Source organism: Aerococcus sp. L_32 (assembly GCF_050689315.1).
Map to the genome: position 1 here is coordinate 1 of NZ_JBOEQF010000001.1, position 45,289 is coordinate 45,289.

A 45,289-nucleotide genomic window follows, 5' to 3' on the forward strand; every position below is an offset into this window, starting at 1 on the left:
ACAATAGATTAGTAGTGGTAAAAGAACATTTTCTAGTCCTTGTTTTCTCTTACTAGGTCATATCTTTAGCTTTCTTATAGTAACCTATTAGAAGAGGAGACAAACAACTTGTGTTTGGGCTCCTTTTTTTAATCCTTTCTTATCCGTGGTTGACAGGCATATTGGAAGCCAGTAGAATAAATGTATAACCTTAAATCGTAATCGTTTCGATTTAAAATAGTTGGAATAAAAAAATCAAGGAGGCAGAAGGATGGCAGAAAAAATGGATCTAGCTAGTGCACGGCGCCGGATGAAAAGTCCCAATCGTAAGACCCGACAACGAGCGCAAAAGGTATTGAAGGCTATAAAGAAATAAAAACGAAAGAGTTGATTGATATCATGTGTCAATTAACTCTTTTTGCTTTATTATTCGAATGAAAATATCAAACCGTTGAATCTAGTTCAAACACCACAGAGCTACTCACAGGGCTACTAATGTAGACTTATTTCAATTTAACCTCTTTTCAGAAGGAGATACTCCGAATGAACAAAATTTCTTCTCTAGGGAAGTAAATGTATACAATAGTGTCCACGGAGCAGCAATCTATACTGGATCTAATACCGTAATTTCACGACAAGCAATAGTAGATGCAGGTGGCTTCCCCACCAATACGATTACAGAAGACTTTCAACTTGGCGCACCGATAAATATGGCTGGCTACCAAAACATTTTTACTTTAGAATCTATGGCATCGGGTTTAACACCCACAGATATTTCGAGCATTCTAAAGCAGCGTGTTTGTGGGAGTAGGGGTATGGTGCAAAGTATTTTTAATATTCGTGCTCTGAAAAATCCTAAATTGACCATTGTCCAATGTTTAGTGTATCTGAACGGCTGTCTATATTGGTGGTCTTTCTTTAGGCGTTTACTTTATACTTTAGCCCGATTTTATTTACCGTATTTCATATTCGCGTAGTGGATACCGATTTTTGGTTGCTTTTAGCTTTTTGGCTACTAAGTTATGTACTGATTCAATTGTCATGCAGATGTTTAAAACGATTTAGGAACTTCGAGGTAATGTCGATGGTAGAGAAAATTTCCTTATGTCTGAAACATAATTCAAAGAACTCATCGCTTCGTATGACAAAATTTTAATTTTAGAAGATCACTACACCTTCAACGAGATGACGAAATTAGTAAACGGCAAAACCTTCCAGCCAGGTACATACACCAGTGAAGAAATCCTAGGCGATATTGAATAATCTGATATACTATCGTTAAGAAGATAGAAGGAGTCAACACATGTTATACAAATACCCATATCAATCTGAACTAGGCACGATTACAATACTAGCCAACGATCACGGTCTACTTGGTGCATGGTTTGATAACCAAACAAACTACGGTGGCACATTTGATCTTAGCAAAGTAGCACAGATTTCAAATAAACAAGAATCAACAATGATAACAAAGGCATTCGACTGGTTAGACAACTACTTCCAAGGTAACCAGCTTGGTAAAGTAGACTTCCCACTAATGCCACAAGGCACAGCCTTCCAGCAAGACGTGTGGACCGAAATACAAAAAATCCCTTACGGTCAAACAGTAAGCCTACAAGAACTAGATGACAGAGTGGCAGCCCGACAAACAAAAGGCAAAGGCTCACTCCACGCAGTAGCAGGTGCAGTAATAGGAAATCCAATAGCGATAATAATTCCAAGTCATCGAATACGAAGGTCAGAACTCGAGGAACTGACAGAGGAGAATAGAATTACAAAATCTATAATGAAAATAGAACAGAAATAGAAAAAAACATGCATATTACGATGATACCTACAGAAATCTTACTTTCTAGAAGGAGTGCTACATCGTAAATAGCATGTTTTTTATTTTTAGATTGGGGCAGGGATATCTTTAATTCATATAAAATTGAAAAGACATTGAATAAATCTATATAGTAAATTTACATTAGGGAAGATTAATAATATGATATGATTGTATAAAACTACCAGTGGGTTCTAGGAGGAATAGAGGTATCAAAATGAAGAATGAGCAAGATAATAAACAAGAACAGAAGCCAAAGAAGGTATATTATATCGCTGGAGCTCTTATAATTGCTCTATTAGTTTTAGTGTTTTTTTGGCAACAAAAAAACTCAAACTCTAAACTAATTAGTCAGGAGAGCACCGTTGAAGAGTCTATAACTGAAGAATCGGTTGATGAAGGAAATAATGCGGAAGAGCAATCAAGTACGAATGAAGAATCAGGTACTGGCGAAGATGTTGAAGAACCCTTACTAATTGATACATTTATGGGGACATTTGAAGAAATGGCTGTGGGTGAACCAGCTAATAATGATTCTAGTGGATCAAGTAAAGAGGAGTGGGTTGAAGTTTTTGGCGAACCTTCGCGAGTTTCAGCAAATAATGATGAAGGTGAAGAAGTAATCACTTATACATGGATAAAACCTGTGCAAGATGCTGAAAATTCTGTGTTAACGGTAAGATTTAATGATAATAATGCAACTACAAAGAGTGTAATTGGATTAGCATCAGAGGGTACGGATATTGCAAATGCGAGCGTTTTTGACAGAATCCCTTTAGGAACCACATACTACTATAAACTTTCAAAGCAGGATTTAGGTCAACCAGATGGTATTACGGAAAACAAAAGTGATGGAAAAATCATCCGTACTGTATCTTGGATAGCTAAGTCTGGAGATGGACAAGGCGCAAATATGACAATTATATTTGAAGATAGCATCGCTATAGATAAATCAGACAGTGGATTAATGTAAGTAACTTTCTTTATAGATAATTAAGCATTGAAAGCTTAACCATTTTCTTGAAGAAGGGATGAGGGGGTAAGCTTTTAATATATAAAATGGTGAACTCATTTGAGTTTTTCGTTATACTATATAAAAGAAAACTTTTGGGGGATTTATGAAGCACGCATTTTTAATCATGGCACATGAAAATACAGAAACCTTTCAGACCTTGATCAAGCAAATTGACCATGAAAATATAGATATTTTTATACATATGGATAGTAAAAATAAAAGATACTCAGTTGACCAGGTACAAACTTTGGTTAAACATTCTCGAGTCTTTCACACTGATCGATTAAACGTTTCTTGGGGTGGCTTTTCACAAATAAAAGCAGAGTTAGCTCTTTTAAAATTAGCAACGAGTAAAAGTTACTATAGCTACTATCATTTACTTTCTGGCCAAGATTTACTTATTTCATCTTTGGACGATTTTTTTAATTTTTTTAATAGTCATCAGGGGACTGAATTTGTAAATTTTGAAGCTAAAGATTTTAAATATCAGGATAGAGTGAAATATTATTCCATCCAGGATGCTATTGGCCGTAAAAAGTTGTTAACTCCATTAAAGTTATTAAACAAAATGTCTATTGCGTTTCAACAAATATTAAAAGTGAACCGCAATTCTGATATTTCCTTTCAAAAAGGAGATAATTGGTTCTCAATTACTGACGACTTAGCCAGATATGTACTCTCGAAAGAATCATGGATTTTCTCAGTATTTAAAAATACGGAAATGTCTGACGAAATTTTTTTACAAACAATCGTGCATAATTCGTCGTTCAAAAGTGAATTATACTTGAACAAATATGATAATAAAAATCATAATATTTTGCGTGAAATTGATTGGAATAGGGGCATGCCATACACATATCAAATTGAAGATTTTGAAATTCTACAAAAATCACCTAATTTCTTTGCGAGAAAGTTTAATGAAAATTTAGACGACAAGATAATCAAAACGATTTATGCACATTTTCATTAAGAAAAATAACTTAAACTTTTTTGTAATATGAGAACGAATCATAGGCAAGCTTTGGTATGATAATTGATGTGAATGAAAAAGTATTTCAAATAAAAAATAATTTACTAAATTTAAGGGAGAACAATCATGTTTAAACATGTAAAATTTATTTCTGATTTCTTATTATCTCTAATAGGATTAATAGTACTAAGTCCAGTGTTTCTAATCATTGCAATCTGGATAAAAACAGATTCGCCTGGCCCAGTATTTTTCAAACAGAAAAGGGTAGGAAGAAATAAAAAACATTTTGAAATCTATAAATTTAGATCAATGCGTACGGATACACCAACAGATATGCCAACCCATTTATTAAATGATCCTGCAGCTTTCATCACGAAATCTGGTCATTTTATAAGAAAAACAAGTTTGGATGAACTTCCTCAAATTATCAATATTGTAAAAGGTGAGATGTCTGTAATAGGACCACGACCAGCCTTATGGAATCAGTACGACTTAATAGAAGAACGTGATAAGTACGGTGCGAACGATGTACGCCCGGGGTTAACTGGATGGGCACAAATAAACGGGCGAGATGAATTAGAAATTCCAATTAAAGCAAAACTCGATGGGGACTATGTAGAAAATAGGAGTCTATGGTTTGATATTAAATGCTTCTTTGGGACAATCGTTAGTGTTTTGAAATCAGATGGTGTAGTTGAAGGTGGTACTGGGGTAATTGCTCAGGCAAAGCGTGAAGTAGAAGAGGAAAATGAATGAAAAGAGTCTTAATTACAGGGAGAAATTCATATATAGGCAATGCTGTTGAAGAATGGCTAACACAGTGGCCAGAGAAATACGATGTAAATAAAATTTCTATTCGTGATGGATCTTGGCGCATAGCAAATTGGCAAAACTATGACGTCTTAGTCCATGTAGCGGGTATTGCGCATAATTCCTCTGATGCCAGCCTTGAGGATGAATACTATCGTATTAATCGTGATTTAACATTAGAAGTTGCTGAAAAGGCAAAATCTGATAATATAAAACATTTTATTAATATGTCAAGTATTATTGTATTCGGTACAAAGCAAGACGAAATTACACCTCTTACAACACCGCAGCCTGACAATTTTTATGGTGATAGTAAGTTACAGGCAGAAGAAAAATTAAATGCATTATCTGACCAAAATTTTAAAATCGCACATGTTAGACCACCAATGGTATATGGAAAAAACTCTAAAGGAAATTTTCCTCTGCTAGCAAAAATTTCAGTGAAAACACCTATCTTTCCTATGTATAAGAACAAACGATCAATGATTTATATCAAAAATTTGACGGAGTTACTTAGAGTGGTTATCGATAATGAAATCGATGGTTATCTACATCCACAAAATCCAGAGTTCGTAAAGACCTCTGAATTAGTGAAATATATTGCTAAAGCGAATAATCATCAGTTATTTGAAACAAAACTATTTAACTTCTTAATTAAACCTTTAAGTAAAGTGGGTATCGTGAATAAGGTTTTTGGAAACTTATATTACAGTTATGATATGCGGGATGGTAACTTAGACTATCAAAGATATACGCTAAATGAATCAATTCAGGATATTTATCAATAATTATTAAGTTAAAAGTACGGTGGAAACGAGGGAATTTGATGAACAAATTAGATGAAAATATTAGGTTGAAATACGAACAATGGATGGGATTCAATGTAAATGTTAAATCTGAATTATCAGAAATAGCTAATTTTCCAAGTGAAATTCATGATCGTTTTTATAAAGATGTTACTTTTGGCACAGGTGGCATGCGTGGTTTAATGGGGGCTGGGACTAACCGAATCAATGAGTTTACCATTCGTAGAGCAACATATGCACTAGGTAAAGTTTTATTAGAGAAAAAAGAAAATCCTAGTGTGGTGATTGCCTATGATACAAGAAATAACTCAAAAGAATTTGCTCAGGCTGCAGCAGAAATACTATCTTCACTAAATATTTCTACTAAGTTGTTTCAAGAATCAATGCCAACACCAGTATTATCATTTGCGGTTAGACATTTCCAAGCAGATGCAGGAATAGTAATTACGGCTAGTCATAACCCAAAAGCATATAATGGTTTTAAAGTATATAACCACATGGGTGGACAGATTGTACCTAGTGAAGCAAATGAGATTATTAGCACGTTAGCCCAACTAAATGGTTTTGAAGAAGTGCGCATAGTAAAAATTAAGAGTCATTATATTGAATATGTTGATAATCAATTTATAGATGTCTTTTTAGAAGCTATTAATCTACCCAAACCCAAACGTTTAAATTTACGGATTACTTATTCACCCCTTCATGGAGCTGGTTATAAACCAATTGTACAGGCTTTAGCTGAGTATCAATTAAGTATTGTAGAATCACAAGCTGAACCTGATGGTGATTTTCCGACTGTCATTACACCTAATCCAGAAGACAAAGCGGCTATGGAAATGGCAATTGATATGGCAAAGAAAACTGACGCAAATTTAGCAATCGCGACAGATCCTGATTGCGATAGAATAGGTGTTGCAGTAAAACATGGACAAGAATATATTCGTTTATCAGGAAATCAAATTGGGGCATTATTCGCAGATTATCTAACGAATCAAGCTGAAATTTCTGAAGGAGTTGTCATCAAAACGATTGTAACCAATGAATTTGGAGCAAATATCGCAAAAATACGTGGCTTTAATGTACTTGAAACATTAACAGGTTTTAAGTATATTGGTGAATTAATGAATCAATTTGAGCAGGACAATCGCCTAGATAACTACATTCTTGGTTATGAAGAGAGTTACGGTTATCTTGCAGATATACATGCTAGGGATAAGGATGGTATTTCTTCAGCGATGTTATTAGCGGTAATAGCAAGTGAATTACTGTTGGAGAAAAAAACCTTGATTGATAGATTGAATGAATTATACACAGAATTTGGTTATTATTTAGACGATTTAGATGCCTTAACCTTTGAAGGGCAAGAAGGTGTTGAGAGAATTCAAGGAATAATGGATCAGGCTAGATCTCTAGGGGAAGATCTAGTCACTAATTGTATCCTTGTAGAAGATTATGCTGAAGGAATCAAAAAATTGCCAAAAGAAAATGTACTAAAATTTATTTTGGAAGATGGATCATGGTTTGCAATTCGACCTTCAGGTACAGAGCCAAAAATTAAAATTTATTATTCTATAAAAGATGAAAATGAACAAAATGCGAAAATTCAAATACAACAATTGAAATTAACGTTACAAGACAAATTATCAATACAATTATCAGAAAGCTAAGGTAGATGCGAATGAAACTTATTATGTTATCAGGGGGATCGGGAACTAGACTGTGGCCCCTATCCAATGACATCCGTTCAAAGCAATTTTTAAAACTATTAAAAGATCCAAATGGTCAAGCTGAGTCAATGGTGCAACGAGTATATCGACAAGTAAGAGAAAGTGGCATTAATTCCGATATCGTGATTGCAACTTCACAAAAACAAGTCGACTCAGTAAAGAGCCATTTAGGAGACTCAGTTGATATCGTTGTTGAACCAGAACGCCGTGATACTTTTCCGGCTATTGCCTTAGCAACAGCATACTTGTACTATGAAGGTAATTCGGAACTGGATGAAACTGTATCCATTATGCCTGTTGATCCTTATACAAGTCTAGATTACTTTAAACAACTAATTGCATTGAATAAGAAGATGCAAGAAAATGATGAATATAATCTAGGATTACTAGGTATACATCCTACTTATCCATCATCCAAATATGGCTATATACTAAATGACAATGGTGCAGTATCAGGTTTTATGGAGAAACCTGAGGAAGATGTAGCAGCGCAATTGATTGAAAAGGGCGCAGTGTGGAATGCCGGCGTATTTGTTTTTAAAATCAGCTACATGTTGGAGAAACTCTCTGAATTCATCGACTATTCCTCGTATGAAGATGTCTTAAGCCAGTATCATAAATTACCTAAAAATAGTTTTGACTATGAAGTAAGTGAGAAAGAAAATCGTATTACAATGCTTTCATATGACGGTGCTTGGAAAGATTTAGGCACCTGGAAAACGCTAACAGAAGAAATGGAAACGAATACTTTAGGGTCAGTTGTTCTTTCTGATAGTGTTGAAGACACACACGTAATTAATGAACTTGATATACCAGTAATTGCTATCGGTACAAATGATTTATTAATTGCGACTAGTCCTGATGGTATTTTAGTATCCAATAAAGTCGAAAGCGCTCAATTAAAAAAATATGTTGAAAAAGTTGATAGTTATCCAAAATTTGAGGAAACATCTTGGGGTAGTAAAAAAGTTATTGATTTTAATAAAAATGAAGATGGTAGTCATAGTTTAACTACTAGTATTTATGTGGAAGCCGGTAAAGTACACCGATATAAAACGGAAAATAATACCTATAATATTACCATTATTGATGGGCAGGTCGAATTCGTCAATACAGATACGCAAGAAACAGACAAGTTATTTGTTGGAGATGCGGTAAAAATGGTTCATAAGGGGCATTATGAACTACGTGCATTAACGCGTGTAAAATATATTGAGAATGTATATAAACCAGTTTAATGCTGTTATAAATTTGAATTATGGAAGGTAAATAAATGAATAATAAAAAAGCTGGTAATCAGCTGATTTTGATGGTAGTGATTACTATACTAACTCAGGGGGTCCTTTTAATAAAAAATAGTTTATTAGCATCAAACTTTGGTGTTGGTGTTGAAATAGATGCATTTAACTTTGTGACTAATCTATCTAATTTTGTATTTAGTTTCATAGGTGCTGGTGTGGGAACTGTTCTAATCCCGTTTATGCGAGAAAAAAAAGATAGACGGTCAGTGAATATATTTATAACGGCTATTTATTTATTGGGTATTATCCTAGCTATTGCTATCTTCCTTTTTAGAGGTCAAATTATCCAAATTTTAGGGGGGAATGTAGGACAAGACTTTGTACGAATTGCTTCTAATCTGTTGATTTTTGCAATTAGTGTAGCCTTTTTTAATTCGATTAACACTTTAATATCAGGAATTCTTGAGTTTTACAATACTTATCTAAAACAAAAGACAACGATCTTGGTGTTAACAGTATTAGGTGTGGGGTATCTATTCCTCCACCGAAGCTTTTCAATCACTGAGTATTCAGCAATATTAGCAATTATTGCAATTTTAACAACTGTTGTGAATGCATTCTTTACTCGAAATATCGACTTCAAGTATAGACCAAATCTAGATTTAAAAGATCAGACATTTAAAGAAATGTTACAGTTGATGTATCCAGCAGTATTGAGTACTGGTGTATACCAATTATCTGTATTGATAGATACTTTAATAGCTGCCCGGCTACCAGAGGGAAGTATCTCTGTATTGAATTACTCGAATACAATTGTAGCTATGTTTAATATGTTGATCTTAACAAATTTGTCTACTTATTTCTATCCAAAACTAATTCAAAAAGATTCTGAGCAAGAACGTCAAGATAGTTTGGTAGACTATGTATTGGTTGTAAGTGGTATACTTTGCTTTTTCGTAGTAGCATTTGTCCTTGTTGGTAGAGAAGGTATATCCATTTTATATCAACGTGGTGAATTTAATGCTGAAGATACACAAGTCGTATTCTTCGCTTCATTACTATATTTACTCCAATTACCAGCTAACGGTATTAGAGAATTAATGTATAAATACTTTTACGCACAACGAAATACTTATTTTCCGTTTGTGAATAGTATCATGGTGAGTTTATTGAATTTTGTTTTTTCTATTATTTTGGTTCTATTTTTTGGCGTATATGGGGTGATTGCCGGAACAGTATTTGCTGGTTACTTTAGTTTAGTGAATATTACTCGAGGATTTGCACAGAAGTTTTCAGTTTTAGTTTCAGGGCGTATGGTCATGATAGAACTTGGAAAAATTTTGCTAACTTCTGTATTAACAGTCTTTATAGCACTAACCATAAAATCACTATTACCTTTAACGAATGTTTTTATAAGTATTGTTGTATATGGAAGTTTAACTTTATTAATATTCTTAATTTTGCTAAAAGTTCTAAGAAGTGAAATCTATGAAGTAAGAATTTAATATTGTGTCAGTCGTAAATAATTGGGTGGTTAAAATGAAAAAAGCTTTAATATATACATCAGTAGCATCTATGGTTGAACAGTTTATGCAAGATAATATTCGTCTTTTGCAAGATATGGGTTACCAAGTGGAGGTGGCCTGTAATTTCGAGGAGGGGAATACTATTGATGATAAAAAAATATTGAACTTTAAAGAATGCTTGACAAAAAAAGGAGTAACTTATCATCAGCTACCAATACCTAGAGATTTAAAATCACTCGGTAAAATGAAAACTGCATATAATCTATCTAAGAGGCTGTTTCAAGAAACCTACTATGATTTAATTCATTTTCATTCTCCAATTGGGGCTGCAATCGGTAGATTTGCTGCAAGACAAACTAGAAAGAAAGGGACCAGATTGATATATACAGCCCATGGCTTTCATTTCTTTAGTGGAGCACCTATATTTAATTGGGCTATATTCTATCCGCTAGAGTATTTAATGTCTAAGTATACTGATACATTAATTACGATTAATAAACAAGACTACCAAAGAGCTCAGAACTTACTGACAGAAGATGTACAATATACACCAGGAGTAGGCATTGATACAAAGAAATTGGGCCACAGTGTGCTAATAAACAAATCTTCTAAAAGACGAGAATTTGGTGTTTTAGATTCAGAGGTTTTACTACTTTCTGTAGGTGAACTGAACCCGAATAAAAATCATAAAGAATTAATTAAACAGTTACCTAAAATAGAGGCACCATTTAAATACCTAATTTGTGGTCAAGGTCACCTAGAAGAAGAATTAAAAGCATTATGTTCTGAATTAAATGTAGCTGATAAGGTGACTTTTTTAGGTTATAGAACTGATGTACCGGAAATTATGCAAGCCTCTGATGTATTTCTGTTTCCATCAAAACGTGAAGGGCTTTCGGTTGCTTTGATGGAAGCAATGGCGACAGGGCTTCCTTGTCTAGTGAGTGACATACGTGGTAACACTGATTTAATTGATCAAAATAAAGGTGGTTTCATCTTTAAACATGGTGATGCCGCTTCAATACTTGAAAGCATGAAGAAACTAGTAGGTGATGAATTATTGCGAGAACGAATGAGTCAATATAACTTACAAAAGATTAAAACCTTTGATAAAAATGAAGTGAATGTAATCATGAGAGAAATTTATACTATTTAAAAGTGAGAAGGAAAACGATGAAGGAAGTTTGTTTAATAAATTATACAGGATCAAAAGGTGGCGGTGCTCAGTATACGTTTGAATTAACTACTGCACTCATCGAAAGAGGTATTCCAATGGTTGCTGTAATAGCTAGCCATAATGAGAATTTAGAGGCTTGGAAAGCTCTGAAATTAGAAAAATTAGTTATTATCGATACTTATAAAACACCAAAAGAATTAGTTCTGAATAGTTTACAGTGGGGTAAAGTAAGAAAGCAAATTAAAGTTGAATTGAAAGGCTTTAGCGTTACGAATATTATTTCTCCAATGATCACATTTTGGACTAAAAGAATTAATCAGATTTTTCCAAATGCTAATAGCGTCGTGGTTTTACATGATGCTATTGCACATAGTGGCGATAAGAATAAAAAAATGATTCAATTATTCGGAGAGACAGATGTATTGAAAAAGGCTGATTATGTTGTTGTTCTGAGTAAAATTTATACTGATCTTGTAAAGGAAAAATATCATAAAACGAAAGATCAAGTTGTTCAAATACCACTTGGTACAACGAACTTATATAAAAATATTGCAAATAAAATACAAACACCAACATACGATTCAAGTTTAGTGAACTTTTTATTTTTTGGGACAATTTCTCACTATAAGGGTATTGATGTCCTAGCTGAGGCATATCAAAAAGTATCTCAACATGCGAATAATGTATCTTTAACACTCGCAGGTTCTGGAGACTTTAGTAAGTACGCAAATGCCTTTGAAGGACTAGCTAATGTTTCTGTATATAATAAATGGATATTGGATGAAGAAGTAGAGAGCTTCTTTAATGATGATTCTGTGGTAGCCGTATTGCCTTATCTAGATGCTTCACAATCAGGGGTTATTCCATTGGCTATTTCTTACGGTGTTCCAGTGATTGCAACTGAAACAGGTGGTATTGTTGAACAGTTAACGACTTATGAAACAGGTCTGATGGTTCCGCCCAATGATGCGGATGCACTTGCACAGCAAATGTTGTCCTTTGCTAACGAACCACAGCTACTAATAGAACAGAAAGAGCTTGCTTTAGAAAACAAGGATAAGTTTTCTTGGACTGAAATTGCTGATAAATTCATCTATCTATTGAAATAGTTGAGAAAGGAATTTTAAATGTTACCCTTAACACTATTAACGCCGGTATATAACCGAGCAACTTTTATGACTCAACTATACGACACGATGAAACAACAAACGAATCAGAACTTTCAGTGGCTCGTGGTGGATGATGGTAGTTCAGATAATATAAAAGCTGCCATGGAAGCTATTATTAATCAAAATGATAGTGATATAAAAATAACATTTGTCCAAAAACCGAATGGCGGAAAGCATTCGGCTTTGAACTATGCACATGGGTACATTGAAGGACAATACGTACTTGTTGTTGACAGTGATGATTTTCTCTACAGTAATAGCGTGGAGAAAATCCTCACTGTTTTGTGTGATTATAAAGAGGACAAATCTATAGGGTGGATAGCATTCTTACGTGGGACGGAAAATGGAGATTATCTAGATAATCCCTATCCTGAAACTTTCAAAGAAACAACCTATGTTGATTATTTAGATATGGGTAGAGTTGGGGAATGCTGCGATGTTTATCAGACAGAAGTGTTTAAAAAATATCCTTATCCTGAAATTCCTAATGAACATTTTGTATCTGAAAGCTATTTAAATATTCGAGCTGCACTTTATGGACATTATAAAATGCTAATGGTGAATGAAGTGGTTCAAATTGGTAACTATCAAGATGAAGGTTTAACAAGTCAAGGGAGATCCTTACAGTTGAAAAATCCATTGGGTAATGCAGAGCTTTGGCGTCCAGTGGTACTAAAACCTTTTTCTTTAAAAATGCGACTAAAAGGTAATTTACTTTATGCCGTCTACTCACTTTTTGGAGATAGAGCCCTAAGACAAATCATCAAAAACAGTTTGAATAAACCATTAACCATCTTATGTATTCCACCAGTTTATATGGTATATTTATTCTGGAAATTTCAGTATAGAGAGATATAAGAAAGGCTATTATGAAGAAAATATTAAATGTAATTGGGCGATTAAATATAGGTGGCGCAGAAATCAATGCCATGAATATTTTAAGACATATTAATCGGTCAAAGTATGATTATCATTTCTTAGTGTTTGAAGCTGACAAACCGGATGATATGGAAGCAGAAGCCGAAGCATTAGGAGCTACGATTAAAAAGATTCAAGAACCTAAGTTAGGATATAAAACCTTTATAAAAGATTTTGATACCCTATTAAAAAACGAAAAATATGATGTTATACATGTGAATACTTTATGGAATACAGGGTTAATCACACGTATTGCGAAAAAAAATGGGGTAAAAACAAGAATTAGTCACTCACATTCGACTGAAAGTAGTGCAGTAGAAAATTGGAAGTATAAAGCCTATAAACACAGTATGAAAGCTCTCATTAAACAAAATGCGAATTCTTTTATTGCATGTGGTCAAGAGGCTGGTGATTATCTTTATGGAAATCATTTCTTCAAAAATAATGGACATATCATATACAATGGCGTTAATATTGAACAGTTTAGTTTTAATGCTTCAAAAAGAAATGAAACCAGAAAACAATTAGGAATAGCAGAAGACGAATTTATTTTAGGACATGTGGGACGTTTAGCACCTGTAAAAAATCATCAATTCATGCTAAAACTATTTGGTAATCTTGCTGATTCCTATCCGAATGTAAAAATGTTATTTGTGGGTGATGGTCCAGATTACGATGAGATAAAAGAAGTTATTCGTAAGAATCATTGGGAAAACCGTGTTATTTTACTAGGTAAGCGCCAGGATGTAAATGACCTACTGCAGGCTTTTGATTTATTGCTATTCCCGTCAATATTTGAAGGATTTCCATTGAGCTTAGTAGAAGCCCAAGTGAGTGGAATTCCATGTGTTGTATCTACAAATGTTACAGCAGAAGCGCTTTTAAAATCTGATACAATCTTTATTGATTTAGATAAAGAACAAGAATGGGTGGATAATATCATCTACTACATGAAAAATCCTATAGATCGAAAAGCTGTGGATATTCAACGAATTATTGATAATTTTGATGTGAAAGAAATGGCACACAAGTGGGAGGAAATCTATGATGCATAGTTTTTATGTGACTAAAATCATCAGACTGAAGGGTGGTGTTCAGCTTGGTTTTTAACAAAAGCTACCTAAAAACTACTTTATTATATACCCTATTTAATTTATTGATTTTCTTTACTATGTTAAATACAATAGGAAATCATTTTACAAGAAATATTTTAATTATAGCGGGTTTTACGGGTATTCAGTTTCTGTTGAATATATTTAGTTATAGACAGGTTGGTATTAAGATGATGAGTTTAACGGGTGTGTTTACGCTGTTAAACTATGCATTCCATTTGGCACAACCATTTATTATGTTGATAGCACCAAAATATGATTTTGCTTTTGACGCCTCAACTGCTGTATCAAATACAATTTATATTGAATCCTTAGTATATTCAAGCTTAATCATTATGGCCGTTTCTATTGGCGCTATGTTATATAGATCAGCATGTACGAAAAAAGAATATGAAAATATTTCTATTCATCCAAATGAGCGAGTCTTACGAGATGATAATCTATTTCGCATGGGGACTTATATTTTTATCCTTACTTTCCCATTAGAAGGCTACCTGATGATTTCACGGCTCTTAACCGCGGTGCAAGGAGGGTATTTGGACACCTTTAATGTGGAGCTAGGCGGAATTCCTGCTTTTCTAGCGACGTTTTCAATTGTTGGTGTGATTATGATGATTTTAGGCTCGAAAGAAAATATGCAAAGAGGTTGGATGATCTATTTAGCCTATGTCTTCTTTTATGTGGTTGCTATGTTGTCAGGTGGTCGTATGTGGCAAATTATCAAAATATTATTAGTGACAATTTATTTCGTTAAGACTTATGATATTAACTTTACTAAAAAGAATATTTTTTGGATTATGATGCTTGCCTATTTTGGGTCGGGATTCCTTGCAGCCATTGCTGATTTTAGGTCTTATGATTTTTCGAATAATTCCTTTATCCAAGAAGCATTTGTAAATGTATTTCAAAATAACCCGGTTCTAGGGATCTTAGATGAGTTTGGTGGTACTGTTTATACGGTTGGTTTAGTAATGGAGCGAATACCTAATAGTATGAATTTTTCTTGGGGTAGTCAGTTTATTACTGGCTTTGTTAATCTACTACCAAATATTTCAGATAGATTAACGCAAATAGCCAATGATGCCAATTACGTTCTGCAGTTAAATGTACCTGCTATTGGAGGGTCATTTATTGGTGAGGTTTACTACTCATTCCATTATTTTGGCGCTATTTTTGCATTATTTGTTGGTATGTTATCACAATATATTACTGAAAAAATAGATCAAGGTATGGCAAATAAAGATTATACATTTATTATTTATAGTTTATTATTCCAATATTCATTTATTTCTTGGGTTCGTGGATCATCACCGACTTTTTATAGAAATACAATATATAGTATGATTCTAATCTACTTTATTAACAATGTTGTATTTTCAAATAATCGTAAAGTATTTTCCGGAAACTCAGTTAAATAATGGGGGTTAATTTTGACTAAATTAGTATCAATTATTGTACCTATTTATAATGCAGAAAAATTTATAGACCAATGTCTTAACACCATTGTTGACCAAAGCTATCAAAATATAGAAATTATTTTAGTAAATGATGGTTCTACTGATCAATCAATAGATAAATGTATTGTTTGGGAACAAGCGGATAGTCGTATCAGAGTGATTGATCAAGTGAATGGTGGGGTTTCTATTGCTAGAAACAAAGGTATTGATGTTGCTACAGGCGAATTATTATTATTTATAGATGTGGATGACTATATTGAGCAAGAAACAGTTAAAACATTAGTTGAACAGCAATCGCAAACGCAAGCAGATATGGTGATATATGGTTTTTATCGTCATCTGATGGACGGGGCAATTCGAAAAAACGAAGGAAATCAAACGACTAAGATGATGTCTAGTAGCCAATTTCTTAGCCAGTTCTGGCAACATTATGAAGAAGAAATTACCAATACACCTTTTAATAAATTATATAAGAGTCAAATACTGAAAGAGAATCATATTTACTTTCCTGAAGGTATTACGATGGGAGAAGATTTATTATTTAATTTAGATTATTTGGCTTTTACAAAGCAAATATTGATATCTGATTCATATCTGTACCACTATATGATGCATCCTAATCAAGCCACTTTAAAAGTAAGTATAGCTATCTATGAAGATTATATTCACTTCTTTGAAAAGATTGAATCAATTATTCTGACTAAAATATCAGCGGATGACTTCGACTGGAAACACCATTATCATCAATTATTGAAACACATGATTACAGCTATTGAAATGCCATATCGGAGTGATTCTCTGGATAGTAAAGAGCAGAAAGAGCAGCTTTTCAAAATTATTCAAGCTTTTCAAAATAATTTTGAACTGGAAAATTTAATTTCAGAGGATAAACTTGAAAATATCATCAGAAAGTTAATACAAAACCAAAAGTATTATCAACTACATGTTTATTTAAAAACTATCCAAGATAGTAAGAAGGTGGCAAAGAACCTACTTAGTATGACGAGGGGAGGATGAGTTATGAAAGTATTATTGGATATTTATCTAGAAAAGAATTTGGGAGATGACTTATTCTTAGCTTCTGTATTAAAAAGATATCCGCAACATGAGTTTTATACGTTTACACAAATGGATTATTCAGATTATGAAGCAGAATTTTCAAATTTAAAAATTATCAAATATAACAAATATTATAATTATTTAATGGTGAAGACAGGGCAAAAGAATAATCTCATTAAACGTTTCATTAAAGCGAACAAAATTGATGCATTAGCCAGTATTGGGGGCTCTATCTTTATCGAGCATGAAGGCTGGGAAACTAATTATAAGTTACGCAAGGAGTTATGGAATTATTTTTCTAATCTTGGAAAACCGGTTTATATTATCGGCTCTAACTTTGGCCCTTATACTGACGAGGCGTTTCTTGATGCTTATCGATCATTACTTGCTACTGTAACAGATGTTTGTTTCCGTGATGAAGCGTCATACAATCTGTTCAAAGATTTGAAAAATATACGAATTGCACCGGATGCAATATTCTCTTATAAGCTTAAGCATGAGCAAATAGAAGAGAATTCCTTAGGTATTTCTGTTATAGATCTGAAAAACCGACCGGATTTAGCAAAATACAGTGATGAATACGAGACAAAATTGGTGAATATAATTTATGCAGCTCTAGACGCTGAAAAGAAAATTTATCTCTATTCTTATTGTAAAGCCGAAGGGGATGAAGTTGCGATAGAGCGAATAAAAAATACTTATTTCGCTGATAATGCGCAGGTTATACCATATTATTATGAGCAAAATTTAGGGGCATTTATGAAGAAATTTTCTCGGATGGAGTCTATGATTGCCACAAGATTTCATTCAATAGTCCTTTCTATGGTACTCGATATCCCATTTTTTGCGATTAATTATAGTAAAAAATCAGATAATCTACTAAATGATTTTGATGTACCTGTTCAAATTAAGCATATACAAAAGCTTTCGGAAGTTGAAGAAAACCACATATTTGACTATATGAATAGAAAAGATGATATATCTAAAATTGTGGAGAATGCAGAGAAGCAATTTGCTGCACTCGACTTATTGCTGTCTAAGAGCTAAATTATTTATACGCCGGAGTAGCATCATGTACTCTGGTTTTCTTTTTGTATATTTGATTGTGAATAAATTATATTATAAATCTATTGAATATAATTCCTATAGCATTTAAATTATTATACGATATAATATAGTAAGAGAATGTGTACAATTATTGATTAAATTTAGGAAAAAGCAAAATATATATGATCAGTAGAAAACGTTATCATTACAGTTAAATAAGTTATATTAAGGGAGGGATATTTTGATCAATTTATCAAAATTTAAGTTATTAAGCAGATATGTAGGACTAATACTTTTGGTTAGTGTGCTGTTGGTCTCTTGTGAAAAAGGCAACAATGTTGGTGGGTCTAACAATAATAGTGCTGATGAGGCAGTGAGTGAAGAAGGTAAAAGTGTTGAAAATAAAAATATAGAGGATATGAATATTGTTTTCTTAGGTGATTCCATTACACAAAATTTTGAAAGTAATGGAACGTCTTTTCCGGATATTGTAAAACAAGAAACAGGGGCTAATACCATTAACATGGGATTTGGTGGAACGGCCATGAGTAAACATAGTTCAGAAGCCTTTGATGCTTTTTCTTTTTATCAATTAGCAGAGGCAGTTACACAAGGAGACTATGCCCTTCAAGAGGATGCACTGAATGATGATGAGATTCCTACTTACTTTGAGGAGAAACTTGAGGAATTAGAAAATATTGATTGGCAGAATGTAGATATTATCGTAATTGAATACGGTGCCAATGATTGGGGGAAACCAATTACAAATGAGTCAGATACATATGATGTCAATACCTTTATGGGTGCAGGTAGAAGTGGTATGGATAAGCTATTAGCTAAATATCCTCATCTTCAATTTATGATGATTCCAGGAATCTATCGTTATTGGCCAGACTATAATAATGTAGACACAGATTCATCTGTGAACGATCTTGGGCTACATCCCTATGAATATTCTGATGCAATGAGTGATTTAGCTAAGGAATATAAATTTCCAGCAGTCGATAGTTTATATGGTCTAGGGATTAATAAATATAATCGAGAACTTTACTTTGATGGGGTCGATGGGACGCACCCAAATCAAGCTGGGACAAATAAATTAGGTAATCTAGTAGCAAATACCTTGATGTTTTATTATTAATGGGAGTACTAATGATGAAAAGAATGATTTATAAAGCTTTATATAAATATATTGGGGGTATTTTACCGGTATCAGACGCACGTCTTTCATTTGGGGCAAAACAATTTCGTGGTGCAATGACACGAGGATTTGTTACAAAAGCTGGGAAAAATATCAATATTGAGAAAGGCGCTATTTTTGATTCAAGTATAGAAATTGGAAATAATTCTGGTATTGGGATTGATAGCCAATTATACGGAAAAGTCATTATTGGAAATGATGTCATGATGGGGCCAGAGGTATTCATTTATACAGCGAATCATAAGTATCAAAGACTTGATATACCAATGAATGTGCAGGGGCATGAAGATGAAAATCCAGTAGTCATTGGAAATGATGTTTGGATTGGTAGCCGTGTAACAATTCTACCCGGGAAACGAATTGGGAATGGTGTAATTATTGGTGCCAGTTCTGTTGTCACTAAAGATATTAATGACTACGAAATAGTAGCGGGAAATCCTGCTAGGGTAATTGGTTATAGGCAGATAACTGCTGAAAAATAATCGGTTTATTGATGAATATTGGGTATTTTAATGGGAGAAAAGAAAATGGTTATGATAACAATTATTACGCCAGCCTATAATCGGGCGACTATGTTACCTAAACTGTATGCGTCACTACAAGACCAGACGAATACTAATTTTCAATGGTTAGTAGTAGACGACGGTAGCACAGATGACACAAAGGAAGTCATGAAAAACATTCAAGAGCATTCACAAGATGATTTTGAAATAACTTTTGTGAGTAAGCAAAATGGTGGAAAACATACTGCATTGAACTATGGGCATCATTATATTTCAGGAGATTATACATTAGTAGTTGATAGTGATGATAAATTGTATCCTGAAGCCATAGAGGTTATTATCGAGGAAATTACAACAACCCAGAATAAAGATAAAATTGGTTGGTTTGCATTTTTAATGGGAGATGAAAACCGGAATCTCTTAGATACTCCTTATGAGCATAATCATGAAAGAATTACCTATGTCGATTATTTAAATAGGGGACGAAAAGGTGAATGTGCTGATGTATACTTAACCAAAGCATTTACAGCACATCCATATCCAGAAGTTGAAAATGAAAAATTTGTCTCAGAGAGCTATCTAAATATACAAGCTGCACTTTTTGGTGGATATGAAATGATTACCATTAATCGACTCATTAAGGAAGCTGAGTATCAAGAGGGTGGTTTAACTAGTTTAGGACGCATGCTACAACTATCGAGTCCTATTGGGAATGCATTGTTATGGCGTCCAGTAGTCAATAAGCCATTTAGCCTGCCAATGCGGTTTAAAGGGAATTTATTATTTACAGTTTATTCACTTTTTGGCCGTAAAAAGTTAAAACAAATTATTAAAAAAAGTGCAAATAAGACTTTGACAATTATCAGCTTACCTTTTAGTTATATACTTTATTTCTATTGGAAAAGAAAATTTAAACAAATATAATTTTAGAAATCAACTTAGCATAATTCTTGAAAGGCGGGATCCATCATAGAACCATTGGTTTCCATTATCGTACCTGTATACAATGCAGCATCATACTTATCAAAATGTATTACCTCTATATTAAATCAAAGCTATCAAAATCTTGAATGTATTCTAGTTAATGATGGATCAATCGACAATTCTCTTGACATTTGTCTTGAATGGGCAAGGAAAGATACAAGAGTTCAAGTGATAGATCAAAAGAATGGTGGTGTATCAGTTGCTCGAAATCAAGGAATTCAAGCTAGTAGGGGTGAATTTATCTTATTTGTCGATAGTGATGATACGATCGATCGCAATACAGTGAGTTATCTGGTAAAAGAGCAGGCAGTAGAGAATGTTGATATTGTTGTATTTGGCTTGGTTCGTCATTTTAGAGATGGTCATACCACGAAAAGTTCGGGTACACACACAAAGAGAAAATTATCGTTTGATGATTTTATGGCCAACTTTTGGGATAATTATGAAGCTGAATTGACTAATTCGCCAACAAATAAATTATTTAAAACAAACATCATAAAGCAAAATCAGATAGAATTCCCTTTAGGTATGAAGATGGGGGAAGACTTGCTTTTCAACCTAGCTTATTTAGAATATGTAAAAGAAATATTTGTGACCGATCAACACTTCTATCACTATCAACTGCATGACGGTCAAGCTACATTTAATATAGATTTGCGGGTAGCAGATGATATGATTATATTTCTAACTAAAATTGATAGATTAAAGCATCAAGTAGAGTCCCAAAGTGATTGTAAAGTAAATTGGCAGGAACATTATTATCAAATATTTAAACATATACTAACTGCAATAAATATGGGGTATAGAAGTACTTTATCTGCTGAGGAACAAAAGCAATATTTAGCATCTGTTGTTCAACAATTTGATCAGCAATTTGATCTGAAAAAATTAGTTGGAGAAACCAGAAATGAACAGATAATATGTTCTATGATTAAAGAAAAGCGGTTTAATCAATTACATACTTATTTAAGAATTACACATGCAACGAAGCAGTTGGCTAAACGTATAATAAAAAAATGAGTGTGAGGTCATGGTTAAATAAAAATTATGGATTGATTGATATATATTAGTGTTTAATTATATAGGAGGGCTCATGAGAAATTCAAATCATTGGATAGCTTTTGCATTTGTCATGGGCTTGTTATTTTTAAGTAGTTTTATCACAATAATACTTAGCCTCAATCAAGGTGAAGATCCGGTTGCATCGGATATCATTGTTGTCTTGCAGGGGTCTACCAACTTTGAAAGAGAACGAGTGGCTGTAAGTTTATTAAGTGAAGGATATAGTAAATCAAATAAGATAATTGTTTCACCATTAACTAGTACGGACCACACTATTTATTCAGAGCGTGGAGTATTGGATAATCAAATTATTGATGAAGGACAAGCTACTACCACCTATACGAATGCTACCAATACATTAAGATTGTTAGACGAAATGAGATTAAAATCGGCAATAATTTTAACTTCAGATTATCATACACTCCGAACTAAAATGATTTTTAATCGCGTAATGCAAGAAGAACAGTACGATATCAAATTAACATTCGTAGGAGCAAACCATCGATTATTAGATCAAAATGGGTATGATTATGGTTTTGGTCCATGGTATAAAGCCAGCAACGAAGTCAAGAAGAATGCATTAACTGAATATTTTAAATTCATTGGTTATTATTTTAGATTATATAATTTAAGTTTAGATTAAAATGATGGCTCTACAATATAGGCTCTACAATATATAAGACTGATGACTTCAAAAAAGTCATTGGTTCTATATTTTTTTTACAAAAAAAAAGAGGAATCTCCATTATCATAAAGTTAACGACAACCATGATAAGATAGGAGATTCCCCGTATGAATAAGTTTATCAATACCACGTTGCAATTGAAAGATGAAAATATAATTTTCGAAGATAAAGTTGAAGAAATGACAGTTAAGAATATAAAGTCACTGATCTATTTCGGCAAGTTAGATGTAAATCCTCTGTATTGTCCAGCCTGCGGCTGCATTAAACAAGGAAATAGTCTCGTTAAGAATGGATCTAAAAAATCAAGAATTACGCTAACAAAGATATCAGGGTTACCTGCTTACCTTAAATTAAGAAAACAACGCTATCACTGTAGAGAATGTGATAGCTACTTCACTGCTAAATCAGAGATAGTCGGTGATAACTGTTTTATTTCTAAGCGCGTTAAACGGATGGTGTTAGACTTTGCAACCAATGCGTTGACATTGAAGCATATTGCAGAGACATGCAACGTTTCTGATCATACAGTTCAACGGGTAATTAATGGTGCTGGTAAAGACCTTAAACCTAGCATCTTCGATGCATTACCAGAGCATATTGCTTTCGATGAATTCAAAGGTGTAAAGCATGCCGAAGGTAATATGAGCTTTGTTTTTATAGATAATACGAATTCACAGATTGTTGATGTGCTGGGAGATCGCAGAAAATTCAAGCTACGTGATTACTTTTTTGCCTATCCGTTGAAAACTCGTCAGAAAGTTCAAACAGTTACAATGGACATGTATATGCCTTATATGGAAGTTGTTAGAGAGGTATTTCCCAACGCCAAAATCATTATTGATCGCTTCCACTTAGTTCAAGCATTAAATCGAGAATTGAATAAGTTACGTATTGAAGTAATGAATATCTTCAGAGTTCCTGACCATAAATTGTACAACAAGTATAAAGGGTATTGGCGACTATTCTTACTGCCCCGAGAAAGCCTAAGCTCATGGGATTATCAATCATTCAAGTTATTCGATTGGCTTACGAATACCGGTGGTATTTTAGATTATTTACTGGATAAGAATCCATTATTAAAAAACACCTATAATGTCGTCCATAACTTGCGTGAGGCACTCCAAGAGAATGATTCTGAAGCATTTAAAGCGCAGTTAGCGCAGTCCAAATTAGTTAGATTACCAAGCGGACTATGACGAGTGCTGCGTACATTTATCAAACTTCAGAGATATATCGGGCATACTTTCAAATATAAACACTTAACGAATGGCCGAATAGAAGGTTTGAATAATAAAATTAAGGTCTTAAAACGGATAGCCTATGGATACCGAAACTTCCAAAATTTTAGAACTAGAATATTAATGACGAACAAGCTATATCTAAATGAAATACCGGTAGTACAAGCAGCCTAAGGGTTGCTCTGAAAGCATAGTATAAAGATGAAAATGAATAATGGAAAAGAGTATATAAAAAAACAGGTAATCTAATGATTACCTGGCAGATATTACTCATCAGACCTATTTGACGAAGAGCCTTTTTATTCGTCTAAAGCCGTTTGTTGCTTAACTTTTTGACAGTGTACCTTTAATGAAATGACAAAATTCATAAACGGGAAAACATATCAACCTGGTATATATACCAGTAAAGAATGACTCGCTAACGACTAGGACTCTGTTATAATATAAAGCATCATATTTAAAGGAGTTCTCTCATGTTATATAAACACTCTTATCAATTTGAATTAGGAATGATTACATTATTAGCGAACGACCATGGATTATTAGGAACATGGTTTAAAAATCAAGCAAATTATGGCGGTACATTTGATCTCAATAAGATTGAACCTATTGCAGAATTTCAGCAATCAATGATTATCAATGAAGCGGTAAAATGGTTAAACGCATACTTTGCCAAGCAACAACTTGAAACAATCGATTTTCAATTAATGCCTCAAGGCACCGCTTTCCAACTAGATGTGTGGACTGAACTACAAAAGATTTACTATGGACAAGTTATTACTCTAGACCAATTATCTGATAGAATTGCGGCTAGACAAACTAAAGGGCGAGGATCAGTAAATGCGATAATTGGTGCAGTAACAGGTAGTCCAATAGCCGTTATAATCCCAAGTCACCGCATCTTGATATCAAGCAATCAATCATGGAATCTACTTGCCACAAATTACTTAGGACATGTACTAAGAGAATTTGAAAGCCATTAATAAAAAAGCATCAAAACCAGTAGAGAAATGGGTTTGATGCTTTTTTAAGTGTGGTACTTAATGAATATTTCGGAGAAGCAGATGATATGGTTCACATATATGACAATCCGTTCAAAGAGTCTGGAATTTAGGCTAAGATACTGTTGTTAGAGCCATAGTTGAATCACTAGGAACTTCACTTACAATAAATCTTGTTAGTGAATAGCTTTGTATGAAGTTTTTTCTCCATACTCATTGATATGTACATGACTTTCAAATACCTCATTTCGTGCATCGCTTTCTAATAGCATTATTCCCAAACATTTATTTAATAAATATTTATACTAAATTGGACTTATTTTTATTTATATCATAAGATTTCAGAATAATTTAACCAATATTTAGCAAAGAATGAAAATTATACCTAAGACGTAATGTTTTTTTGCTATAATAATGAAGAATTGCCTAAAATAGAGTGGAGGTCGAGAGTTTATACCTCACTTGATGGAAACATTTATTGCTGAATATGGTACTTCAAATGACTAAAGAAAGGACAGGTCATCTTTAAGCATCTGTACACTCGACGCCTATTTTATTGTTAAGGTGGAAGCGTAACAGAAATGGCTTTAGATTATAATGTAGATTTGGTTTATACGCCAAGTGAAGATCATTCCGTACAAAGTCTGAGCCTAAATTTCCGTGACAAGGAAATTTTTTCATATAGTCATGATTTAGCCTATATCCCCAGTTTAGGGGGAACTTATAGTTACAAACATTAGTAATTTTCCCATGTAAATGTAACCAGTATGATATTAGGACAATAGTAACTTAGAATGCAACTTCAAAAAATTTAAATAAGTTAGATTAGAGGAATAGAATGTATAAATATTTAAAAAGACCACTAGATTTTTTAATATCATTGATAGCTTTAGCAATATTATGGCCTATATTTTTAATTATTGCCTTATGGATTAAGTTAAATTCTAAAGGTCCAGTCTTTTTCCGACAAAAAAGAGTAGGTAAGAATAAAGAATTATTTGAAATTTATAAGTTTAGATCAATGAGAAATGATACACCATCAGATATGCCTACTCATCTGTTAGATGACCCAGATGCGTTTATTACGAGCTCAGGGAAATTCTTAAGGCAAACAAGCTTAGATGAATTACCTCAATTAATTAATATTATTAAAGGTGACATGGCCATCATAGGGCCAAGACCTGCTCTATGGAATCAATATGATTTAATCAAAGAACGTGATAAATATGGTGCAAATGATGTAAGACCTGGATTAACAGGATGGGCACAAATTAATGGCCGTGATGAACTTGAAATCCCAGTTAAGGCAAAACTTGATGGAGACTACATTCAAAATATTTCAATCCTATTCGATTTAAAATGTTTCATTGGTACGATTACTAGCGTTTTGAGAAGTGATGGAGTGGTCGAAGGTGGAACAGGTGTCATAGAAAAAGCCAAACAAGATGTGAAGGATGATCAGTCATGAAAAAAATCTTAATCACCGGCCAAAATTCATATATTGGTAATAAATTTGAGGAATGGGTTATCCAATGGCCAGATGAATACCATATCACTAAGATATCTGTTAGAAATGATGATTGGAAAAATCAAAATTGGGGTATTTACGATGTGGTATTAAATGTAGCAGGAATTGCGCACAATTCATCCGATAAATCTTTAGAGGAGCTTTATTACCAGGCAAATAAAGATTTAACAATTGATTTGGCATCTAAAGCTAAGAGTGATGAAGTGAAACAATTCATTCATCTTTCCTCGATGATTGTGTATGGTGGGAGTAAAATGATAAATGGCATGATAACAAAAGATACCTTACCTAAACCAGCTAATTTCTATGGTGATAGTAAATTACAGGGTGAATTAGGCATTCAACCATTGTCCGATGAAAAATATAAAGTAGCAATTGTTCGTCCACCAATGATTTATGGGAGAGGATCTAAGGGAAATTATCCTTTATTGTCAAAACTAGCACGAAAAACACCAATATTTCCAGATTTTAAAAATCAACGAAGTATGTTATATATTGACAATCTAAACGAGTTTTTAAGATTGCTCATAGATAATCAAGATGAAGGCGTATTCCATCCTCAAAATGCAGAATATGTGGTAACAAGTGAGTTAGTTCGAGAAGTTGCAAAAGCACACAATCATAAAACTATTTTTACAAAGATTGGTAACCCAATTGTTGCTGGATTGCGTAACAAAATTTCCTTATTCAATAAAGTTTTTGGAAATCAAACATATGATAAAAAAATGGACAATTATCATAAAGGAATGTATCAAATACGTGATTTCAAAGAATCAATAAAACAAACGGAACAGTAACATTATTAAAGTTAAAAGAAAGAGGTTTTACATGAAAAAGATTCTAATTACAGGTGTAGCAGGATTTATTGGGTCATTCTTGGCGGCAGAATTACTAAAAGAGAACAATGAAATTTTAGGAATAGATAATCTTAATGATTATTATGATGTGAATTTAAAATTAGAGAGATTGAACAGGATCAATGCTAACTCTCAATTTAAATTTATTAAGATGGATATATCTGATAAGGAAAAAGTTATGAGGTTATTTGAAACTCATAACCCAGATATAGTTATTAACTTGGCCGCTCAGGCTGGGGTACGTTATTCAATTGATAATCCAGATGTTTATATACAAAGTAATGTGATAGGCTTCTATAATATTTTAGAAGCTTGTCGTCGATATCCAGTAGAACATCTGTTATATGCATCATCAAGTTCAGTATACGGGAATAATAAGAAAGTACCGTTTGAAGAATCCGATTCGGTAGACCACCCAGTTTCTTTATATGCAGCCACAAAAAAATCAAATGAGTTAATGGCTAGTACCTATAACCATCTATACAATATACCTATATCAGGCTTACGATTTTTTACAGTCTATGGCCCAATGGGAAGGCCAGATATGGCTTATTTTAAATTTGCAAATATGTATTTCAATGAAGAAACTATTCATATTTATAATAATGGTGACTTTGAACATGATTTGTATCGTGATTTCACATACATTGACGATATCGTAAAAGGTATTGTTTCATTGATTTCAAATCATCCTTATAATCAAAATTTGGTAGCAGGACATGAAGTTTATAATATTGGAAATAGTAATCCAGAAAAATTAATGGTATTCATCACGAGCTTAGAGAAAGCTTTAAGTAAATCATTAAATCGCGAAATTAAATTTAAGAAAGAATTTGAACCAATTAAACCGGGAGATGTTCCTGCTACATATGCTTCCACAGATAAATTATTAAAAAAAGTAGGTTTTAAACCAGAAACAACTATTCAAGATGGTCTGCAAAAATTTACAGATTGGTATGTCGAATATTTCAACAAAAAATAGTGATTCATAAGAGCAGGAGATGCTAATGAAGAAAAAAATTTTATTTTTAGTTAATCATGAAATTGTAATTTATAATTTTAGGAAAGAAATAGTTGAACGTTTTATAAAGGAAGGATTTGAAGTAATAATTTCATCACCTAGTGGCGATAAAATTGATGAGCTTGTTAAGATGGGATGCATTCATGAAGAAATACAGATGGATAGACATGGAGTAAATATATTAGAGAATTATAAATTATATAACTCATATGTGAGCCTATTCAAAAAAATTAAACCTGATATTATTCTAGGTTTTACAATTAAGCCTAATATTTTTGGATCTTTAGCAGCTAGAAAACTTAAAATTCCTTTTGTTGCTAATATTACTGGATTAGGATCAGCAGTTGAAAATCCTGGTATTATGCAAAAAATAACAGTTTTATTATATAAATCTGCATTCACAAATATTCAAACGGTATTTTTTCAAAATGAGGCCAATCGCCAATTTTTTGTTGATAAAAATATTGCAATACAAAAACATAAGATGTTACCAGGCTCAGGAGTAAATTTAAAACAATTTATACCGTTAGATTATCCACCAAAAGATACAATTGAATTTGTATTCATTTCGCGCATAATGAAAGAAAAGGGTATTGATCAGTATTTAGAAGCAGCAGAATTTATTACAAAAAAATATTCAAATACTAAATTCCACATTTGTGGTTTTTGTGAAGAAAAATATGAGGAGATTCTTGAAAAGGAACAAAAAAAAGGAAATATTGTTTATCATGGGATGATTAAGGACGTTCGTCAAATTTTAAAACAAACTCATTGCACAGTGCATCCAACATATTATCCTGAGGGACTTTCCAATGTGTTGTTAGAAAGTGCGGCTAGTGAAAGACCAATTATTACCACTAACAGAAGTGGTACAAAGGAAGTAGTAGATGACGGAGTTAATGGTTATTTAATAAAACATAAAAATACAAAAGATCTGATTGAAAAAATCGAAAAATTTATACAGTTATCTTATGAAGAAAAAATAAATATGGGCAAATTTGGAAGAAACAAAGTCAAGAATCAATTTGATAGAGAGATTGTTATCGAAGCGTATTTAAAAGAAGTACAACTAGCATTCTAGATGGGAGAAAACATGAACGGATATAAGAAATTGATTACAAATCAAGAAACTAGATTAAAATTGTTAAGGATTTTAAAATTCATTCCAGATAAATTAATGATAGAAATTCAATATCTTTTGAAACTTGGTAGAAAATTAAATTTGAAAGACCCTCAAAGATTTACTGAAAAATTACAGTGGTATAAAATAAACTATAGAGATAATTTATTAACAATAGGTGCTGATAAATACAAAGTCAGAGAGTATGTTGAGAGTAAAGGATTGCACCGGATTCTAAATAAATTGTATAAAGTTTACAGTAATCCATATGAAATAAATGTGAGTGATTTGCCTGAAAAATTTGTGATAAAAACTAATAATGGTAGTGGAACAAATTATTTTGTAAAGGATAAAAATTTTTTTGATCTGCCAAGAATTCAAGAGGAACTAAATATTTGGTTAAACCGAGACGTATATTCCACGGGGAGAGAGTGGTCATACAAAAATATAGAGCCGGTAATTATTGTAGAAGAACTGCTAGAAGAAGACAATAATTTTGAAGGAATAAACGACTATAAAATTTTGTGTTTTAATGGTAAGCCAATGTATATAATTTTGGATGTCGACAGATTTAATGGGCATAAACGAAATATTTATGACTTAAATTGGAATCTTTTGGATGTGACTACAGATAAACCAAATATTAAGAATGATATTCCAAAACCAGAAGGGCTAGAGGAATTAGTTGAGGTTGCAAGAATTTTGAGTGAGGATTTTCCTTTTGTAAGAGTTGATTTATATTATGTGAACAAAAAGATTTATTTTGGTGAATTAACTTTTTACCCTTGGACAGGATATGTTGAATTTAACCCGGATAGTTTTGATTTTGAATTAGGAAATAAATTCGTTTTACCTACAAAAAATTAATTTTAAGCATAACCGAAAAAAATAGATGGGTTATCACTGTTTGATCTTATGTAATTTTTAATTATTAGCAAAGTTTTATTGTTAATTTGAATAAATCAAATTTTAAATTAAAAGCATTTATTATGATCTGATTTTCAATAAGAATCTTAATTTTTATAGTTGTTATAAATTTGCCCGCTTGGTTAAAGAAAGTCATATTGACTTGCGTTGTTAAGTATACATATCTGTATATCTGGCAATTTAAGTATTAAATAAGTCTAATGTAAAGTACTTTCTAGATGACAATAGTAATATTTAGATTAAGCGTTTCCCTTAAATTTATCATAATAGGATATGGGGCACGGGTAAAAAAAATTCAATAGTATCAGCACAACTTATGTTCCATGCTATTTTAATAATTAAATTTTTCTAACATTCAAAAATTCCCAAGAATAATTTACTTTGTTTAAAGAAAGTACAATGAATCATTAATAATAAAATTTTAAAATGATAACCTATAGAGATACCAGATATATGAAAATACCTTATTCCAAAATAATACAAATTTCAGATGTTGATGTAGATTTTAATGAAATAAATAAAGTTAAACCTTGAATACTTTCAGAAATTCTAAATAATGAAATCCATTGAAGAATTGAATTTTAGGATAATTTACACAGAAAAATAACTTATTAGGATAATTTTAAATATACGAACTTACAACATTTATTGTATGAAATTGAACATCAAAAGTACAAATCAATCAGTTAGAAGGATTAAAAACGTTTTTTTTGTGTATCGCCAATAATGCACAATATATGTGGCTGAATCTGATTGAAGTATTATTCATGAAGAAGAAAAGGCCTGAAATTAGTAGAAGTAGAGTCAAGAAATATTATATTAGCATTAAGTAATTTTATTTTAATTTTAAAAAACTATTTAATATCTTCAATAGCTGGTTTTAACCTAAATAACCCTGAAAATTTAGCCAATATAGTAGAGATGAAAAGTGATTTTTGAAGTTGAAGCAAATCATAGAATTACACTAGATATTCAAAGAATAGTAGCAAAATTCTTATTGATGCTGTAAATACTAAAAATTAGAGAAATATTTAATAATTGTTTATTGAAAGTAATAAGGAAGGGGATATCTCTTGCAAAATATTCAAGTAGTAATGTCAACTTATAATGGTGAAAAGTATTTATTAGATCAAATAGAAAGTATCATGAAACAAAAGAACGTAAATGTATTTTTAGCAATACGGGATGATGGATCATCCGATGGTACTGTAAAAATATTAAAAAATATTCAAGAAAATGAAAATATAACAGTACATTTTGGGAAAAATGTAGGTTATAAAAAAAGTTTTTTATGGCTATTGAATGAATACAAACATTCTTCACCATATATATCTTTCGCAGATCAGGATGATATATGGTTACCAAATAAATTGGAAAAGGCTATAAGTATGTTAGAACCAAGCAAATCCAATAAATATTCTTTATATTATTCAGGTTTAAATGTAGTAGACGATGAACTGAATGAAATTGGAGAAAAAAAACTTAATGATAGACGATTAACTCTAGGAAGTTCTATAAGCAGAAGCAATATTCCGGGATGTACCATGGTTTTTAACCAACAGCTTGCAGAAAAAGTATCTTTATTTGGGGATGATTATGATATTGCACATGATGCATTAGTCCAATTAGTCTGTTTAAGTTTAAATGGAACTATTCTTTATGATGATAAATCTTATATTTTATATAGAAGACATGATTCAGTAGTTACCAATACAGGTACAGGTTTTGTAAAAATGATTATAGCTGAGCTTAATAACGCTAGTAATAAGAAGAATTCTAAAATTAAGTATGCTAGAGCCATTTTGCAAACACTTAAAGATGAAATTCCACAAGATAGAAAAAAACTATTGAAAACTATATCGAACTACAAAACCAACAAAAAATATTGGTTTTCTCTTTTAAAGTTAACAGAAATTAAAACTGGTAATAAAATTATAGATTTATATACTTTTTTTTCAGTGTTGTTAAGAAAGTACTGATAAGAGAGGTGAAATAAAATGAGAAAACTACTATTTGTAACTAGAGAGTCCAAAAATTCAAAATCAATTGGGTTATGGAAAAAAAATGTTAATCAAATGAACTTTTTTACTGAGAGCGGATTTAAAGTTGAATATTTCCATTTGGAATCACATGATAATATATACGTAAATTTTCTTTTTAAAAATGCTCCAATAATTTCTCCGTATAAATGGGATAAATTATTGCAAGTAAAACGGGATATTGATGTAATTTATATCCGGTATCCTATGGGTGATCGTAAAATGATAGATGTTCTGAGGGAACTTAAATATAAATTCCCTAACTTAAAAATATTAATTGAAATTCCAACATATCCCTATTTAGATGAATTAACTAATAAAAAAATTTCGTTTTTTTATATCAGAAAAGATAACTTTGCAACCCAAAATTTATATAAGTATGTGGATAGAATTATAACTTTTTCTAATGATGATGAAATTTGGGGAATTCCTACATTTAAAATTTCAAATACCGTAAATTTTGAAAAAATTTCATCTATAAAAAAACCTGTATCAAATAACTGTATTAATCTAATTGCTGTTGCAACATTTGGAAAATGGCATGGATACGATAGAGTAATTCATGGATTAGCTAAATATTATGAAGGTAGAGAAAAAAACAATGAAAAGATAAAGTTACATTTAGTAGGGACAGGTAAAATTTTGTGCAAATATAAGCAAATAGTAAAAGATAAAAATTTGCAGAATATTGTTTTATTTCATGGACTAAAAAACGGAAATGAATTGGATCAGTTATACGAAATAGCGGATATTGCTTTAGATTCAATGGGACGACATAGAAGTAATGTTTTTTATAATAGTACATTGAAAGGGAAAGAATACGGCGCAAAAGGATTACCAATAGTATCAGGCGTTAAAACGGAATTAGATAATTTTCAAAATTTTCCATATTATTTGAGGGTGCCAGCAGATGATTCGCCAATTAATATTGAAGAAATTATAAAGTTTTATAATGAAATTTTCGAAAATAAAGATAAGAGTGAAATTATTAAGGAAATTAGAAGTTTTAACGAGAAAGAATTCAATGTTTACAAAGTTTGGCGGAATGTTATAGACTTCATAAATTTATAAAAATAAATAGGAGGAAACTATGACAACAGTATTTATATATAGCTTTACTTTTTTTTCCTCAATTTTATTAACATATGTTTTTGATGTGAAAGTAAATAAAAATGAAAAATTACCATATCCATATATTATCTTGCTTTCATTGTTACCATCAATAACAGCAGGGGTTAGATATGGTATTGGTACTGATTACTTTAATTATGTTGAGCATAATATTTTAATTGGTAACTCAAGTTTGTGGGCTTCTCTAGAGGATTCTAGGGAACCTTTATATATTTTACTTCAATATTTTTCAAGTTTTTTTTATAATGGACCACAGGTATTTCTATTTTTAGCCATGTTCATTTCAATTTATTTCATTATGTTAGGAGCTAATAATTTTAGAAATCAATCCTCCATGAGCTTAGTAATGTTTATATATCTAGCTTATTATTATATTGAAGGTTTTAATATTGTTAGGCAAACAATAGCAATATCTATAATTTTTTATAGTTTAAAATTCATTATTAAAGATAGGAATTTTGTTAAGTACCTTTTTTGGGTTATGATTGCCACTATGTTTCATAATACTGCTTTAATATTATTATTTTTCTTCTTTTTACCGTATAAAAAACCAGAGAAAATAAAAAGTATTGTTTCTATTATGTTTTTTTATTGCTGTTTAGCAGTTATATTACTTTTTCCAATACAATTTCTTAATGTTCTATCTTTAATTCCAGCGTTTGGGTTTTATCTCATAAGATATAGTTTTAATTTAGATTCATCAGTAATATCTTCTGCTTTAAGGTTAGGACCTATGATAATCATAGCAATATTTTTCTTAAATAAGTTAATAAAACAAAACCCAAATTATTACGTCTTTATCTCATGGATAATTCTATCTATATGTTTAACAACTTTTTTAATAAATATACCTTATGGTTGGAGAATTCAGTATTATTTAGCTTTGCCTCAATTAATAATGGGATCATCTGTTTTTAAAATTTATAATCTAAAAAGTAATGCTTTGATTATGGGAGCAATAGTATGTGTAATATACATATTATTCTTTTACATGTATTATATTGTACTAGGATCCGGACCAGGTATTCCTTATCAAAGTATCTTTTAATATATTAAAAACGCAATTGGAAGGGGAATTAGAGTGAATAAATTAGGAATTATTATTTTAAACTATTTGAATTGGGAGGATACAATTGAATGCATTAATTCAATTAAAGAGCAATCTAACAAAGATATTGAAATAGTAATTGTTGATAATTTTTCAAATAATAATTCATTTGAAATACTTAATCAAAAATTTTTCAAAGAAAAAAATATTCATGTTTTAATGAATTCAATTAATGGTGGCTACGCTAAAGGAAATAACTTAGGGATACAGTATTGTATTCAGAAATTGGGTATTAATAATGTACTTGTAATAAATAACGATACACTTTTTGAAGATGAAACTTACTTAGATACACTATTCAAGACAAAATTTGAAGGAAATGTTGGTGCAATTGGAACTAGAATAATTGGTAGTGATTATAAAAATCAGAATCCAATATTTGGAAACCTTTCATTTATTAGTATTGTGAAAAAATTTTTAACTGGTTTAGCGAAATTAATTGGAATTAGAAAACCTAAAATACTAAAAAAACAAAGCAAACATAAAAGTGTCAAAAAAACTGTTAATGATAGAGACTTAGTTTCTAGTAATAATCTCTTGCATGGATCTGCAATCTTACTGACAGAAAATTATTTGAAAGAAGTTGGGGGGTTTTTTCCAGAAACTTTCTTATATTATGAAGAAAACATTCTAGGTATTATCATGACGAAATTAAATCTTAAGATGATATATCTAGAGGATCCATATATCTATCATAAGGAAGATCAATCTTCATTATTAAGTTTCAATAATGACAATAAAATCCAATTAAAATACGAATTGTCTAGTATTTTAATAGCTCTAAAATTAAAATTAACTAAAATTGAAAGTATCAAAAAAAGAATGAAAAATGTCGATTACTTAGTAAAGTGAATTTAAAATAGAAGGAGTGCTTTGTAATATGAAAGGTATAATTTTAGCAGGTGGAAGTGGGACTCGACTTTATCCATTAACTAGGTCAGTATCAAAACAATTGCTCCCGGTATACGATAAACCAATGATTTATTATCCGCTATCTATTTTAATGTTAGCGGGTATAAACGAAATTCTAATAATTTCCACTCCGCAAGATACGCAAAGATTTGAACAATTGTTTGGAGATGGAAGTAATTTTGGGATTCATGTTGAGTATAAAATTCAAGCGGAACCTAATGGATTAGCTGAAGCTTTTATCATTGGGGAAGAATTTATTGGCAACGATTCTGTTGCACTAGTTCTAGGTGACAATATTTTTTATGGTAGTGGCTTGTCTAAAATGGTTCAAGATGCAGCATCTAAACAGGAAGGTGCAACGGTTTTTGGATATCATGTGAATGATCCAGAACGATTTGGCGTTGTTGAATTCAACAAAAGTATGAAAGCTACTTCTATTGAGGAAAAACCACAAAAACCTCGGAGCAACTATGCAGTAACCGGTCTGTACTTTTATGATAATAATGTGGTTGAAATAGCCAAAAATATTAAGCCTTCTCCCCGAGGAGAATTAGAGATTACAGATTTAAATAATGAATATTTAAAACAAGGGAATCTTGAAGTAAAGATTATGGACAGAGGATTTGCATGGCTAGATACTGGAACACATGAATCTTTACTAGAAGCTAGTTTATTTATTGAAACTATTGAAAAAAGACAAAATTTAAAGGTTGCTTGTTTGGAAGAAATTTCATACAGAATGGGTTATATAGATAGAAATCAATTAATTTCTTTAGCTCAACCTTTAAAGAAAAATGCATACGGTCAATACTTACTAAGAATTGCAAACGAATTAAAATAGGAGAATAGATTTATGAAAATTATTGTTACGGGTGGCGCAGGATTTATTGGATCCAATTTTGTATATCATATGTTGAACAAATACCCTGAATATGAAATTATTTGTGTAGATAACTTAACATATGCTGGTAATTTAAGTACTTTACAAGAAGCATTTAAAAATGAAAAGTTTTCATTTCATAAAGTAGATATTGCTGATAGAAATGCTGTATTTAGTCTATTTGAAGAAGTTCGACCTGACATTGTGGTTAATTTTGCTGCGGAAAGTCATGTTGATAGATCAATTGAAAATCCAAGTATTTTCGTAGATACTAACATTTCAGGGACAGTAGTATTAATGGATGCTAGTATTAAATATGGTGTAAAACGTTATCATCAAGTTTCTACAGATGAAGTTTATGGAGACTTACCATTAGATAAACCAGAATTGCTATTCACTGAAGAAACACCCGTAAAGACAAGTTCTCCTTATAGTAGTTCTAAAGCATCTGCCGATTTGTTTGTTCACGCTTATAACCGTACATACGGTTTACCTATTACTATCAGTAGATGTTCAAATAATTACGGACCAAATCATTTTCCAGAAAAATTGATTCCATTAATGATTATTAATGCACTAAATGATAAACCGCTTCCAGTTTATGGAGATGGGCAGAATGTTCGTGACTGGTTATATGTCGAAGATCATTGTGAAGCAATTGATTTAATCATACATGACGGAAAAATAGGAGAAGTGTACAATGTTGGTGGTCATAATGAAATGGCTAACATTGATATTGTGAAATTAATTTGCAAAACGTTAGACAAACCTGAAAGCTTAATTACTTATGTAAATGATAGAAAAGGGCATGATAGACGATACGCAATCGATCCAACTAAAATTCATAGTGAATTAGGCTGGTTACCAAAAACTAACTTTGAAAATGGTATTCAAAAAACGATTCAATGGTATTTGGATAATAGAGATTGGTGGGAAGAAATCATTTCAGGAGATTATCAAAATTACTATAAAGAAATGTACAGTAATCGTTAAAACGGAGGTAATTTATGAAAGTTTTAGTAACTGGCGTAACAGGTCAATTAGGCTTTGATGTAATGCGTAAATTAATTGTTGCAGGGCATGATGCTGTTGGGACAAGTCGTGCCTCTGAATTTGAAAGCCAAATAGACGATAAATCCGTTTCAAATGCTAAATACATTTCGTTGGATATAACAAATATAGACAAAGTAAAATCTACCATAAATGATTTAAAACCAGATGCTATTATTCATTGTGCTGCATGGACTGCCGTTGACGATGCTGAAGAAAACGAAGAAATGGTCTTTAAAGTAAATAAACAAGGTACAGAGAATTTAGCGTTAGCTGCAAAAGCAGTAAACGCCAAATTCGTTTATATTAGTACGGATTACGTTTTTGAAGGCAAAGGAAATGAACCATTTCAACCTGATAATGACAAATATGCACCGACAAGTATCTATGGAGCAAGCAAGCTAGCAGGAGAAGAAGCTGTTAAATCTATTTTGGAAAAATATTTTATTATACGAATTTCTTGGGTATTCGGTATTAATGGATCTAATTTTGTGAAAACCATGCTCAGAGTAGGTAGAAGTCATGACTGTGTAACAGTGGTGAATGATCAAATTGGTTCCCCTACATATACTTTGGACTTAGCTGAGTTACTTACAAAAATGATTGAATCAGAAGAATATGGTACTTATCACGCAAGAAATGAAGGTGGTTACATATCTTGGTTTGATTTTACTAAAGAAATCTATAAACTTTCGGGGTTAAGTACTGATGTGATTCCTGTAACTACCGAAGAATATGGTATCTCTAAGGCAGCACGCCCACTAAATAGTCGATTGGATACTTCAAAATTGACTGAACATAATTTTAGATTATTGCCAGAATGGAAAGATGCTTTAAAAAGATATTTAGCTGAAATTGAATTTTATGAGGGAGAGATTTGATGGGAAAAATACAAGTAACTGAAAGCCCAATAAAAGGACTATATGTGATCGAACCAACGGTATATGGTGATGACCGAGGATATTTTGTCGAAACGTATAACCAACAAGATATGCACGAAGCGGGTTTAGATATGAATTTTGTACAAGATAACCAATCGAAAAGCTCTAAAGGCGTTCTTCGAGGATTACACTTCCAAAAAGAATTCGCGCAAGGCAAGTTGGTGAGAGTTACAAAAGGTAGAGTTTTTGATGTTGCCGTTGATTTTAGAGATGGTAGCGAAACCTTTGGTAAATGGTTTGGCATTGAATTGAGTGAAGATAATTTTAAACAATTTTATATTTCTGAAGGTTTTGCACATGGTTTCTTAGTATTAAGTGATGAGGCAGTTTTCCAGTACAAAGTAACCGATTTCTATCATCCTGGAGATGAAGGAGGATTAGCTTGGAATGATCCTTCAATTGGCATCGAATGGCCGGAGGTAGTCGGTGAATACCCAGGCAACGCGGATGGATCAGGATATACTTTATCAGATGGTACACCATTAAACTTATCTGAAAAAGATCAAAAATGGCCCCTGCATGCTAAGTTAAATTAAGAAATGAATACGATGAAAGAAAAAATATTAGATTTAATAAAAAACTTTTCCTACTCACTATCTGCCAATTTTATTTCGTTACTGATTTCCACTATAGTTGTTTTAATAGTCCCTAAACTAATTGGTGTTGAACAATATGGATTCTGGCAAATATATATTTTTTATTCTTCTTATGTAGGTTTTTTGCACTTTGGCTGGAATGATGGGATTTATTTGCGACATGGAGGAGAAGAATATAATAAATTAAATAAAGTTAACTTCTTTTCACAGTTTTATAGTCTTCTATTTTCTCAAATATTAATAGCACTAGTTCTAACTATAGTTGGTTTAGTTTTCATACAAGATTTTGATAGAAAATTTATATTAACAATGATAGCAATTCAACTTGTGATATTAAATTCTAGGCTAATGTTACTGTATATTTTACAAGCAACCAATCGAATCAAAGAATATTCGCTAATTACAATACTAGATAGAATTGTTTACTTAATATTGATAATAACACTATTAGTATTTGGTATTGATAATTATTATTTATTAATTTTTGCAGATTTGATAGGTAAATCTATAGGGTTAATATATGCAATGTATGTATCTCGTGACATTGTATTTAGGAAATTAACTGATTTTTCTAATGTTTATACTGATACTAGAGATAACATCAATTCTGGGATAAAACTGATGTTATCTAATATTGCAAATACTTTAATTATCGGAATAGTTAGGTTTGGTATTGAACGGAATTGGAGTGTGTCAATATTTGGTAAGATATCATTATCTCTAAGTGTATCCAATATGTTTATGGTGTTCTTGAATGCATTAGGTATGGTTATATATCCAATCCTAAGAAGGATTAATCATTCATCTTTGGTAAAAGCATACTCAATAATGAGAGATTTTCTGATGATTTTTGCATTAGGAATGCTAATACTTTATATACCTATAAAAGTAGTTTTATCATTATGGTTACCTCAATATGCGGAAAGTTTAAATTATTTGGGATTGCTTCTCCCAATAGTTATTTATGAAAGTAAAATGTCTTTACTGATAAATACATATATGAAAGCCTTAAGATTAGAAAATGTAATGTTAAAATTTAATACTTTTACGATGACAATTAGTATTGTTTTCACTGGATTTTCAGCATTTTGGCTACATAATTTAGATTTTACGATTTTAAGTATTGTTATACTAATAGGATTTCGCGGAATAATCGCGGAATTTATTCTTTCAAGGGCCTTAGAAATTTCAGTAGTAAGGGATTTATTACTAGAAACTTTTATGACAATGATATTTATATATACAGCATGGTATATTAATTCTGTTTGGACACCAATTATATACGGAGTCTTTTATGTTTTATATATAATTATTAAGAAAAATGATTTAAAAATATCCTTGGATTATATTTTAGAAATTATGAAAAAGTGAATATATTATTAAATTAAAGGGAAAATGCGGGAGTAAGAAATGCCGATTACTTATTGTAGTCGGCTTTTTATTATGGCCTTAAATTAGTGATGAAGGTATAGATGACGTATAATGTTGGTTATACGATGGCTGGTTATTTCAGTGAGATAGAGGGTATAAAGAATGATGTAATTACCTTTACTGGTTCGTTTGGGGATACGAACTTTCGTTATTGGCGGACCAGATGGTTATTCTGATGGTATTTACTGGCAATAGTCTTGGACCTTTTGACTGGGGAAAAGCCTTATTTACCAATATGTTTGGGCGGATGAAGTTCTTAAAGGTGGCAGCGCGAGACCAAAGGTATTCAAAAATCTAGTTTGATTAATTGGTAACGTCTCATGAGGTAACCTTCTGACCTGATGTCTTGCTTTTTATTCATCCAGATAATCAAGTTATGACACCAACAATTGAGATCGCTTCAGGTCACTATATTGTGCTAGAAGCTAATTAACCAATGGACGTGATTCAGTCAGAACTGGATGCAATTAAAGATTTTGCAAGAGTGATGAAGCATCAATATGATCTAGACGTTGTTTTTTTAGCACTAAATATTGGAAATGGCGGGACTGTTCAGGGAGGATTCTTGAAGGAACGAATTCCAGAGATTATTTTAAATGATTATTAAGATAAAGGCTATTTTACCAATTCAAGATATTCTAAGTATTTTAGGGCAAGCAAGAATGTGATTACGTCTCGTTACCATGCCTTAGTCTTATCCATTGCTAATAAGGGGCAAGTTTTTTCAGTGATGAAGGATGAGATGGGGGATAAACGATATTATTACAAATAAAAATAGTAGCTTAATTCAATAAGTTTGTGATGGTTTAGATAGCAATGAGACCCGATTAATGAAAAGAAATTTCACGGATACGTTTGAATTGGTGAAAGGAAATTTTTCCGATTTACCTGCTGAACAGTAAGGCCAATATGTATCAAATTTTTTCCAATAAAACATAATTGTTCTGATTAAATTACGTATAGATTATAAAAAGCGAGTATATGATAAGTAATATTATATATATATGATAAAAACTATCTCTCTATCTATATCTAGGCTTATAATGTAAGGGAATACATAGCTTGTCTAGCAATAAAACTGATTAAAAAAAACAGTATGATATATAATTGCGAGCAAATTTGTGTCTGTATATTCTAAACTTAGGGAGGATTTCTAAATAAAATATGTAAGCTCGTTTTGCCAATATTTGTGAGAATAGCACATTTTCAAATATCCGTTTTACAATCACGGTTGTGAAGAGAAAAAACGCAAAGGTTATGTTATTGTTATTTTGTATTTTTAGTCAGTATACATTTTTCTGGGATGTCTTTTAATATTTTTTGAAATACAGAACATGAATGCACGTTTTATTGATATGAAGATAAGTAACAGTCGGTGAGTGGCATTTATTTTTATAAGGAAATTTTGGTGAAGAAAATGAATAAAGTAGCAATTATCGGTGCAACGAATGTTATAGGTCGACAAGCGGCGGAACAGTTTTCTATGGCGGGCTATGAAGTCATCGCTGCACTTTATGAAGATGTTGAAGTACCAAACTTACCCGGTGTGGAATATATTTTTATTCAACCGGGGGATACGGCGATTGTTGAAGATATCTTAGAGCAAGCGCGGATTGTGATATTACCGGTGATTACAGAGATTTGTGATATACCAAAACTTATCAATTATGAAGAACGGTTATTCAATATTATTGACATCTGTGAAGATCTGCCAATTGATGAATTTTACTATGCAGTTGCGAGTGCTGAGCATCCAGACGAAATCGATTTTGAAATGAAACAAGTACAAAAACGTCTAAAAGCATATATTGAGAACGCTGACATAAATCAACAACCAGTTGATATGTCTAAATTTGAAGATCAATTTACTGAAATCATTCAAAGGGATATCGCCTCTCTTGCAAGTAAACACAATAATACAATTATATTTGATTTTGGAAAATGATACTTTACTTTTCATCCGGTAATTTCCATGTGGTAAGATAAGTCAAAAGGAAAATACTTATCAAAATGGGGAATGCAGATGAAAGGAAATAATCTTGTTCGACTTGTGGGCTTTTTTGTCGGCATGAGTATCGCTGTTGGGTTAGTATGTGTGATTACCATCAGTAACCTCATTGTTGATGAGGAACCGAAAGTATCGGATATTATTGTTGTACCAGAAGGCGCTAGTGAGCGGGCTGGTGAAGCAGTTGATTTGCTTGAAGCTGGCTATTCACGGTCAGGGAAAATTATCGTAAGTCCACTAACTCAATCAAACTTTGATTTTTATGTGGGGGCGGGCGCACCAAGTGACGCTTTAATTAACGAAGCAAATGCAACATCTACTTATACCAACGCACGAAATACACTGAAGATGATGCAAGAAATGGGTTATGATTCAGCCATCATTACATCATCTGATTACCATATGTTGCGGACAAAAATGATTTACGAACGACAAAATCGCCATTACGGGTTTGACTTAACATACGTCGCTACCTATCATGATGTTGCCGGTGAGGAAGTGACTTGGTGGCAAGCCAATCGTCGAGCCGGTTTTAAAGAAATTAAGAAATTTTGGGGCTACATGTTCTTCCTTTACCATTGGGTAGATGAAGACTAATAAGCCAGTCAAAAGTCATCCGGCTAGGGTGGCTTTTTTGACATTTGAAATTATTTACCAACACTATTTGTAAAAGAACCCAAATAAGTTACAGGAGGTTATTTTTATGATCAATTATCATAAGATTCTTGAAATGCATCTACAAGGGATTTCTCAACGAACAATCTCTTCCAGTACGGGGCATTCAAGAGACAAAATTAGAGAGGTGGTGAATCTGTAAATGTCAACTGAAAAATGGTCCACCTTGCTATTCAAAAATGGACCACTCTGCGGCAATTTATCCTTGAGTCATGGAATCAATCCATGAGCTCGTTTGTTTAATGCGGTAACTTTCTCCTCTCATATTAATGACATTCGCTTGATAGGCTAATCGGTCCACGAGAGCGCCGGTTAAAGTGGCATCTTTAAAACATTCCTGCCATCGATCAAAGGTTAAGTTAGTGGTGATCATAATCGATCCTTCATCGTTCCGGTTCGATAGTAAATTGAATAAGAGCTCAGCGTCCCGCTTCATCAAAAGACAAGTAGCCTAATTCATCGATAATAACCAAATCAACACTTTCAAAACGGCGTTTAAAACGGACAAACGGACTCTGGGTGACCGCTTCTTTCAATTGAATCACTAAGTTAGGCGCATTAACGAACTGAACACTCATACCTTGTAAACAGGCTTCTATACCAATCCCAATACTAAAATGCGTCTTGCCGGTGCCTGGATTCCCAATTAAGATCGCATTTTCTTTCCGTTTAATAAATTCCAGTGAGGTTAACTCACGTAGCTGCTTGCGCGGCTGTTCTTCAAATACGCTGTCATCAAAATCTGCTAGATACTTCTTCTGATGAAACTTCGCCTGGTTGATTCGGCGTTGATGACTCCGCTCACGTCGTTGCGTGACCTCTTCCCGCAATAATTCTTTTAAGGCTTCATCTAAGTTTAATCCCCGCTGGTTGGCTTCTTTTAGGTAACTTTGGGAATGTTCACAAATATAGGCCAATTTTAATTCTCTAGCTGCTTCAATGGCCTCTGTAATGGCTTCGGCTTCTTGAGAAAGGGAAGCCGACTTTCGAGCCGGGGCATTCTGGGAAAGCTGTTCCATTAATTGCTCCTTGGGCAAGGCTTGGTACTGGTCTAATTTATCTAGGAATTCACGGGGATTTTCTTTATAATATAAGGCATAGTGGGCTTTCAAATCGGGCGAGTGTTTGAGCACCAAGGAGTGTTTTAACGCTCCCGGTTTTTTCATCAGCGTCTTGAGGTAGTGGTATATGTCAAGCTGATACTGATGGGAACCCTCTATTTTTTTATGCCGACAGACTTCCTCGTGGTTGGCATAAACCACAAAATACTCCGGATACACTTTTAATTGCACGGTATGCCCCACCAAATAATCGGGGACCGAATAAGCATTGGTTTCATACTGGATAATACTATATTTATTGACGCGGCATTGAACCATTTCGGCTAATTCAAAGGGCGGACGGTAGGTCAGTAGGTATTGCTTTTCCTCAACAATCTGACTCTTTTGATTCAGTCGTATTAACTGCTGCGTTAAATGGTCTCAGGCAGCTTCTATGGATGAAAATTGGTAAGATTTACTGAAACATTGCCGGCGAATATGTTTAACTCGACCTTCTACCGTCCCTTTCTCATGGCCGCTAAAACAATTAGTCACATTAATTTCAAAGCCATAATAGAGAGACAATTTGATCAGCGATTCATTGAGTTCTTTTTCAGACCGGTCAATAAAGCGCGTGACGACATTGCGCATATTATCATAAACCACTTCCTGATAGACCCCTCCCACCATCTCAAAGAATTGAACATGGGCCTCTTGAAAAACATCTTGTTTCTGATTCGTATATAAATAGGCCCAATAAAAATCAGAGGCAGGACTAGCAAACACTGCTAAGTGGTAGGTGCGAACCTTGCCGGCGATTTCCAGTTTGACTTCCCCAAAATCAAAGTCCACACGGTAACCTAAAGGATACTCTTGGCGAATAAAGGCTTCTCTTGTTTTTTGTTTCAACTGCCGCCAGTAATGGGCGACGGTACGGTAACCAATGGGATGACCTTCTTCAGCGAGAAGCTCATGCACAGCGATCGCGGTTAATGCTTGTTTATGCGGGCCTAACCGTTTATTCTTTTTCAATTCTTGTTGATATAATTCTTTCATCCGTGCTTCTACTGCAGGAGTATACGCCCGTGCTCTTCGCTTGGAACTGTCATACGACCGAGTTAAAACAAGCTGTTCGGTTGCTTCTTCCACTTCTTGTTCACTCTTACTGGAATTCAAAGCGTCAATGCCTTTCTTATACCGATCACAAATGGCCTTCACCGTCTTGCGATCGATTCCTAACTCTCTTGCGATGTGCCGATAGGACTCACCTTGGCGATATCTTGAGATAACATCAAATTGTTTCATTCTCCTAATCACTCCTTCTGCCTCCATCCATTTAATCATGTATGGTAAGCATAAAAATAAGTGGCCCCATTTTCAACGGCAACTTGCTGAATAATGGACCACTTTTAGAATACAACAAACAATGTGTATTACGATGAAGTAGAACAGTTGATAAAAAAACAAACGTCGGCTGAGTTTGAATAGAAAAAATCGGTTATTACATTTTTTG

General features: G+C 32.5%; 42 protein-coding genes and 2 pseudogenes. 41 read left to right on the plus strand and 3 right to left on the minus strand.

What is annotated here, in order from left to right:
* The first annotated feature begins 250 nt into the window (after window positions 1–250).
* The 41 genes and pseudogenes from ACRCJ0_RS00005 to ACRCJ0_RS00205 all read left to right on the plus strand — a co-directional run bounded on the left by ACRCJ0_RS00005 (window position 251) and on the right by ACRCJ0_RS00205 (window position 42,658).
* Entirely contained in the window at window positions 251–355 is a 105-nt protein-coding gene (locus ACRCJ0_RS00005; protein WP_149314769.1) for a putative metal homeostasis protein, read from the plus strand.
* A 60-nt stretch (window positions 356–415) separates the two neighbouring features.
* Window positions 416–1,033: pseudogene (locus ACRCJ0_RS00010) on the plus strand (glycosyltransferase family 2 protein); the annotation flags it as partial.
* A 249-nt stretch (window positions 1,034–1,282) separates the two neighbouring features.
* Window positions 1,283–1,786 (plus strand): methylated-DNA--[protein]-cysteine S-methyltransferase, encoded by a 504-nt coding sequence (locus tag ACRCJ0_RS00015; RefSeq protein WP_431389080.1) that lies wholly within the window; start codon window positions 1,283–1,285, stop codon window positions 1,784–1,786.
* A 235-nt stretch (window positions 1,787–2,021) separates the two neighbouring features.
* Window positions 2,022–2,777 (plus strand): DUF3862 domain-containing protein, encoded by a 756-nt coding sequence (locus ACRCJ0_RS00020; RefSeq protein ID WP_431389081.1) that lies wholly within the window; start codon window positions 2,022–2,024, stop codon window positions 2,775–2,777.
* Between the two features lie 166 nt (window positions 2,778–2,943).
* A complete protein-coding gene (locus ACRCJ0_RS00025; RefSeq protein ID WP_431389082.1) occupies window positions 2,944–3,789 on the plus strand; it encodes a beta-1,6-N-acetylglucosaminyltransferase in 846 nt (281 codons plus the stop codon).
* A gap of 126 nt (window positions 3,790–3,915) precedes the next feature.
* Window positions 3,916–4,545: a sugar transferase gene (locus tag ACRCJ0_RS00030; protein WP_431389083.1), complete on the plus strand. Its 630-nt coding sequence runs from the start codon at window positions 3,916–3,918 to the stop codon at window positions 4,543–4,545.
* A complete protein-coding gene (locus tag ACRCJ0_RS00035; RefSeq protein ID WP_431389084.1) occupies window positions 4,542–5,387 on the plus strand; it encodes an NAD-dependent epimerase/dehydratase family protein in 846 nt (281 codons plus the stop codon). Before ACRCJ0_RS00030 ends, ACRCJ0_RS00035 begins: the two co-directional genes overlap by 4 nt.
* A gap of 38 nt (window positions 5,388–5,425) precedes the next feature.
* On the plus strand, window positions 5,426–7,072 hold the full coding sequence (locus ACRCJ0_RS00040; protein ID WP_431389085.1) for a phospho-sugar mutase: 1,647 nt from the start codon (window positions 5,426–5,428) through the stop codon (window positions 7,070–7,072).
* 11 nt (window positions 7,073–7,083) lie between these two features.
* On the plus strand, window positions 7,084–8,370 hold the full coding sequence (locus ACRCJ0_RS00045) for a sugar phosphate nucleotidyltransferase (RefSeq protein WP_431389086.1): 1,287 nt from the start codon (window positions 7,084–7,086) through the stop codon (window positions 8,368–8,370).
* Between the two features lie 35 nt (window positions 8,371–8,405).
* Window positions 8,406–9,878, plus strand: a complete 1,473-nt coding sequence (gene murJ, locus ACRCJ0_RS00050) for a murein biosynthesis integral membrane protein MurJ (protein ID WP_431389087.1) — start codon at window positions 8,406–8,408, stop codon at window positions 9,876–9,878.
* Between the two features lie 34 nt (window positions 9,879–9,912).
* Window positions 9,913–11,055: a glycosyltransferase family 4 protein gene (locus ACRCJ0_RS00055; protein WP_431389088.1), complete on the plus strand. Its 1,143-nt coding sequence runs from the start codon at window positions 9,913–9,915 to the stop codon at window positions 11,053–11,055.
* Between the two features lie 17 nt (window positions 11,056–11,072).
* Window positions 11,073–12,185 (plus strand): glycosyltransferase family 4 protein, encoded by a 1,113-nt coding sequence (locus tag ACRCJ0_RS00060; protein ID WP_431389089.1) that lies wholly within the window; start codon window positions 11,073–11,075, stop codon window positions 12,183–12,185.
* 18 nt (window positions 12,186–12,203) lie between these two features.
* Window positions 12,204–13,103, plus strand: a complete 900-nt coding sequence (locus tag ACRCJ0_RS00065) for a glycosyltransferase family 2 protein (protein WP_431389090.1) — start codon at window positions 12,204–12,206, stop codon at window positions 13,101–13,103.
* Window positions 13,104–13,114: 11 nt separating this feature from the next.
* Window positions 13,115–14,218: a glycosyltransferase gene (locus ACRCJ0_RS00070; protein ID WP_431389091.1), complete on the plus strand. Its 1,104-nt coding sequence runs from the start codon at window positions 13,115–13,117 to the stop codon at window positions 14,216–14,218.
* 44 nt (window positions 14,219–14,262) lie between these two features.
* On the plus strand, window positions 14,263–15,693 hold the full coding sequence (gene wzy / locus ACRCJ0_RS00075; RefSeq protein ID WP_431389092.1) for an O-antigen polysaccharide polymerase Wzy: 1,431 nt from the start codon (window positions 14,263–14,265) through the stop codon (window positions 15,691–15,693).
* 12 nt (window positions 15,694–15,705) lie between these two features.
* Window positions 15,706–16,749, plus strand: coding sequence for a glycosyltransferase (locus ACRCJ0_RS00080; RefSeq protein ID WP_431389093.1), 1,044 nt, complete (start codon window positions 15,706–15,708; stop codon window positions 16,747–16,749).
* A 3-nt stretch (window positions 16,750–16,752) separates the two neighbouring features.
* The gene (locus ACRCJ0_RS00085) at window positions 16,753–17,838 is read left to right on the plus strand and encodes a polysaccharide pyruvyl transferase family protein (protein WP_431389094.1); all 1,086 of its coding nucleotides are present in this window, start codon (window positions 16,753–16,755) and stop codon (window positions 17,836–17,838) included.
* 241 nt (window positions 17,839–18,079) lie between these two features.
* The gene (locus ACRCJ0_RS00090; RefSeq protein ID WP_431389095.1) at window positions 18,080–18,979 is read left to right on the plus strand and encodes an SGNH/GDSL hydrolase family protein; all 900 of its coding nucleotides are present in this window, start codon (window positions 18,080–18,082) and stop codon (window positions 18,977–18,979) included.
* 11 nt (window positions 18,980–18,990) lie between these two features.
* Window positions 18,991–19,521, plus strand: a complete 531-nt coding sequence (locus ACRCJ0_RS00095; RefSeq protein ID WP_431389096.1) for an acyltransferase — start codon at window positions 18,991–18,993, stop codon at window positions 19,519–19,521.
* Window positions 19,522–19,551: 30 nt separating this feature from the next.
* On the plus strand, window positions 19,552–20,466 hold the full coding sequence (locus tag ACRCJ0_RS00100) for a glycosyltransferase family 2 protein (RefSeq protein ID WP_431389097.1): 915 nt from the start codon (window positions 19,552–19,554) through the stop codon (window positions 20,464–20,466).
* 54 nt (window positions 20,467–20,520) lie between these two features.
* Window positions 20,521–21,546, plus strand: a complete 1,026-nt coding sequence (locus ACRCJ0_RS00105; RefSeq protein ID WP_431389098.1) for a glycosyltransferase family 2 protein — start codon at window positions 20,521–20,523, stop codon at window positions 21,544–21,546.
* 73 nt (window positions 21,547–21,619) lie between these two features.
* Window positions 21,620–22,231 (plus strand): YdcF family protein, encoded by a 612-nt coding sequence (locus ACRCJ0_RS00110; protein WP_431389099.1) that lies wholly within the window; start codon window positions 21,620–21,622, stop codon window positions 22,229–22,231.
* A gap of 149 nt (window positions 22,232–22,380) precedes the next feature.
* Window positions 22,381–23,685 (plus strand): annotated as a pseudogene (locus tag ACRCJ0_RS00115) (ISL3 family transposase).
* A gap of 299 nt (window positions 23,686–23,984) precedes the next feature.
* Entirely contained in the window at window positions 23,985–24,494 is a 510-nt protein-coding gene (locus ACRCJ0_RS00120; RefSeq protein ID WP_431389100.1) for a methylated-DNA--[protein]-cysteine S-methyltransferase, read from the plus strand.
* Window positions 24,495–25,350: 856 nt separating this feature from the next.
* Window positions 25,351–25,980 carry a sugar transferase gene (locus ACRCJ0_RS00125; protein WP_431389101.1) on the plus strand — a complete coding sequence of 210 codons (630 nt, stop codon included), beginning with the start codon at window positions 25,351–25,353 and terminating at the stop codon, window positions 25,978–25,980.
* On the plus strand, window positions 25,977–26,837 hold the full coding sequence (locus ACRCJ0_RS00130; protein WP_431389102.1) for an NAD-dependent epimerase/dehydratase family protein: 861 nt from the start codon (window positions 25,977–25,979) through the stop codon (window positions 26,835–26,837). The genes ACRCJ0_RS00125 and ACRCJ0_RS00130 overlap by 4 nt, the downstream gene beginning before the upstream one ends.
* 31 nt (window positions 26,838–26,868) lie before the next feature.
* Window positions 26,869–27,879 carry a GDP-mannose 4,6-dehydratase gene (locus ACRCJ0_RS00135; RefSeq protein ID WP_431389103.1) on the plus strand — a complete coding sequence of 337 codons (1,011 nt, stop codon included), beginning with the start codon at window positions 26,869–26,871 and terminating at the stop codon, window positions 27,877–27,879.
* A gap of 25 nt (window positions 27,880–27,904) precedes the next feature.
* Window positions 27,905–28,999: a glycosyltransferase family 4 protein gene (locus ACRCJ0_RS00140; RefSeq protein ID WP_431389104.1), complete on the plus strand. Its 1,095-nt coding sequence runs from the start codon at window positions 27,905–27,907 to the stop codon at window positions 28,997–28,999.
* 12 nt (window positions 29,000–29,011) lie between these two features.
* A complete protein-coding gene (locus ACRCJ0_RS00145; RefSeq protein ID WP_431389105.1) occupies window positions 29,012–29,905 on the plus strand; it encodes an ATP-grasp fold amidoligase family protein in 894 nt (297 codons plus the stop codon).
* 1,133 nt (window positions 29,906–31,038) lie between these two features.
* Entirely contained in the window at window positions 31,039–31,944 is a 906-nt protein-coding gene (locus ACRCJ0_RS00150) for a glycosyltransferase (protein ID WP_431389106.1), read from the plus strand.
* An 18-nt stretch (window positions 31,945–31,962) separates the two neighbouring features.
* Window positions 31,963–33,075 (plus strand): glycosyltransferase, encoded by a 1,113-nt coding sequence (locus ACRCJ0_RS00155; RefSeq protein ID WP_431389107.1) that lies wholly within the window; start codon window positions 31,963–31,965, stop codon window positions 33,073–33,075.
* A gap of 19 nt (window positions 33,076–33,094) precedes the next feature.
* Window positions 33,095–34,183, plus strand: a complete 1,089-nt coding sequence (locus ACRCJ0_RS00160) for an EpsG family protein (RefSeq protein ID WP_431389108.1) — start codon at window positions 33,095–33,097, stop codon at window positions 34,181–34,183.
* Window positions 34,184–34,216: 33 nt separating this feature from the next.
* Window positions 34,217–35,095, plus strand: a complete 879-nt coding sequence (locus ACRCJ0_RS00165; protein WP_431389109.1) for a glycosyltransferase — start codon at window positions 34,217–34,219, stop codon at window positions 35,093–35,095.
* A gap of 28 nt (window positions 35,096–35,123) precedes the next feature.
* The gene (gene rfbA / locus ACRCJ0_RS00170; protein WP_431389110.1) at window positions 35,124–35,996 is read left to right on the plus strand and encodes a glucose-1-phosphate thymidylyltransferase RfbA; all 873 of its coding nucleotides are present in this window, start codon (window positions 35,124–35,126) and stop codon (window positions 35,994–35,996) included.
* A gap of 12 nt (window positions 35,997–36,008) precedes the next feature.
* Window positions 36,009–37,028: a dTDP-glucose 4,6-dehydratase gene (gene rfbB, locus ACRCJ0_RS00175; RefSeq protein WP_431389111.1), complete on the plus strand. Its 1,020-nt coding sequence runs from the start codon at window positions 36,009–36,011 to the stop codon at window positions 37,026–37,028.
* A gap of 14 nt (window positions 37,029–37,042) precedes the next feature.
* The gene (rfbD, locus tag ACRCJ0_RS00180) at window positions 37,043–37,966 is read left to right on the plus strand and encodes a dTDP-4-dehydrorhamnose reductase (protein WP_431389112.1); all 924 of its coding nucleotides are present in this window, start codon (window positions 37,043–37,045) and stop codon (window positions 37,964–37,966) included.
* A complete protein-coding gene (gene rfbC, locus ACRCJ0_RS00185; protein ID WP_431389113.1) occupies window positions 37,966–38,562 on the plus strand; it encodes a dTDP-4-dehydrorhamnose 3,5-epimerase in 597 nt (198 codons plus the stop codon). Before rfbD ends, rfbC begins: the two co-directional genes overlap by 1 nt.
* Window positions 38,563–38,565: 3 nt before the next feature.
* The gene (locus ACRCJ0_RS00190; RefSeq protein ID WP_431389114.1) at window positions 38,566–39,993 is read left to right on the plus strand and encodes a lipopolysaccharide biosynthesis protein; all 1,428 of its coding nucleotides are present in this window, start codon (window positions 38,566–38,568) and stop codon (window positions 39,991–39,993) included.
* 496 nt (window positions 39,994–40,489) lie between these two features.
* A complete protein-coding gene (locus tag ACRCJ0_RS00195) occupies window positions 40,490–40,660 on the plus strand; it encodes a hypothetical protein (protein WP_431389115.1) in 171 nt (56 codons plus the stop codon).
* 810 nt (window positions 40,661–41,470) lie between these two features.
* The gene (locus tag ACRCJ0_RS00200; RefSeq protein ID WP_431389116.1) at window positions 41,471–41,998 is read left to right on the plus strand and encodes a hypothetical protein; all 528 of its coding nucleotides are present in this window, start codon (window positions 41,471–41,473) and stop codon (window positions 41,996–41,998) included.
* Window positions 41,999–42,076: 78 nt separating this feature from the next.
* On the plus strand, window positions 42,077–42,658 hold the full coding sequence (locus ACRCJ0_RS00205; RefSeq protein WP_431389117.1) for a YdcF family protein: 582 nt from the start codon (window positions 42,077–42,079) through the stop codon (window positions 42,656–42,658).
* 277 nt (window positions 42,659–42,935) lie between these two features.
* Here the strand turns inward: ACRCJ0_RS00205 and ACRCJ0_RS00210 are convergent, their stop codons facing one another.
* The 3 genes from ACRCJ0_RS00210 to istA are packed head-to-tail and all read right to left on the minus strand — an operon-like array spanning window position 42,936 to window position 45,081.
* Window positions 42,936–43,172: an ATP-binding protein gene (locus ACRCJ0_RS00210; protein ID WP_420086290.1), complete on the minus strand. Its 237-nt coding sequence runs from the start codon at window positions 43,170–43,172 to the stop codon at window positions 42,936–42,938.
* Complete coding sequence (locus tag ACRCJ0_RS00215; RefSeq protein WP_431389119.1) at window positions 43,156–44,196, minus strand: ATP-binding protein; 1,041 nt, start codon at window positions 44,194–44,196, stop codon at window positions 43,156–43,158. The genes ACRCJ0_RS00210 and ACRCJ0_RS00215 overlap by 17 nt, the downstream gene beginning before the upstream one ends.
* Before the next feature lie 21 nt (window positions 44,197–44,217).
* On the minus strand, window positions 44,218–45,081 hold the full coding sequence (istA, locus tag ACRCJ0_RS00220) for an IS21 family transposase (RefSeq protein WP_431389118.1): 864 nt from the start codon (window positions 45,079–45,081) through the stop codon (window positions 44,218–44,220).
* Window positions 45,082–45,289: the final 208 nt, after the last annotated feature.

Coding starts and splice junctions, on each gene's coding strand:
- ACRCJ0_RS00205 (WP_431389117.1), top strand. CDS start 42,077: ATGAAAGGAAATAATCTTGTTCGACTTGTGGGCTTTTTTGTCGGCATG.
- ACRCJ0_RS00155 (WP_431389107.1), top strand. CDS start 31,963: ATGAGAAAACTACTATTTGTAACTAGAGAGTCCAAAAATTCAAAATCA.
- ACRCJ0_RS00125 (WP_431389101.1), top strand. CDS start 25,351: ATGTATAAATATTTAAAAAGACCACTAGATTTTTTAATATCATTGATA.
- ACRCJ0_RS00070 (WP_431389091.1), top strand. CDS start 13,115: ATGAAGAAAATATTAAATGTAATTGGGCGATTAAATATAGGTGGCGCA.
- murJ (WP_431389087.1), top strand. CDS start 8,406: ATGAATAATAAAAAAGCTGGTAATCAGCTGATTTTGATGGTAGTGATT.
- rfbB (WP_431389111.1), top strand. CDS start 36,009: ATGAAAATTATTGTTACGGGTGGCGCAGGATTTATTGGATCCAATTTT.
- rfbC (WP_431389113.1), top strand. CDS start 37,966: ATGGGAAAAATACAAGTAACTGAAAGCCCAATAAAAGGACTATATGTG.
- ACRCJ0_RS00190 (WP_431389114.1), top strand. CDS start 38,566: ATGAATACGATGAAAGAAAAAATATTAGATTTAATAAAAAACTTTTCC.
- ACRCJ0_RS00195 (WP_431389115.1), top strand. CDS start 40,490: ATGGACGTGATTCAGTCAGAACTGGATGCAATTAAAGATTTTGCAAGA.
- rfbA (WP_431389110.1), top strand. CDS start 35,124: ATGAAAGGTATAATTTTAGCAGGTGGAAGTGGGACTCGACTTTATCCA.
- ACRCJ0_RS00145 (WP_431389105.1), top strand. CDS start 29,012: ATGAACGGATATAAGAAATTGATTACAAATCAAGAAACTAGATTAAAA.
- ACRCJ0_RS00135 (WP_431389103.1), top strand. CDS start 26,869: ATGAAAAAGATTCTAATTACAGGTGTAGCAGGATTTATTGGGTCATTC.
- ACRCJ0_RS00055 (WP_431389088.1), top strand. CDS start 9,913: ATGAAAAAAGCTTTAATATATACATCAGTAGCATCTATGGTTGAACAG.
- ACRCJ0_RS00200 (WP_431389116.1), top strand. CDS start 41,471: ATGAATAAAGTAGCAATTATCGGTGCAACGAATGTTATAGGTCGACAA.
- ACRCJ0_RS00085 (WP_431389094.1), top strand. CDS start 16,753: ATGAAAGTATTATTGGATATTTATCTAGAAAAGAATTTGGGAGATGAC.
- ACRCJ0_RS00005 (WP_149314769.1), top strand. CDS start 251: ATGGCAGAAAAAATGGATCTAGCTAGTGCACGGCGCCGGATGAAAAGT.
- ACRCJ0_RS00120 (WP_431389100.1), top strand. CDS start 23,985: ATGTTATATAAACACTCTTATCAATTTGAATTAGGAATGATTACATTA.
- ACRCJ0_RS00110 (WP_431389099.1), top strand. CDS start 21,620: ATGAGAAATTCAAATCATTGGATAGCTTTTGCATTTGTCATGGGCTTG.
- istA (WP_431389118.1), bottom strand. CDS start 45,081: ATGAAACAATTTGATGTTATCTCAAGATATCGCCAAGGTGAGTCCTAT.
- ACRCJ0_RS00030 (WP_431389083.1), top strand. CDS start 3,916: ATGTTTAAACATGTAAAATTTATTTCTGATTTCTTATTATCTCTAATA.
- ACRCJ0_RS00095 (WP_431389096.1), top strand. CDS start 18,991: ATGATGAAAAGAATGATTTATAAAGCTTTATATAAATATATTGGGGGT.
- ACRCJ0_RS00015 (WP_431389080.1), top strand. CDS start 1,283: ATGTTATACAAATACCCATATCAATCTGAACTAGGCACGATTACAATA.
- ACRCJ0_RS00025 (WP_431389082.1), top strand. CDS start 2,944: ATGGCACATGAAAATACAGAAACCTTTCAGACCTTGATCAAGCAAATT.
- ACRCJ0_RS00140 (WP_431389104.1), top strand. CDS start 27,905: ATGAAGAAAAAAATTTTATTTTTAGTTAATCATGAAATTGTAATTTAT.
- ACRCJ0_RS00130 (WP_431389102.1), top strand. CDS start 25,977: ATGAAAAAAATCTTAATCACCGGCCAAAATTCATATATTGGTAATAAA.
- ACRCJ0_RS00045 (WP_431389086.1), top strand. CDS start 7,084: ATGAAACTTATTATGTTATCAGGGGGATCGGGAACTAGACTGTGGCCC.
- ACRCJ0_RS00160 (WP_431389108.1), top strand. CDS start 33,095: ATGACAACAGTATTTATATATAGCTTTACTTTTTTTTCCTCAATTTTA.
- ACRCJ0_RS00020 (WP_431389081.1), top strand. CDS start 2,022: ATGAAGAATGAGCAAGATAATAAACAAGAACAGAAGCCAAAGAAGGTA.
- ACRCJ0_RS00040 (WP_431389085.1), top strand. CDS start 5,426: ATGAACAAATTAGATGAAAATATTAGGTTGAAATACGAACAATGGATG.
- ACRCJ0_RS00100 (WP_431389097.1), top strand. CDS start 19,552: ATGGGAGAAAAGAAAATGGTTATGATAACAATTATTACGCCAGCCTAT.
- ACRCJ0_RS00060 (WP_431389089.1), top strand. CDS start 11,073: ATGAAGGAAGTTTGTTTAATAAATTATACAGGATCAAAAGGTGGCGGT.
- ACRCJ0_RS00065 (WP_431389090.1), top strand. CDS start 12,204: ATGTTACCCTTAACACTATTAACGCCGGTATATAACCGAGCAACTTTT.
- ACRCJ0_RS00035 (WP_431389084.1), top strand. CDS start 4,542: ATGAAAAGAGTCTTAATTACAGGGAGAAATTCATATATAGGCAATGCT.
- rfbD (WP_431389112.1), top strand. CDS start 37,043: ATGAAAGTTTTAGTAACTGGCGTAACAGGTCAATTAGGCTTTGATGTA.
- ACRCJ0_RS00210 (WP_420086290.1), bottom strand. CDS start 43,172: ATGAAGCGGGACGCTGAGCTCTTATTCAATTTACTATCGAACCGGAAC.